The sequence below is a fragment of the Pseudoalteromonas sp. 2CM32C genome, from assembly GCF_023161925.1.
Classification (GTDB): Bacteria; Pseudomonadota; Gammaproteobacteria; order Enterobacterales; family Alteromonadaceae; genus Pseudoalteromonas; species Pseudoalteromonas marina.
The window spans coordinates 173,015-230,167 of record NZ_JALNTI010000007.1; the positions used below are offsets into that span (position 1 = coordinate 173,015).

Consider the following 57,153-nt stretch of genomic DNA (forward strand, 5'->3'; position numbering starts at 1 on the left):
TTCATCGGCTTGGCAATTAAAGACGTACTTAAAAGTGGTAATGTACCTAAGTTTGGTCGCTATATAGTATGGACTGTACTCTTTTTAGGCTGTTCAGGCTTTATTGCTAAAGGACTTATTCAAGTATTTTGGCAAGGCGCAGGTGTAGGTTAGGCATGGCGAAGTCAGAAACAGATAGAACAACACTCGATTTATTTGAATACGAAAAGCGTCCAGGCCGACCTAAGACCAATCCTCTTTCGCGGGATATGCAGTTAAAGGTTAATAAACGTAATCAAATAAAAAGAGACAAAGCACGTGGTTTAAAACGTGTTGAATTTAAAGTTTCATCGCAGTTGTATCAAGCGTTAAGTGATATGGCAGATGCACAAAATATTAGCCGCAGTGCGCTGATTGAAACGATTTTACAAGAAAGATTGGCTATTGATACATAAAAGGTTATAAATCCATGGCAAGTGTAGGCATTTTTTTCGGAAGTGACACAGGTAACACAGAACACGTAGCAAAAATGATCCAAAAAGAATTGGGTAAAAAGCTTGTGGCTGTGCATGATATTGCAAAAAGCTCTAAAGAAGAGATTGCAGATTTTGATTTAATCTTATTTGGTATTCCTACGTGGTACTACGGCGAAGCACAATGTGATTGGGATGATTTTTTCCCTGAGCTTGAAGAAGTAGACTTTGGAGGCAAACTTGTTGCTATTTTCGGTTGTGGTGATCAAGAAGATTATGCTGAATACTTCTTAGACGCTATGGGCATGATCAACGATATTGTTACTGAACGTGGTGCTATTGTTGTAGGTCACTGGCCTACTGAAGGCTACGATTTCGAAGCCTCAAAAGGTATGGCAGACGATAATCACTTTGTCGGTTTAGGTATTGATGAAGATCGTCAACCAGAACTCACAGAGCAACGCGTAAAAGCATGGTCTGCTCAAGTATTTGATGAAATGTGTTTAAGCGAGCTTGCTGACTAATCCATCCGATATACCGCTAACTGTTTAAATAGTTATCAAACAGTTAGCGTTTTCTTTATTTACTGCAATATAAATCATTTCTTCTTTGCACTTGAGGCCTAGGCACGTTATCCTATTTGTTGCTTATGTATCGTGAGCATCTTTGCAAGATGTCTAGTATAACCAAATAAAATTGAGACAGATTTAATGACTGATCATAACTTGGAACTTAAAAAAGCCGGTTTAAAAGTGACTTTACCGCGTATTAAAATTTTAGAGATTTTACAGTCTCCAGATAACCAACACATCAGTGCTGAAGATGTTTACAAAATTCTTTTGGATTTAGGTGAAGAAATTGGCCTTGCAACTGTATATCGCGTACTCAACCAATTTGATGATGCAGGCATTGTAAGCCGTCATCACTTTGAAGGCGGGAAATCAGTATTTGAATTATCGGGCAGTACTCACCACGATCACTTAGTATGTTTAAAGTGTGGAAAAGTTGTTGAGTTTGAAGATGAGATGATTGAACGTCGCCAGCTTGAAATAGCTCAAGAAAACGGTATTACTTTAACAAACCACTCTTTATACCTTTACGGAGAGTGTGATGATAAAGCTGCATGTAAAGCGTTTAGTGATGCAAATAGTTAGTATATCCTAGCTATAAAAAAACCTGCTATTTGCAGGTTTTTTTGTGCCTATTATTTAAAGTATTACTACACCCACAAGTGAGCGGGCGTAGTAAAAATAAGCTTATTGTGTTTTAGACCATGAGTCACGAAGACCTACTGTTTGGTTAAACACAACATTTTCTGACTTAGAATCTCTTGAAAAGTAACCGGTACGTTCAAACTGAAACCCCTGCTCTGCTTGTGAATTAGCAAGCGAAGGCTCAAGTTTAGCATTAGTTAAAACAACTAATGATTCTGGGTTTAATGTCGTTTCAAACTCATCAGCTGCAGCTGGGTTTGGCACATTAAATAAACGATCGTACAAACGAACTTCAGCTGTAATAGCCTCAGAAGCTGATACCCAATGAATAACGCCTTTAACTTTACGACCATCACTTGGGTTTTTGCCTAGTGTTTCATTATCATAAGTACAATAAATAGTGGTTATTTCACCGTTTTCGTCTTTTTCAACACGATTAGCTTTAATAACATAAGCGCCACGTAAACGAACCTCTTTATCGAGCACTAAACGTTTAAACTTATTATTTGCTTGCTCTTTAAAGTCTTCTCGTTCAATGAATATTTCACGCGTAAATGGCACATCGCGGCGACCCATTTCTTCCTTATTAGGATGATTAGCCACCGATAACGTTTCTATGGTATCTGCATCGTAGTTTTCGATGATCACTTTAACCGGATCCAGTACAGCCATCGCGCGAGGAGCATTTTCATTTAAGTCATCACGAATACACGCTTCTAGCATACCCATTTCAACCATATTCTCTTGCTTTGTAACCCCTATTCGTAAACAAAATTCACGAATTGAAGCCGGTGTATAACCACGGCGACGTAAACCTGCAATAGTAGGCATACGTGGATCGTCCCAACCTTCGACGTAGTTATTTACAACAAGGTCATTTAACTTACGTTTAGACATAATTGTGTATTCAAGATTTAAACGAGAAAACTCAATTTGCTGTGGATGACATTCAATGCTGATGTTATCAAGTACCCAGTCGTATAAACGGCGATTATCTTGGAACTCTAATGTACATAGTGAGTGCGTAATACCCTCGATTGCATCAGAAATACAATGCGTGAAATCGTACATTGGGTAAATACACCACTTATCGGCAGTTTGATGATGATGAGCAAAACGAACACGATAAATAATTGGATCGCGAAGCACCATAAACGAGCTTGCCATATCAATTTTTGCACGAAGAACACATTCACCTTCTTTGAAACCACCCGCACGCATTTTTTCAAATAATGCTAAGTTTTCTTCAGGAGATGTATCTCTGTATGGGCTATTTTTACCTGGCTCCGTTAGAGTTCCGCGGTATTCACGTGCTTGTTCTGCTGTTAAAAAACAAACATAAGCTAACCCTTTGTTTATAAGCTCAACAGCATAGCCGTATAAAATATCAAAATAATTAGAAGAATACTTTATATCACCATCCCAGTTAAACCCTAACCATTGAACGTCTTCTTTTATAGAATTAACGTAGTTAATATCTTCTTTTTCTGGGTTTGTATCGTCAAATCGTAAGTTACATAAACCGTTATAATCTTTTGCAATACCGAAATTTAAACAAATTGATTTTGCATGGCCTATGTGTAAAAAACCATTTGGCTCAGGTGGAAAGCGCGTGTGCGTTGCTGCATGCTTTTTACTTGCTAAGTCTTCATCAATTCGGGTTCTAATAAAGTTACTTGGGCGATTCTCAATTTCCGCCATAGGAGTACGATCCTCTAAATATTACTTAATTACAAAACTAATGCATTATTACAAAAACAGTCACTAACATACAGCAATAGATTACGCTTTATCTTACTTATTGATTAACTTTAATTCATCTAATCTGTTTTTAACGAATAAAGTTTGTTTTAGCGCAATATTTAATTCATAGAAGCGCTTTATAGTGCGTCAATACCGTACTTTATAAGGATTAAGAGATGGCTACACTTAACCAGCACCGTGTTTATATACCTAGTAATGCACGTGCTAATCATTACTTACTCGCAGAAATTACCCCTAACGATAGTTTTTACTCAAGCTTCAACTCAATAAACTGTTGTTACGAAAGAATAGCACGCCAATTATTTGCAGCATGCGATGAATATGAGCTCCATAACGTGCATATTTTAGCAAACGACAAACTTCCTGTTGTCAGATTTCATGAAGAGTCATATCAGTTAGAAACTAATAAGCAAATGCTTATATTTTATAACCCACGCTATCACGAGGCACATAAACTCTATTATTCAACGAACACGCAAAGTAAAAAGGTACGCTTACTCTTTTTAGCTACGGGCGAAGATATACGAGCTAACTCCGCTGTATTTCACAAAAAAGTCCAAAAAGTATTAACTGTATTGCAAGAACAATTATTTATTGATCAACCCCAATTTAAAGTGCGTGATCATCAACATTTAACTTACGACTTATTTGCTAAAAATAAAGGAAACAAAGAAACCTACGGCTACAAATTAAGAAGTTTGTACCCAAGGTATCAAAATCGCCAATGTGAAATACCTATAAACCATGCCGAGATGACATACGCCACATTTTCTATCCCTGTATCAAGGGCTATTAAAACTCAATTTCAAACTTTAATTAATAATGGCGATTTTAAACAATTTTATAATTACTTTTTAGATAGCTTCAAACGGTGCTGCGAGCTTAATAAGCTAACACATGGGGCATTAGTAGCTAATGGTGCCAAACCTATTGTTAGAAATAGTAAAGTGGATATTAACGAAGGAAACGAAGAGCTTCAAAAGCTGAGCTTTGACATAGACTCAAATAAAACACAGCTAAAGTGCTTTTACGATGAACAAAGATTAGTTGAAACAATTCATTTTGTTATTGCAGCTGCCAATCATAACAAGCAAGAAATTGGTTATGGCAAATTTATGAATCAGGTTGAAAAAACGATTTTTCAACTTTGTGATGAACTAGATATAAGTAAAGAAAGACAAGATCTAACCGTCAGGTTTTTTCAACATATCAGTTACCCGTTTTAATTAAGTGCTCAAAACGAAAAGGCTCGCAAATGCGAGCCTTTTCAAAGATTAAATAAACTGATTACCAGCCTGTTTTCTCTTTAAGTGCTTTACCGATATCAGCAAGTGAACGTACAGTTTGTACGCCAGCAGCTTCTAATGCAGCAAATTTCTCATCTGCAGTACCTTTACCGCCTGCGATGATTGCGCCAGCATGACCCATGCGCTTACCTTCTGGTGCAGTAACACCAGCAATGTAAGATACAACAGGTTTAGTTACGTTAGCTTTGATGTACTCTGCAGCTTCTTCTTCTGCAGTACCACCAATTTCACCAATCATTACGATTGCTTCAGTTTGTGGATCTTTTTCGAACATTTCTAAAACGTCGATAAAGTTAGTACCTGGGATTGGATCACCACCAATACCAACACACGTAGACTGACCAAAACCAGCATCTGTAGTTTGCTTAACCGCTTCGTACGTTAAAGTACCAGAGCGAGAAACAATACCTACTTTACCAGGCTTGTGGATGTGACCAGGCATGATACCAATCTTAGTCTCACCAGGAGTGATAACACCTGGACAGTTAGGACCGATCATACGAGTACCTGTTTGATCTAGTTTAACTTTAACGTCAACCATATCAAGTGTAGGGATACCTTCAGTGATACAAACAATTAGCTCGATGCCAGCATCGATTGCTTCTAAGATTGCATCTTTACAGAAAGGTGCTGGTACGTAGATAACTGAAGCAGTTGCGCCAGTTTCTTGTACTGCATCACGTACTGTGTTGAATACAGGAAGACCAAGGTGCGTTTGACCGCCTTTACCTGGGCTAACACCACCAACCATTTGTGTACCGTACTCAAGCGCTTGCTCTGAGTGGAAAGTACCTTGGCCACCAGTGAAACCCTGACAGATAACTTTTGTATCTTTATTGATTAATACAGACATTATTTGCCCTCCGCAGCAGCAACAACTTTTTCAGCAGCGTCTGTTAATGATTCAGCAGCGATGATGTCTAAGTCAGAGCTCTTAAGAACTTCACGACCTAATTCAGCATTAGTACCTTCTAAACGTACAACTACAGGTACGTTTACGCCAACTTCTTTAACTGCGCCAATGATACCTTCAGCAATCATGTCACAACGTACGATACCGCCAAAGATGTTAACTAAAACAGCTTTAACATTGTCGTCAGAAAGGATGATTTTGAATGCTTCAGAAACACGTTCTTTAGTCGCGCCGCCACCAACATCTAGGAAGTTAGCTGGCTTGCCACCGTGTAGGTTTACGATGTCCATAGTACCCATTGCTAGGCCTGCACCGTTAACCATACAACCTACGTTGCCATCTAGTGCTACGTAGTTAAGCTCAAAGCTTGCTGCATGTGCTTCACGCGCATCTTCTTGAGATGGATCGTGGAACTCACGGATTTTTGGTTGACGGTAAAGTGCATTACCATCGATACCGATTTTGCCGTCAAGACAGTGAAGGTTACCTTCGTCTGTGATTACTAACGGGTTGATTTCAAGTAATGCGAAATCGAAATCGTTAAACATTTTACCAAGACCCATGAAGATCTTAACGAACTGTTTCATTTGTGTTGGGTTAAGACCCAATTTGAAACCAAGTTCACGTGCTTGGTAAGCTTGAGGACCTACTAGTGGATCGATCTCAGCTTTGTGGATAAGTTCTGGTGTTTCTTCAGCAACAGTTTCAATTTCAACACCGCCTTCAGTAGACGCCATGAAAACAACTTTGCGAGAAGCACGATCAACTACTGCACCTAAGTACAATTCGTTGGCGATATCTGTACAGCTTTCTACTAAAATTTTAGCAACTGGCTGACCATTTTCGTCTGTTTGGTAAGTAACTAGGTTTTTACCTAACCAGTTAGCTGCAAACGCTTTAACTTCATCGATAGTTTTAACTAGCTTTACACCGCCAGCTTTACCACGTCCACCTGCGTGAACCTGAGTTTTAACAACCCACATATCACCGCCGATTTTTTCAGCAGCTGCTGCAGCTTCTTCAGGTGTATCGCAAGCGAAACCTTGAGAAACTGGTAAACCATATTCGGCAAAAAGTTGTTTTGCCTGATACTCATGCAAATTCATGATGCTTTATCCAATTTTTTATACTAAAAGAGCTGAATATTTATTCAATAAACAACTATCCCAAATTGCGCACCTAGTATAGTTGCCAAGGCTTAACATGAAAACCCCAGTACGACCAAAGGCGCAAAAAAAAAGCTGTGAATTGTGGTTCACAGCTTATATTTCATACTACTTGATTAAACATCCAGTAATAAGCGAGTTGGATCTTCAAGTAACTCTTTAATAGTTACTAAGAAACCAACAGATTCTTTACCATCTATTTGGCGGTGATCGTAAGAAAGTGCCAAATACATCATAGGAAGAATTTCAACTTTACCATTTACTGCCATTGGACGGTCTTGAATTTTGTGCATTCCCAAAATTGAAGACTGTGGCAAGTTAATGATAGGTGTAGATAGTAATGAACCGAATACACCACCATTTGTAATAGTGAAGTTACCACCTGTCATGTCGTCAAGCGTTAGCTTTCCGTCACGGCCTTTAAGTGCTAATTCACGAATGCCTTTTTCAATTTCAGCAACTGATAACTTATCACAGTCTTTAAGAACTGGTGTTACTAGACCACGAGGTGTAGAAACAGCAATGCTGATATCAAAGTAATTGTGGTAGACAATGTCGTCCCCATCAATTGACGCATTTACATCAGGGAAACGTTTAAGTGCTTCAGTAACTGCCTTCACGTAGAAAGACATAAAGCCTAAGCGAATACCGTGACGTTTTTCGAATACTTCTTGGTACTGCTTGCGAAGGTCCATGATTGGCTTCATGTTAACTTCGTTAAACGTAGTTAACATTGCAGTAGAGTTTTTAGCTTCTAGAAGACGGTTAGCAATCGTTTTACGTAAACGTGTCATAGGAACACGCTTTTGAGTACGATCACCCATTGGCGCAACTGGAGCAGCAGCTTCTGCTTTCTTCGCTGATGGTGCCGGTGCTTTCAAGAACATATCAACGTCTTCTTTAGTTACACGACCATTTTTGCCAGTTCCTTTGATTTTAGAAGCATCTAGTCCTTTTTCAGCAATTAAACGACGAACAGATGGAGTTAATACATCTGAGCTATCAGTTGAATCTGCAGCAGGAGCCGCCTCTTCTTTAGCAGCAGGAGCTGCAGGTGCACCACCTGCTTTTACTGAACCGATTACTTGCTCACCAAGAACAGTATCGCCTTCAGCGTTAATGATGTCGCCCATGATACCGTCTTCTTGAGCTACTACTTCAAGAACAACTTTATCTGTTTCGATATCTACCAGGTTTTGATCGCGCGTTACTGCGTCTCCTGGTTGAACATGCCATGTAGCAATTGTTGCGTCTGCAACTGATTCTGGGAGTACAGGTACTTTGATGTCCACTTCTTTACCTTCTGATGCTGGTGCTGATGGCGCCGATGGCGCGTCTTCTGATTTTTCTGCTTCACTTGAAGATGTGCTTTCGCTTGAAGGCGCTGCATCAGCATCGCCAAGTAAACCCATAACTTGGTCACCAAGTACGGTAGCACCCTCTTCTTGAGAGATTTCTGTAATTACACCGTCATGTTGTGCAACTACTTCTAACACTACTTTGTCTGTCTCAATATCTACTAAGTTCTGATCACGAGTTACCTTGTCGCCAACACTTACATGCCATGTAGCAACGGTAGCATCTGCGACCGACTCAGGAAGAACAGGAACTTTAATTTCTGTGCTCATCGCTTATCCTTTATTTTCTATAGTAAGCGCGTCAGCAACGAGCGCTTGTTGTTCTTTAGTATGTACTGACATGTAACCACACGCTGGTGATGCAGATGCTTTACGCCCAGCGTATTTCAACTTAGCACCTTGTGGAATTGCGTCAACAAAATGGTGTTGAGAACAGTACCATGCACCTTGGTTTTGTGGCTCTTCTTGACACCATACAAAATCAGTAACGTGTTGGTAACGTTTCATAATAGTTTTCATTTCGTCATGTGGGAACGGGTATAATTGCTCTACACGAACGATGGCAATATTATTTTGTTCCAGCTTACGACGCTCTTGTAGTAACTCGTAATAAACTTTACCACTACAGAAAACAACGCGTTCAACGTTCTCAGGTTTAATATCATCAACTTCGTCGATCATATTATGGAATACACCGTTTGAAAGTTCTTCAAGTGATGAAACTGCAAGAGGATGACGTAGTAACGATTTAGGCGTCATAACAATCAATGGACGACGTAAAGGTCTTACTGACTGACGTCGTAACATTGCATATACTTGCGCAGGTGTAGACGGAACACAAACTTGCATGTTGTGATCAGCACAAAGCTGTAAAAAACGCTCTAAACGTGCAGAGCTATGCTCTGGACCTTGGCCTTCATAACCGTGTGGTAACAAAATAGTAAGACCACATAAGCGACCCCACTTTTGCTCACCTGAACTCAAAAATTGGTCAAATACAACTTGCGCACCATTTGCAAAGTCACCAAACTGAGCTTCCCAAAGTACAAGAGAAGTTGGTTCGGCAGTCGCATAACCATACTCAAATGCAACTACTGCTTCTTCAGAGAGTACAGAGTCGAAAACTTGGAAAGCGCCTTGATCTTCACTTAAGTGTTGTAAAGGAAGATAAGTCGCACCATCTTTTTGACTGTGAACAACGGCATGTCTATGGAAGAAGGTACCGCGACCAGAATCTTGGCCTGTCATTCTAATGTCAGTGCCTTCGGTTGCGATAGTTGCATAAGCAAGTGTTTCTGCCATTCCCCAATCAAGCGGTTTTTCACCAGTAGCCATTAACTTACGATCATCGTAAATCTTTTTAACGCGCGACTGAGCTTTATATTCTTCAGGGTAGCTCGCTACCTTTTCGCCAAGTTCTTTGAGCTTTTCAACCGAAACACTTGCGTCGTAATCAACATCCCAATCGTGGCCCACGTATTTAGCCCAATCTGAAGAATGAGAGGTTTCTGGTTGAATTTCAGATACAACGCAATTACCGTCATCTAACCCATTACGGTATTCATCGGCAAGTGCTTTAATTTCTTGTTCTGAAAAAGAGCCTTCAGCGATTAGTTGATCTGCATAAATAAGTCGCGGAACTGGGTGTTTTTTGATTTTTTGGTACATCAAAGGCTGAGTAGCATTTGGCTCATCAGCTTCATTGTGGCCATGTCGACGATAACAAACTAAGTCAATAACTACGTCACGCTTAAATTTGTTTCTAAAATCAAGTGCTATTTGTGTAACAAATGCAACCGCTTCAGGATCATCAGAGTTAACGTGGAAAATTGGTGACTGAACCATTTTGGCGATATCAGTACAGTAATCTGTAGAACGAACATCGTCTTGTTTAGAAGTAGTAAAACCAACTTGGTTATTAACAACAATTCGAATACTGCCACCACAACTAAACGCATTAGTTTGAGACAAGTTAAACGTTTCTTGTACTACACCTTGACCTGTTACAGCAGAATCACCATGAATTGTGATCGGTAATGCTTTTATTCCCGTAGTGTCACCTAAACGATCTAAACGAGCGCGTACAGAACCCATAACTACAGGGTTAACTATCTCAAGGTGAGAAGGATTAAAAGCAAGTGCCATATGAACGTTGCCACCTTTAGTAGCAAAGTCCGATGAATAACCCATGTGGTACTTAACATCACCAGAGCTTAATGTGTCTTTATGCTTGCCAGCGAATTCATCAAAAAGCTCTGATGGATTTTTACCTAAAACGTTCACTAAAACGTTCAAGCGTCCGCGGTGAGCCATACCAATTACGGCTTCTTGTTGGCCACTTTCACCAGCTCGGTGAATTAGCTCTTTAAGCATAGGTACTAATGCATCCCCACCTTCTAGTGAGAACCGTTTTGCACCAGGGAACTTAGCACCCAAATATTTTTCAAGACCATCAGCTGCAGTTAACCCCTTGAGGATACGTAGCTTTTCTTCTTTTTCGAATTTAGGCCTAGATTGAACAGATTCTAAACGTTGTTGTAACCAACGCTTTTCTTCTGTAGATGTGATGTGCATATACTCTGCACCGATAGAACCACAATATGTAGTTTTAAGTGCTTGGTATAATTCACCTAAAGGCATAGAGTCTGAACCAACTGCAAAAGACCCTACATTAAACTCTCGCTCAAAATCAGCTTCTGACAAGTCGTGGTAATCTAGCTCTAAATCTCGAACACGCTCTCGTTCCCAAATACCTAATGGATCTAGGTTTGCATTTTGGTGTCCACGAAAACGGAAAGCATTAATAAGTTGCAGGACTTTAACCTGTTTAAGGTCACCGCCGCTACCCTCTGCTACCACTACTTCTCTATGCTTGTTTTTTGCAAGCTGTGCAAACTGTGCACGAACTTCTGAATGCTTAACTTCAACATCCACACCATTAACTTTTGGTAATTGTTCGAACACTTCTCGCCATTCATCTGGCACAGAAGTCGCATCATCTAAATACGCTTCATAAAGCTCTTCTACATAAGCAACGTTACCGCCGTTTAAATGTGAAGATTCTAACCATGCCTTCATCACACCTTCGTGCATTTATAAGCCCTTTTCTTTAGCGCAGAAATTAATAGTTATAATAACAAGATGGCTAGTAATGAGAACTAGCCATCTTACGTTTCTATGTAGTTAAACTGAACGGTTTAATAACATAGATTTGATTTGCCCAATCGCTTTGGTCGGATTAAGACCTTTAGGACAAACGCTAACACAGTTCATGATACTGTGACAACGGAACACACTGAACGCATCGTCTAGGTCTGCTAAACGCTCTTCTGTTGCTGTATCTCGGCTATCAGCTAAGAAACGGTAAGCATGAAGAAGGCCTGCTGGACCAATGAACTTGTCTGGATTCCACCAGAACGAAGGACACGATGTTGAACAACATGCACATAAAATACACTCATATAAGCCGTCTAATTTATCACGTTCTTCAATAGACTGAAGACGTTCACCTGCAGCAGGCGTGTCATTAATTAGATAAGGTTTAACTTTTTCGTATTGAGTGTAGAACTGACTCATGTCAATAACAAGGTCACGTACCACAGGTAATCCTGGAAGAGGACGAACTACTATTGTACCTTTACCGTTATTTTGTAACGTAGATAAAGGAGTAATACATGCTAAACCATTCTTACCATTCATGTTAACACCGTCAGAACCACACACGCCTTCACGGCATGAACGACGGAATGAAAGTGAAGGATCTTGCTCTTTTAATAATAAAAGTGCATCCAGAACCATCATGTCGTGACCATCGTCAATTTGCAAGGTGTAATCTTGCATACGTGGTGCGTTGTCAACATCTGGATTGTAACGATAAACTGAAAATTGTACTTGTGCCATCGTCTCGCTCCTAGTATGTACGTGCTTTAGGTGGAAATGCTTCACGCGTCTTAGGCGCGTAGTTTACGTCACGCTTACTCATTTCATCCGTAACAGGATTGTATACTGAGTGACATAACCAATTCGTGTCATCACGATCTGGGAAGTCAAAACGAGAGTGTGCACCACGGCTTTCTGTTCGGAAGTTTGCAGCTACTGCTGTTGAGTAAGCTGTTTCCATTAAGTTATCAAGTTCAAGACATTCGATACGCTGCGTGTTGAAGTCTGACGATTTATCGTCAAGACGAGCATGTTGTAAACGCTCGCGAATTTCTTTAAGTTCTTGAAGACCAGTCGCCATTGAATCACCTTCACGGAATACCGAGAAGTTAAGCTGCATACATTGTTGAAGATCTTTCTTAATTTGAACAGGATCTTCACCTTGACCAGCTGTTGAGTTTTCCCAACGATTATAACGTGCAAGAGACGCTTCTAAATCTGATTCAGAGGCAGCTTTTGATACTTCAACATCTCTTAGGTATGTACCTAAGAAATTACCTGCAGCACGACCAAACACTACTAAATCAAGTAATGAGTTACCACCAAGACGGTTTGCACCGTGCACAGATACACATGCAATTTCGCCTACAGCAAATAAACCTTCAACTACTTTTTCATCGCCTTGAGCGTTGATTTGAAGCACTTGACCATTCACGTTAGTAGGTACACCACCCATCATATAATGACATGTTGGTATAACTGGAATTGGTTCTTTAGCTGGGTCTACGTGAGCAAATGTTTTTGCAAGGTCACAAACACCAGGAAGGCGTAGGTTAAGTGTCTCTTCACCTAAGTGGTCAAGCTTAAGCTTGATATGAGGACCCCAAGGACCATCACAACCACGGCCTTCACGAATTTCTGTCATCATTGAACGTGCAACAACATCTCGAGAAGCTAAGTCTTTTGCGTTAGGTGCATAACGTTCCATGAAACGCTCGCCATCTTTATTTAAAAGATAACCACCTTCACCACGACAACCTTCAGTTACAAGTGTACCTGCTCCTGCAATACCTGTCGGGTGGAACTGCCACATTTCCATGTCTTGCATAGAAATACCAGCACGTGTAGCCATACCAACACCGTCACCAGTGTTAATGTGAGCATTTGTGGTTGAAGCGTATATACGACCAGCACCACCAGTAGCTAGTACAACCGCCTTTGATTTGAAGTAAGTGATTTCACCTGTTTCAATCTCAATTGCAGTACAACCAACAACATCGCCGTTATCATTTTTAACTAAATCAAGTGCATACCACTCAGAGAATACATTTGTTTTATTTTTAACGTTTTGTTGATAAAGAAGATGTAATAAAGCATGGCCAGTACGGTCAGCTGCTGCTGCAGTACGTGCTGCTTGTTCGCCACCAAAGTTCTTTGATTGACCACCAAAAGGACGCTGGTATACACGGCCATTTTCAAAACGTGAAAATGGTAAACCCATGTTTTCTAATTCAGTAATTGCTTCTGGCCCAGTTTGACACATATACTCGATAGCGTCTTGGTCACCGATAAAATCGGAACCTTTAACGGTATCATACATATGCCATTCCCAGTTATCTTCGTGTGAATTACCAAGCGCTACTGTAATACCACCTTGAGCGGATACGGTATGTGAACGCGTTGGGAATACTTTCGATATTAGTGCACACGTTTTGCCAGATTCAGTAATAGCCAAGGCAGCGCGCATACCTGCACCACCTGCACCGATTACTACGGCGTCAAATTCACGAACAGAATATTTCACTTAAACACCCCATAATACAATTAGACCAATAGCTACGTAAGCAACGGCCATTAGGTTTAGAACAAACCCTAAAAATGCGCGTAACTTTGAGTTTTTAACATAGTCTGTTAAAACCTGCCAAAGGCCAATGCGGGTATGAACCATAATGCATACTAGAGTTACTAGCGTAAACCCTTTCATAGCTAGGTTAGAGAAGAGGCCTGTCCAGGCTTCGAAAGTGACTTCCGGCGTCGCTAAAAAATAGCCGATAATAAAAATAGCATATGCGCTAATTATTAATGCCGTGGTACGTAAAGATACGTAATCTTGTACACCATCACGTTTAAGAGTTGCTTGATTTAAGACCATATCCACACTCCCGCTAATACAGCGAATACAACGCCAAGAGCCATTGCAATTTTAGCGCTTAGGTTACCTGATTCAAGTTCTTCCCAGTGTCCCATATCCATTACCATGTGACGGATACCACCAATAAGGTGATAGCCTAGTACTGAAATAGTGCCCCAAGCTATAAATTTGGCAATGAATCCGTTAAACAGACCCTTGACGAATTCAAAACTTTCAGCTGACGAGAGAGACTCAGACCAAGCCCAAATGACAAACGTTAAAGCAAAAAATAATGCAACACCGGTGACGCGGTGAAAAATTGATGCTTTAGCCGTTGCCGGCATAGATATAGTTGTTAGATCTAGATTTACAGGTCTTTGCTTTTTCACAGTTACTTGCCCATCTTGCTCACATTGGAGCTCATCTACTTGCTTTTCTAAAAACCCACCAAATGTTTCTGGTGGAACTATCAAGATAAACGAATTAAAACATTAAAAGTTCACATTAATGTAAATTTTTTGAATGTAAAAATATCTTTACCCAAATACAATACGGTTTTAAAACCTCCGTTAGTATATATACCCATAAGGCTTTTTACAATTCTTGTTTATTTAGAGATGTTTGCGAATTAGCCAATAGTATAATACATATATGATACAGAATATTTATTATACAAATGTGCATAATGTTTATAAAAATTGACTTTAACCCCCTCTTTCACGTTAAAATGCGTAGATGTGCTTAAAACAGATTTCAGAACTTTAAAAATCTAAAAATCAGAATAGATATCTTAATAGGAGATACATAGCGATGGCAGATAAAAAAGCCACAGTTCATATTGATGGACTTGATCCAATCGAACTTCCAATTTATCAAGGCACTGCTGGCCAAGATGTAATCGACGTACGTACGTTAGGTTCACATGGCCACTTTACCTATGACCCAGGTTTCATGTCGACTGGTTCTTGTGAATCTGCAATCACCTACATTGATGGTGGTAAAGGTGTTTTACTTCACCGCGGTTACCCAATTGAGCAACTTGCTGAAGAATCAGACTATATTGAACTTTGCTACTTACTTCTTAACGGTGAGTTACCATCTAAAGAGCAATACGATGCATTTGCAGAGAAAATCACTCGCAGCACAATGCTAGATCAAAAAATTGCTAATTTCTTCCAAGGTTTCCGCTTTGATGCACATCCAATGGCAATGCTTTGTGGTGTTGTGGGTGCTCTTTCTTCTTTTTATCATGAAGATTTAGATATTACTGATGCAGAGCAACGCAAAACAAGTGCTGTTAGGTTAGTTGCTAAATTACCTACAATTGCTGCAATGGCATACAAAACAAACATTGGCCAGCCTTTTGTATACCCACGAAATGACCTTAGCTATGCAGAAAACTTCTTACACATGATGTTTTCTGTTCCAGCTGAAGAGTACAAAGTAAACCCGATTACTGCTAAAGCAATGGATAAAATATTCATGCTTCACGCAGACCACGAACAAAATGCTTCTACATCTACAGTCCGCCTTGCTGGTTCTTCGGGCGCGAACCCATATGCATGTATTTCAGCCGGTATCGCTTCTTTATGGGGCCCTGCTCACGGCGGTGCTAACGAAGCATGTTTAAACATGTTAGAAGAAATTGGCTCAGTTGATCGTATCGATGAATACGTAGCCAAAGCAAAAGACAAGTCAGACCCGTTCCGTCTAATGGGCTTTGGACACCGTGTTTACAAAAACTTCGACCCACGTGCAACAGTAATGCGTCAAACGTGTCACGAAGTATTAGAAGAGCTTAACATTCAAGATCCTCTTCTTGATATTGCAATGAAGCTTGAGCAAATTGCTCTAGAAGACCCATACTTCGTTGAGAAGAAACTTTACCCTAACGTAGATTTCTACTCAGGTATTATCTTAAAAGCGATTGGTATTCCGACAAGCATGTTCACTGTAATTTTTGCAATGGCACGTACTGTTGGTTGGATCACTCACTGGGATGAAATGCTTTCTCAGCCTGGTCATAAGATCAGCCGTCCTCGTCAAATGTATACTGGTTACACTGCCCGTGACTATGTATCTGCCGACAAGCGCTAATATTATTTAGCTATAAAAGGCCGCTTTTGCGGCCTTTTTTGTGTTCAATACTTGAGAATTATTATAAACCCATTACAATTTGCGCCTGAAAATGACCATGTTGAAGAGCTATGCCTGCTTTAGAATTTAATATTAATAAAATTAGAAATGACTTTCCTACTTTAAAGCAGCAGATAAATGCTAACCCACTTGTTTATTTAGACTCTGCAGCAACCACTCAAAAACCCCAATCAGTCATAGACGCTATAAACGAATTTTATACCAGCCAAAATGCAAATGTACATCGCGGCCGTCACACATTGAGCGAGCGTGCAACAAGCTTATACGAGCAAGCTCGTGACAAAACAGCCAAGTATTTTAATGTATCAAGTAAAGAAATTGTTTGGACTAAGGGTGCTACAGAGGCGATAAATTTAGTAAGTAATGGTTTACGAAGCCGATTTAACCAAAACGATACTATTATTATCTCAGTATTAGAACATCATGCTAACATTGTGCCTTGGCAAGTGCTTAGCGAACAAACAGGCGCTAAATTATTAGCACTCCCAGTTAATGATGATGGAACATTAAATATTAAACAATGCTGTGATTTTATTAAGCAGTCTAAACCTAGTTTGTTTGCAATTACACAAGCATCTAACATGCTTGGTAATATCACAAATTTAAAGCCCCTTATTACTGCTGCAAAAGAAGTTAATTCACTCGTTTTGATAGATGGCGCTCAAGGCGCAATGCACTTAAAGCCTGATTTACATAACTTAAACTGTGATTTTTACGTGTGCTCAAGCCACAAGATGCTTGGCCCCACAGGTTTAGGTGTACTTTATGGCAAATATCAAGAACTTAATTCTTTAGATGTGTATCAAACTGGCGGGGAAATGATAGATAAGGTGTACCTTACACATAGTACTTATCGCCCTGCACCTGCAAAATTTGAAACAGGTACTCCTAATATTTCTGGCGTATTAGGTTTTTCTGCGGCTTTGGATTATTTAAACGCCTTACAAAACGAACAATTACAAAAGTATGAGCAAAAACTATTTAATTATGCGGCTGAAAAACTGGTAACCATTAAAGGTATTACAATTTACAGCAACCTATCTGATAATATTGGCACTCTAAGTTTTAATTTTAAAGATGAGCATCCTTACGATTTGGCAACATTACTTGACGGTTATGGCGTTGCAGTCAGAGCAGGCCACCATTGTGCGCAACCGCTTATGACTCATTTAGGAATAAATGGCACCTTAAGAGCCAGCTTTTGTTTTTACAATACCTATGAAGATGTTGACATATTCATCAACTCACTCAAAGAATGTATCACCTTATTAGATTAAACGTCGCTTTTATATATTTTATTAGGATAACTCATGACAAATACGTTTAAAAAAACCACTGAGTCAATTGAAAAAGCGTCTTCTTGGCAGCAAAAGTATCGTGAAATAATGCTTTTAGGCAAAACTTTACCCGATTTACCTGATGCTTTAAAAACAGAAGGTTCACTAGTTCCCGGCTGTGAAAGCAAGGTATGGATGTTCGTTGAATTTGATTTAAAAGAAAATACGTTAGTAGTCATTGGTGATTCAGATACACGTATCGTAAAAGGTTTGCTAGCAATTATTTTATCTTTATATAACGGACTGACACCAGAGCAAGTAGTGAAAATAGATGCGTATGAGGAGTTTGATAAGCTAGGTCTTATTAGCCACTTAAGTACATCACGTGGTAACGGAATTAAAGCCATGGTTGATAGAATCCAAACCATGGCACAGCAAAAAATAAGCTAAGTAGTGCAAACCTGCAAACGCTGCTTTTTATCTAGGTATTTGCGAATAGCTTTGGCTGCTACAAAAAAGCCGAAACTTCCTGTAATCATCGTTACAGAGCCAAAACCATTATTACAATCCATATTCATGCTGCCATCTGCACTTTGCTTTGCATGGCAAACACTACCATCACTCCCTGGATAAACTAATTGCTCTGTTGAGTAAACGCAATCAACATTAAATTTTCGTTTAGGGTTATTACTAAAGTTATACTGTTTACGTAATATGTAGCGCACCTTTGCAAGTAAAGGATCTTGCGTTGTTTTAGCTACATCACCGAATGTAATTTGACTAGGATCGGTTTGACCACCAGCTCCACCAGTGGTAATAATAGGCATTTTATTTCGCTTACAATGGGCAATGAGTGCTGCTTTTTCTTTGACCGCATCAATGCAATCGATTACATAGTCAAAGCCGTGAATGTGCTCTTTAATATTTTCAAGTGTTATAAAGTCATCAATGACATCAATGTTGCATTCTGGATTTATAAGTTCACAACGCGCTTTCATTGCGTCGACTTTAGCATGACCAATCGTCCCAGATAAGGCATGGATTTGACGGTTTACATTGGTCGCACAAATATCATCAAGATCTATGAGCGTTATTCTACCTAAACCGGTGCGCGCAAGCGCCTCAGCTGCCCAGCTCCCCACTCCACCAATGCCAACAACACAAAAGTGAGCCTCTTGAAGCCAATCAAATTGCTGATGACCATATAAACGTTTAATGCCACCAAAGCGGATGTCAGTTATTTTTTCACTCATTTACCAGTCCAGTTCCCATGGCGAACGCCATGCTTGAAAATTATCATGTTGTAACAAGGTTAAAAACGCATCACCGTTACTAGGTAAAAGCGTAAATTGTAAGTTCTCACCCTGCCAAGTAAAGCTCAATGCATAAGCATGCAAATATGTTCTATCTGAAACCGTGCCTGAGTAAGCAATATCACCCAATATTGGGGATCCTATACTTTTTAAGGCAACTCTTAGCTGGTGTGTTTTACCCGAGAAAGGTTTTAAAATAAACGCTCTAAAACCCGCTTTAAAACTAATTGAATAAAAACGGGTAATTGCAGGATTTAAATTAGATGCCAAAAGCTTATAGGTACCACGGCGCGACTTGGCCATATCTCCTTTAACCCAACCTTGCTTTTTTTTAGGTTTAGAGTCTGTAATAGCTAGATAAAATTTATCAATAGAATGTTGTGCAAAAAGCTCCGTAAACGTTGCTGCAGCGCTTTTATTTCTTGCTAAGATAATTAGACCCGAAGTTACTTTATCTAGTCTATGAACTGCGTAAAGTTTCTCATTAAATTGTCGCTCAGCTAGCACAACAAAGCCAGGTCCATCTTCTGAATGAAAGCTGAGTTCTGCTGGTTTTTCGACAACATAAAAATCAGCATGCTCACATACCACGTTTAATATTAAATTCATTCAAAGGTCACGCGTTTTTATTTTGTAAAAACGCAATTACTTTTGCTAAATCTTCAGCAGTATCAACACCTGCATGCGGAGCTACTTTTGCCTGCTCTATTTTAATACTATAACCGTGATATAAAACACGCAGCTGCTCTAATGACTCTAATAACTCTAAAGGAGAAATACTAAGTGCAATATATTGATTAATAAACCCTGCTCTGTAAGCGTAAATACCCACGTGACGTTGAAATGATGAAAGCTCTAAATCTCTTTTTTCGTCTAACATCGCAAGTCGATCAAACGGAATACTTGCACGCGAAAAATACAACGCGTTTTTATTTATATCGCTAACAACCTTGACTGCATTAGGATTAAATATTTCGTCTTTATGTTCAATGGCAACACTTAATGTGGCCATGGGTGCTGATGATTCATTTAGCAACTTAGCTACTTGCAAAACGTTATCGGGAGCTAGTAATGGTTCATCACCTTGAACATTTACAACTATGGTATTGCTATCTAAATTTAATAAAGCAACTACCTCCGCTAAGCGTTCGGTGCCTGACTGGTGATCTTCACGCGTCATCACAACATCATTAGTAAACGTACTAACCTCATCAAATACTTTTTGATGATCGGTTGCAATTATCACTTGGCTTGCACCTGATAAACATGCTTTCTCATAAACATGTTGAATCATAGGTTTACCACAAATGTCTGCTAGCGGTTTTCCTGGTAATCTTGTTGAAGCATAGCGCGCAGGTATAACGACTACGAATTCCACTTTTCAACCTCTTCTAACGATAACTCTCTTGCTTCATTTTCAAGTAATACCGGAATATCATCTTTAACAGGGTATGCGAGTTTTGCAGCAGTACTAATTAGTTCACTGTTGTCTTTATCAAAACGTAATTTTCCTTTACATACAGGGCATGCAATTATGTCGAGTAATTTAGTATCAAAGGCCATTTAGGATCCCTTTTTCTTTTAATATTAAAGTTAATTTATTTATTACAGCCTGTGTTGGCTTTGCATTTACTGGTAAATAATACCAATTATCTTTGGCAAACTCGCTGCATTTTACGGCGTCTTTTTCGGTCATTAGAATATTGTCGTTACCAAATCGGGTAAAATCTTCGGCTGTGTATGAATGATGATCCCTAAAGTGATTTGAAGATAATAAAGTTATCCCCTGTTTTTTTAAGGTATTTTCAAAACGCTTAGGATTACCTATTGCGCTTACTGCATGGCCATTTTTAATCGATTCACTAATAGGAAAAGAACTTTTTACTGACCTGAGCGCTGCGGGCTCTAACGTGTAGTTATTACTATTCTGCCCACCGTTTTCAACAATCAAATCTACCGACTTCAAACGTGCAGGGGTTTCTCTTAATGGTCCCGCAGGCATTAGTAACCCATTTCCAAATTGGCGTTCACTATCGACAATACAGCATTCAATAGTCCGTGCCATTTTGTAATGCTGCATACCATCGTCAGAGATAATGATATCTAAATTATAATCACGCGCTAGTAACTCAATATTGCGTTGTCGATTTGGCCCTATAGCAATTGGGCATTTTAGACGATGAAACAGAAGTTTAGGCTCATCACCCGCCTCAGCAGCTAGCGTATTGTCTTTAACAATTAAAGGATAATTACTCGCCTTACCACCATAACCTCGGCTAATAATTCCAACTGACAACCCTTGTTTTGTTAAAAAGTCATAAAGCCATAATACAAACGGTGTTTTACCATTTCCACCCACACTAATGTTACCAACAACAATAATAGGTATGTCGCTTTTAAATTGCTTAAATATTCCAAAGCGATACATCTGCTTTCTGGTAATCGAAATTAGCCAAAATAAAGCTGACAATGGCAAAAAAAGTAATGTAATAAGTCCAACTGGTTCATACCAGCTTCTTTCGATTTTATTCACGGTTGCTCGCCAAACTGCATTTTACACAACGCTGAATAAGTTCCATCGTTTGAGAGTAAGCTAGTGTGATCGCCACTTTCAATAACACGGCCATTATCGATAACATAAATTTTATCGCTATTTTCAATTGTAGATAATCGATGTGCAATGACAATTGATGTTTTATCTTTCATTAAGTCATCAAGCGCATGTTGAATAAGTTTTTCGGACTCTGTATCTAATGCGGATGTTGCCTCATCTAATATTAAAATAGGGGCATCTTTTAAAATAGCTCTGGCTATAGCAATGCGTTGACGTTGACCACCAGAGAGCATAACGCCGTTTTCACCTACCATCGTATTTAGCTTTTCAGGTAAGTCTTTTACAAACTCCCACACGTGGGCCTGCTTAGCTACCTGTAATAACTCAGCATCTGTAATATCTCGCTGAATTCCATAACATATATTGTTAGCTATAGTGTCGTTAAACAGCACAACCTGTTGCGATACTAGCGCAAATTGGCGTCGCAAATCTGTAAGCTTATAATCATTTAAAGGAATACCATCTAACAGTATTTGACTTGGTAAGTCTAAATCATAGTAACGTGGTAATAAATTAGAAATTGTTGATTTACCTGAACCCGAACGCCCAACTAACGCAATACTTTCGCCGGCTTGAATTGTAAGCGTTAAGTTATTTAATACAGGCTCATCTTTTGTGGGATATTTGAAAGTCACATTTTTGACCTCAATTAAACCTTTAGCTTTTGTTACAGATACTGTGCCTGTATCTTTTTCTATATTTTCGTCAAGTATTAAAAATATACTTTGCGCTGCAGAAATACCGCGCTGCATATCACTATTAACGTTAGCTAACTGTTTTAGCGGGCGTAGTAACATCATCATCGATGAAATAAGCACAACAAAGTCGCCTGAGCTAATGCTGTCTATCATTGAAGGCATTGATACCACCCACAAAATAACGGCCATAGCACTCGCTGCAAGTATTTGAATAACTGAAACACTTAATGCCTTTGTAGCATCCATTTTTATACGTTGTTGTCGGTTATGATTATTAATTTTAGAAAATTGATTAATCTCTCTCTCTTGACCGCCAAAACCATGAATCACTTTATGGCCACTGAGCATTTGCTCTGAGCTTCTTGTTACTTGGCCCATAGCAGATTGTATATTTTTAGAAATATGACGAAAACGCTTAGATACTATTGCAACGATCAGCGCAACTAAAGGAATAATAACTAAAAATATCAGAGATAATTGCCAGCTTGTATAAAACATTACACCAAGCAGAAACACAACAAATGCCCCTTCTCGCACTACAATCAATAATGCTTTGGTTATTGCTTGTTGAACTTGTTCTGTATCAAACGTAATTTTAGAAATTAGGTCACCTGTTGAGTTTTTATCATGAAATGAAACAGGTAGATGTAAAATATGTTCAAATAATTCCTGGCGGAGTGAACGAACAACTTGCGAGCCTACATAGCTTAGGCAATAAGATGACATAAAATTAAAAATACCACGACCAATAACCAAAGCTATTACTACAAAAGGGGCGTATTTTAATACTTCGTTATTTCGTTGATTTAAACCTTCATCAATAAAAGGCTTCATTAATTGAATAAATAAAGCATCCATACCGGAATAGCCAATCATGCCAACAATAGCAACTATTGCCACGCTTTTGTAAGCACCTACGTAAGAAATTAAACGCTTGTAAATTTGTGTAGTACTTTGATCCATAATACTCTCTTTATTCAATTACAGGCCCTATTGTATCCTTGCTAGAACTAAAACAAAACGTCAATCTTTTATAAACCAGTAGCTTTGATAGTCTCGTGCTGTAATAACAGTCACAGTCTCTTCGTAAAACTCCACCGTAATTTGCCCGTGTTGCCCAGTAACATACTGCAAGGCATTAATGTTTCTGTAACGCTCAACAACTTCAGTTTTAGGAAATTGCCACTGCCCTTTGTAAGCACTTGGGTGAATAACAATCTGTGGCATAACTGCAGTAATAAATTTCTTACTTGATGACGTACTACTACCGTGATGAGGACTTAGTAACACTGTACTTTTTAAACTATCGCTAAGGTTTATCAGTTGCGACTCTCTATTTTTTGAAATATCGCCTGTAAATAGAACGCTGTGCTCTTTATCTGAAACCTTTATTACGCACGACTCATCATTTTCATTACCATACAAGGGAGTTGGGAAACTTTTAATTTTTAGCCCAGCCATGTTTACTTCTTTTTGAATACACCCCTTTGAGGGTCCATTAGGGTGAAATTCATTAAATGAAAACTTTAAACCTGCGCCGATAAAATGAGATAAACCACCGGAATGGTCATTATCAAGGTGACTAACTACAGAATGAGTCACTGCAATATTATTTATATCAATAAAAGGTAACAAAATACTTTTAGCACGGCTAAAACGATTAAAGTAACTAGGTCCAAAATCATAAATAAACCCTTTATCATCTTTTTCAATAAGAGCCATAAGACCGTGCCCAACATCGAATACATGTAATTTCCATGTAGGCTTATCAGCAAGTAAATAATCAATATAGAGCATGGCTAAAGGTAAAAAAGCGAGCCGCCTATATGGCGAAAAATAAAAAATTAAAAGAGTAAGATAAGCATAAATAATGACACTTAGACCAATAATTCCTATGTTTAGCCAACCAAAACCTGCTGGTAATTTATTTAAACAGGTAAAAATAAAAGCTAGACCGCTATCGATAAAAATAATAACCATACTAATATCAAATACGGCACTTATAGCCGTTAATAAAATTAAACAAGGCATTAAAATAAATGAAAGAAATGGAATTGCGACTAAGTTTATGACTAAGCCAGCAACACTCACGCCATTAAAAACGTAAAAAGACAGAGGCAGTAAACCAATAAATAGTGCAGCCTGAATAGTAATTAATGCAAAAGGTACCTTTAGAAATGAATTGGTAAAGTGAGGTACATTTTTAATAACTAAAAAAATAACCACGACTGCAAAAAATGAAAAATATAATCCAGGATTAAGGGTATTGAACGGATTAACAACGAGTACAATAACAAGCGCAAACAAAATACTGCGCCATCTCATTAGCTGCCTTTGAAAATAATATAGAAGTAAATAACAGCCAAGCATTATTAGTGCACGAGTCGCTGAAACCAAAAAGTTACTTAAATAGACATAAACAAACGCTGATACAAAACCAATCGCACTGTAAGCAATTGAAAAATTAATCGTTTGATTATTAAACAACTTAACGTGGATAAATACCCACTTTGTAATGAAGAAACCAAAACCGAACACCAACCCAATGTGTAAGCCTGAAATAGCAAGTAAATGGCTTAAACCCAGTGATTGCATCAGCTGCTTATCACTCGGTGTCATTAACGTCTTATCCCCTGTTAATAAAGCATAGTAAAGCCAATTTAGTGTTGTATTTTCGTATGTATTTTTAATGAAGCTTTTATAACTTTGAACACTATTTTGTTCTGAAGTGCTTTTGATTTTTAATTCTTTATTAAGAACTTTGCCTTTAAAGAAAATTCGCTGCTTAAATGCATACAGTTCGTTATCAAATACATTAAAGTTCTTATTACTTCTAAATTTTTTTAAATTAACACTTGCCACAAAACGATCATTAGCACGCAATGGCTGATCTAAATTAACGCTTAACATCGCGCTAGGTGCACTCAAATTAGAATAGTATTTTCCATCAATACGCACTAATTTTGCTTTGACATATTGGGGAGCTTTGTTTGAGATGACTTCTTGTATTACAACTTCGACTGGATATGCGTACTTTTCATCATTAATTATGTGCTCAAAGTTATAAAAAATATGATAATGCGCTATAACGATACAAATTCCACAAATAAAGCCTAACAATAAAGACAAAAACGGCTTAAAATAAGCGCCTATTATTACAATGGACACTGTAATAATAATAAATTCGAGAGTTTCGTAATAAAACACGGTTGAAATACAGCCAATTACAAAACCAAGACTGATCCACACTGATGTAAATGGTTGCTTTAAATGGCTAAGAAAACTATCCAAAGATTTTTACCCGATCCGAATAAAATTAGACATCACAAATCGTTAAAAATTTTTGGTAAGCTTTTGCAAGATGCAAATCTTTGGCACTTAAACAGACGTTCTGCTCGAGGAGCCTTTGCAGTTGGTTTATTTTTTGCTTTCATCCCTGTTCCCTTTCAGATGGTTTTAGCCGCAGCGACTGCTATTTTATTTAGAGTTAACTTACCTATCTCAGCAACACTTGTTTGGCTTACTAATCCTTTAACCATGCCACCTATTTTTTATGGGTCTTACCTCGTTGGCACTCTTGTTTTAAATCAACCAGAACAACACTTTGCTTTTGAGCTTAACTGGGCTTGGTTTGAACAGAGTATCGAAACCATTGGCCCTGCATTCTTAGTTGGCTCGCTTGTATGCGCCTCTATAGCATCAATCATAGGCTATTTTGGCATTGATATTTTATGGCGCCGCTCTGTTGTAAAGGCAAGAGCTGCACGCAAATAATATCGATCCTTTGAATAGTATAGACGAAAAAAAACCCAGCTAGAAAGCTGGGTTTTTTATTCAAAAATATTTAAAAACGAAATATGCGTCGAATACCAATTAATGGTAATAGAAATAACGCTAACCAAGAGGTACTGGCTGAACTTCTTTCAAAAAATTCGGCCTCTGGCGGTGCGCAATCTTCAATTTCACCATTTTCTAATGGTGTTAATTTAACTGCGACAGCGACGGTTTCAAATTCAATATTACCGTTAATATCGGTCACTACACCACCAAGTGTGTCACGCTTTTCTACTGTTTTGGTGGCAACACCAAACACTTCGTTATTCTCATTAATAACATTAGCTTCAACAACTGTGTATTGGTAATCAGTTTCACCATCTGATTCATAACATGGTAAAAAGTCATTAATGTTAGTTATTTTATCTTCACCAATTTTATAAATAAATGCGGCTTTATCTCGTGAACTGTCCGATCCACCTAATTCACTCTCACCAACAATATAACCTTGATTATTGATATCGTTAGCAGTCGAGTTTGCTGCTAAAAAGAAGTTTGTAGGGTAAACAGTGTTACCAGTAGCGATATCATGATAAAAGAATTTTCTTACCCGAGTGTTTTCAACTATTCGAGTTACATAACCAGCAATAATATTTTCATCATTTATTGCTGAAGAAATCCCTGTCTGATTAGAGTCATTTTCTTGGTCAATATAAGTAACAACTTCGCCATCTTTGAAGTACACAGGCATTGTAACAAATGTATTATCATTATTTTTATAACGTGTATGTGAGGAGCCTACTGCAACACCATTTGCATTTACTGCAAAAGCAGTACTGGTAAATGTGTCTTCTTCCACTTCATCTTCATCTGGAGTTAAAGCTAACCCAAGTTCTTCTACAGAAGTAATATTAAGGGAATCATCCAACTGCCACTTGACAGCTCGCTTGTTAAAAATTCCGCCAAGAAAATTGCTATTTAATAGATTAATACAAGAAGAAACAGGTTCATCTTCGCCATCGCAATTTTCATCAATATCTTCTAATCTTTCAAAGTTAATATCCGTTGACACATTGCCTACAACAATATAACCAGTATTAGTTTTAACAATATCATTGGCTCGGCTTGTACCCCCGTATTCATTGAATTCAGGAACAAGAGGAACTTCTGTGCCATCAGCACCTATTACAATTCCTCGTTCGATAAAATCATGAGTAAACCAAGTCTCAGCTTCATCTTCATCCTCTGGTGTGAAAGAAACTTTGTCATAGGGTGCACTACCCCAACCAACTGAAACTCCATCTTCGCTCACAGCGTTGTAAACGTTAAAAGTGGAACGAGTTAAACCATCATAGTCTACTGAAGAAACATCATAAAGAGACTGTTCAACAACTTCATTTTCGTTAAATCTAATACCGGTAAACGAATTTAGTTTTTGATATTCAAAATTAGTCGATAAACCAGATAAAAATCTAACCATAAAGTTATGCGCATCAGGATTAGTCAAAGCTGCATCATTATTCTCTATATCATCAAGTGTAAAAGTAATTACTTTATCACTTAGTTCGAAAATTGAAACTTCGCTGTCATAAGCATTCTCGATTGTATTATCTGTAAAATCAATATAACTGGTATCTATGGGTAAGTTATATAATCCATTTGCTAAACCAATTATGTGCCCGCTTTCACTTGCATCAGTAACGTAAGAAAATTTTGCATTATCGAGTGTGCCTAATTCACTTAATTGATATGTTGCACTAATAGCTGATGTACTCAATGTCGCTAGGATACTGGCAGCGAGTAATTTATATTTCATTTTAGTCCTTACTACTGATTCTGTAATTCTTCAAGTTCTTCCCATCGCTCAAAAGCGGCTTCAAGGTCAGACTCAAGTTGTGCTAAATGGTTCAATGCTTTGGTTGTTATGTCACTGTCTTGTTTAAAAAAGTCAGGATCGCCTACCACATTTTGCTGGGCTTCTACGTCAGCTTCAAGTTGCTCCATTTTATTAGGCAACTGCTCTAATTCAAGTTTTAATTTGTAAGAAAGCTTATTCGTTTTAGCGACTGGCTTTGCAGCAGGGGTCGGTTGCTTCTCTACTTTTTTTGCAGCTGGTTGAACAGCTTGTTTTTCTTGTTCTGCTAAATAACTTACATAAGCTTCATAGTCACTATAACCGCCGACTATATCCGTTACTTTTCCGTTACCTTCAAATGCCCATACACTAGAGCATGTATTATCGATAAATTCACGGTCATGGCTTACAATAATCACTGTACCTTGATACTGATTAATAATGTCTTCTAACAGCTCAAGTGTTTCAATGTCTAAATCATTGGTTGGCTCATCCAATACCAGGATATTCGATGGTTTTAAAAATAGCTTAGCAAGTAATAATCGGTTTTTTTCGCCGCCAGATAAGGCCTTAACGGGTGTTCTAGCGCGCGCAGGTGGAAACAAAAAGTCTTGTAAATAACCTAATACATGACGAGAGCGCCCACCCATCATGACTTCTTGCTTACCTTCTGCAACATTGTCTTGTACTGTTGCTTCTTCGTCTAACTTTTCACGGTATTGATCAAAGTAAGCAAATTCTAGATTAACACCCTGCTTAGTTTCACCGCTGTCAGGTGCTAAGTCACCAAACATTAGTTTTAATAGAGTTGTTTTACCCACACCATTAGGACCGACTAAACCGATACGGTCGCCACGCATAACTAAAGTAGAAAAATCGCTTACAATCGTTTTCTCTTTAAAAGCATGAGATAAATGCTTAGCTTCAAAAACTAATTTACCTGAGCGGTCTGCAGTTTCAATATTGAAATCTGTTTTACCAACTTGATCAACTCGTTGCTTGCGCTCATTACGTAATTGTTTTAATTCACGAACACGGCCTTCATTACGAGTTCTTCGGGCTTTTACGCCCTGACGGATCCACGCTTCTTCTTCAGCTAATCGTTTATCAAAGAGTGCATTTTGACTTTCTTCTACTTTTAAGTCATGCGCTTTTTGTTCTAGATAAGTGGCGTAGTCACCTGGATATGAAATAAGTTTGCCGCGGTCTAAATCCAAAATACGTGTAGCAATTGCACGAATAAACGCACGATCGTGAGATATAAATACAATCCCACCTTTAAAGTCTTTTAAGAACTGCTCTAACCACATCACACTTGTCATATCTAAGTGGTTTGTTGGTTCGTCTAATAGCAACAAGTCTGGCTCACTAACTAATGCACGTGCCAGTGCAACCTTACGTAACCATCCACCTGAAAGCGATTCAAGTTTCGCATCAGGTGACAGCTCAAGCTTAGTTAATACTAATTGAATACGGCTATCGAAGCGCCAGCCATCAGCGGCTTCTAGCTTATTAGATAAGCGCTCAAGTTTATTTAATAATTGATCGGTACATTCAGTTTGCAGTTCATTACTCACATGGTGATAATCGATAAGTAAATTAGCAATTTCTGGCATACCTTGGGCAACATAATCAAATACGGTACCGCTGGCCCCTTTAGGTGGATCTTGTTCAAGACGAGAGATCTTTAAACCACCGAGCTGGTTTATTTCACCATCATCCAATATTACTTGGCCGTCTAATACTTTTAACAGCGTTGATTTACCTGCGCCGTTACGCCCCACAATACAAACTCGCTCACCACTTTCAATAACAGCATCTGCGTTGTTAAGTAACGCATGTGTACCAAAGGCAAGCTGTGCTTTCGAAATTCTTATTAAATCCATAATTCTACAATGCTCTTAATCTGCCAGTGCTAAAAATATTTGCACTTGTTCTGCAGTAAAAGGCCAAAACAATTGTTGGCCATGTTCATTTTTTAAAACAGGAATACTTACCTGATATTGCGCAATAAGCTGTTTGTCAGTCATTATGTCTGTTAACAATAAACTGCCTTCGCTCATTAATAACGGTGTTATTAGTGCGTGGGCTTGTTCACATAAATGACACCCTTCCGTATGGTATAAAGTCCACTTAGCCATGAGTAATTAACCAGCTGTTATGAATTTTTTTATTACGCTTAAAGTCTGGTGAGAGTGTTTTCTCAGAAATATTAACGGCTTTTAAACCTAAACCAATCAATCCAACTTCATCCATAACAAAGCCACGTTTGTTGTTAGAAAAAATCAATGTTCCAGACGGGCTAAGAATTTTTTTAACCCAAGTAAGTAACTTAATGTGATCGCTCTGAACATCAAACGCATCTTTCATTCGCTTTGAATTTGAAAATGTTGGCGGATCAAGAAAGATTAAATCATATTGCGCAGTCGCATGCTCTAGCCATTTAAGGCAATCTGCTTGCTCAAAACGGTAACGCGTATTGCTAATATTATTTAAATCAAAATTATCTTGGCCCCATTTCAAATAGGTCTTGGATAAATCAACTGTGGTTATAGCCTTTGCTCCACCAATAGCTGCATGAACTGATGCACTTCCTGTGTAGGCAAATAAATTTAAAAAACGTTTGTCCTTGGCATTTTCTTGAATGTAGCGACGAACTAAACGATGATCTAAAAATAACCCCGTGTCTAAATAATCAAATAAATTGACTTTAAACTTAGCACCAAATTCTTCAACAACCATCGTTCTATTTTGCTTAGCCATAGGGGTGTATTGCTCTTCACCTTTTTGCTTTTTGCGAACTTTTACAGCTATGTTTTCAGGTGCTATGTTTAGTTGTTGCGCTGTTAAGCTAATGACGTCCTGAAGGCGCTTATCAGATACTTTTTCATCTATTTCTTTTGGTGCAGCGTACTCAAAAATTACAGCGCTATCGTTATATACATCAACCGCTACATTGTATTCTGGAATATCAGCATCATAAACGCGATACGCGTCGACTTTGTTTTGCTTTAACCAATTTTTAAGACCTTGTTTATTTTTTTTAAGACGGTTAGCAAACGACATTGAACCTTCATAATTAAGGGCTTTTTTGTCATCAGTCGTCAAACTAACTTGCTTGTCATCTAGTTGATATAAGTTAAGCTCTACATCTAATGGACCATTTTTCAATTTATAACGTTTTAATTTAACAAGCTTTAAAAGTTTAAATAAACTCTCATCCATGCCCAATAACGCCAGTTTCCAATGGTTAAAATGCTTTTTAAAGCCAACACCTAAATTACGGTGTAAATCAACTAACTCAGCCATAGAGCCAATACGTTCACCATAAGGCAAATTTGAAATAACCACACCTGGTAATTTAGCTACTGCGGTTAACTTGGTTGCGTCGCTTTGCTTAAATTTAATTATGTCATCAAGCTCTGCACGCTTTGCATTATCAATGGCTTTACTTAATACCTGAGCATCGTAGTCGTGGCCTATTAGCCAAAGTTTCGGATCGGTTATATTCGCAAGTAGTTCTTCTTTTAGCGCTTTAAATTTTGCCACTCTAAAACTAGGTAAACGTTCAAAAGCAAAACCTTCACGAAACAAACCTGGCGCTTCATTACGTGCCATACCTGCGGCTTCTATTAAAATAGTACCCGCACCACAACAAGGGTCAAACAGAGGTTGTTTAACGTTATCTAGCCATCCGCTGCGTTTAATAATTGCAGCCGCTAAATGCTCTTTTATTGGCGCTTTACCTTGTCCCTGTCGGTACCCACGTTCAGATAGCCTTGGTCCTGAGTAGTCAATGTATAAAGAAACACCGTGACGATTTAAACGTGCAACAACACGAACATTGGCATCCTGTTTATCAACATTAGGGCGTTGCTCATACAAATCATTAAAGTAGTCAACAATAGCATCTTTAATTACTAAACCTGAAAACTGTGTATTCTTTAACGAATCATTAGTACCGTTAAAATCTACAGCAAATGTTTGTGTTGGGCCAAACCATTCTTGCCAAGGTTGAAAACGAGCAAATTTATACAAGCTATCTTTATCATCAACGCCTTCTTTTTCTTCGATAAGCATAAGCACACGAGTTGCAAAACGGCTTGATAAACAAACCTTTTGCGCTAGTAATGAGTCAGCCTCAAAACGAACAGAACCAACAGTTTGCTTAGACACAGCAGCGCCAAGTTCTGTTAACTCATCAACCAATAAATTTTCGATTCCGATAGAAGTAAGTGCGATAAATTGCAAAGTAGTAACCCTTAATAGCTAATTGCGCAGGATTATACCATAGGTTGAGGGACAAACACGCCATAACACATGCTTAATAGCGTAAATTACTTAGGCAGTTTTAAATTTAATTTGCTGAGTTAAGATAGGATGAACACGATTATTTAAAATTTTGATAACTTCAAATTGAGCAAGAGATAAATTTTCGTCTAATTGAAAATTCTCGCTTAAATTTAAGCAAACAGAGGCATCACTACAGTGATCGACAATCAAAAAGTCGCCCGTTTGCGCCTTAGAGACTAATTTAACGACTGCTTCAACACTTGGTTGGCTGCCGGTATATTCATTAAAAAACCAGCTTTTTGCTAGCACAGGTTTTAAATGAAACTTTACCGCTGTAGCATTTAATGCTATTTGACATATTTTTGCACCAGACCAGATTTCAAACCCGTCCAGATAATTATAAACTTGTTCGTAAAATGCAGCATCTTCTAAACTAAAGTTAGGGTTTTTGATAACTAAATCTGTTAGCTGCCTTATTTTATAAGGTGTGCAAAGCTGCATTTCATCGTTCAAATCAAGTAATAAACGATTTTTATTAGGACAAGCAATCCACTGCCATTGCTTTGATGCTTGTAACATTTGCTCCTCCTTGTGGGCTTTATTAAAAACAGTATCAGTCCAAAGTATAACTGCTTTTGACCATTTTATACATAAATGCTTAGAACATTTATCGAACGATCAAAAGCTTAGATAACTGATCCTTATAAGCCGTTAACGATCGATTTTACCAATTCAGGGCCTTTATAAATAAAACCTGTATAAACTTGGACTAAACTAGCACCCGCATTAAGCTTCTCTTTAGCTGAATTAGCATCATCAATTCCGCCAACACCAATAATAGGTAACTGGCCTTTTGTTAATCGTCTTAATTCACTTACTACTTCTGTAGAGCGTGTTCTTACAGGGTGTCCTGATAAACCACCCGCCTCCTCAGCATACTGCTGACCGATCACATCACTTCGTTCTAGTGTTGTATTAGTTGCAATTACCCCGTCAATTTTATTGTTTAGCAGTGATTCACTGACCTGTTCGATTTGAATAGGATCAAGATCCGGCGCAATTTTAACAAGCATAGGAACTTGCTTATTATGTTTTGAAATTAAATCTAGCTGCTCATTTTTAAGACTTTGCAATAAATCATCAAGTGCAGCACCGTATTGTAAATCTCTCAGGCCGGGTGTGTTTGGTGAAGAAATATTCACGGTAATATAAGAGGCATGCTCAAAAACTTTTCTCATACAATGTATGTAATCGTCTTTACCTTGCTCATTAGGGGTATCTTTATTTTTACCTATATTAATACCTAATATGCCGTTGTAATTTGCTGCTTTTACATTACTAATTAAATTATCAACACCTTTATTATTAAAGCCCATACGATTAATAATAGCGTTTGACTCTGGCAATCTAAATATACGGGGTTTATCGTTACCTGCTTGCGGGCGAGGTGTAACAGTACCCACCTCTATAAAACCAAAACCCATTTGGCTAAATGCATCTATGCACTCTGCATTTTTATCTAAACCTGCAGCTAAGCCAACCGGATTTTTAAATTCAAGACCTAAAAAGTTAACGGGCTTATTTGCTACAGATTGCGACCATGCGGCACTCAAAGGCGTATTAGCAAAGCGGCTTAAATTATTAAGAGCAAATTCATGTGCCCACTCCGCATCACGGGTAAACATAAAACGGCGAGCTAAATCGTAAAACATGAATATATTCCTCTTTAAATTACAGACAAAAAAATACCTCAGTCAAGGCTGAGGTATTATATAACATTTTTAATAATTAGCTTATTACTTAGTTAATAAATAATAATGCGCGTAATTATTTTATTTTGCTGGTGTATCACAATTGTGACTCAATAGCATTAGTTCACGCAATGCCACTGAGAACTTGGCAAAATCATGACTTTGCGACGTTTTAAATTCAGCCAGCATTTGCTTCCAACGAGTAAGTAATAACTCTTGCTTATCCATCCACTCATCAATTTGGTAATCAACGTCTTTTTCATCCGCTTCAAAGCTATTTAAAACAACCTGAGCCAATGTTCGTTGCTGCCAATCTAACTCTTCACGATAAGATGAACGGGCCAACGCTTGCCAATGGTTAGCAACAGGTTGGTTAGTTATTTGATCTAAGAACCAATGTAAGCCCATTCTTGCACCAAGCTTAAAGTAAGTATTAGACACCATAGCAATGCCTCTACGCGAATTATTAGCAATTTCTGCTAAGTCCATCACCGAGAACAAGCTAGATAATGAAACAATGCGCTTAGCTATATCTAATGGTACTCCACTATCTGTTAACTTAGTTGCAGCTTCATCTATGCGAGCACTTTCCTTTTCAACAATATAAGTGTTCAAGTTATCGCTCAAATCACTAAATGTTGGTGAGAAGTACTCAATACCTTGCTCAATCGTTTGTGATTTATTGCGATGACGCAAGAACCATCGAGTTGCTCTGCGAACAGTTCTACGAAGTTGGTAAAGCATTTCTGTCTGTACTGCCGCTGGAATTTTATTATCTAAAGCGCTGATTGATGACCACGTATCACGCATTTCAAAAATTTCACTGGCAATTGAGTAACACATCGCAATTTCTGCTTCGCTTGCACCTGTTTCTTCGTGCATACGAACCATGAAATTTAAGCCCATGTCATTAACAATATTATTAGCAAGTTTAGTCGCTATAATTTCTTTACGAAGTGGGTGATTGTTCATTGCATCATTAAATTTCTCACGTAGTGGACGTGGGAATGATTTAACTAGTAACTGACGATAATATGGATTCTCAGTAATATCATCCGTTACAAGCGAATCTTTTAACACCATTTTAGCGTATGAAACTAACACTGAAAGCTCTGGACGCGTTAGATCTTTGCCTGATGCTGCTCGCTCTGCTAACTCTTCATCACTCGGAATAAACTCTATCGCACGGTCTAATTTGCCATCTTTCTCAAGAGCATGAATAAAGCGAATTTTTTCCTTAAGTGTCGATGTACCACGAGATTGCGTGATTGAAATTGTATGTGTTTGACGATAACAGTCTTTTAATACCAATTCTGATACTTCATCAGTCATAGAATAAAGCAGTTCATCACGCTGCTTAAGTGTTAAATCACCTTCAGCAACTAAACCATTAAGTAAAATTTTAATATTTACTTCATTATCTGAACAAGCAACGCCGCCAACGTTATCAATAAAGTCAGTATTTACGCGTCCGCCTTGTTCAGCAAATTCTATGCGTCCAAGTTGCGTAGCACCTAGGTTACCACCCTCACCTAGTACTTTAGCACCCAATTCTTTACCGTTTATACGTAGCGCGTCGTTTGCACGGTCGCCTACGTCAGCATCGGTCTCTTTTGTATGCTTAATGTATGTACCAATACCACCATTCCAAAGTAAATCAAATTCCATCATTAATGATGCTTTCATCAACTCATTTGGTGTCATGCTTGCTTTTTTAGTACCCAGCATTTTTTTCATTTCTGGGCTAAGGGTAATCGATTTTGCAGCACGAGAGAAAATACCACCGCCGGCTGAAATAAGGTCTTTGTTGTAGTCTTCCCACGAAGAACGAGGCATATTAAATAAACGTTCACGCTCTACATACGATTTTGAGGCATCAGGATTAGGGTCTACAAATATATGCATATGGTTAAATGCAACTTGTAAACGAATGTGCTTAGACAGCAACATGCCATTACCAAATACGTCTCCAGCCATATCGCCAATTGCAACTACTGTAAAATCAGTACTTTGACAGTCAATATCCATCTCACGGAAGTGACGCTTAACAGACTCCCATGCACCTTTAGCGGTTATGCCCATTTTTTTATGGTCGTAACCTACAGAACCACCCGATGCAAAGGCATCACCAAGCCAAAAGTTGTACTCATTTGCAATACCGTTAGCTATATCAGAAAACGTTGCTGTTCCTTTATCAGCAGCCACTACTAAATACGCATCATCTTCATCATGACGAACAACATTACTTGCTGGCACTATTTCACCACGTGCAATATTGTCAGTGATATCTAATAAACCTCTAATAAAGATTTTATAACACTCTTGGCCTTCTTTAATAAAAGCATCGCGCTCTGATGGTAGCTGCTTACATACAAATCCACCTTTAGAGCCAACGGGTACAATTACGGTATTTTTAACTTGTTGCGCTTTAACTAAGCCCAAAACCTCTGTTCGGAAATCTTCACGACGGTCTGACCAACGTAGTCCACCGCGAGCTACCTTACCAAAGCGTAAATGTACGCCTTCAACACGAGGCGAATAAACAAATATTTCAAAAGCAGGTAACGGTAACGGTACGTCAGGGATCAAACTAGGTTGTATTTTAAATGATACGTAAGATTTAAACTGGTTCTGAGCGTCTTTTTGGTAGTAGTTAGTGCGCAGCGTAGCCACAATCATATCTACGTATAAACGTATAATGCGGTCATCATCAAGATTGGCTACGTTTTCAAGCTCAAGGTAAATTTGTGCTATTAACTTGTCCAGTGTTTTAGAACTCGCAGGGCTCTTAACAGAAAAACGTTTAGCGAATAAGTTAACGATTTGAGACGCAATATGTGGGTAGTTAGCAAACGTACTTTCAATATATGTTTGAGAAAAAGTAACACCAATTTGGCGCATGTATTTAGCATAAGCACGCAAAATAGAGGCTTCACGACCCGTTAAGCCGCCCATTAGCACTAAACGGTTAAAACCGTCATTTTCTAAACGGTTATTCCATACATTGGTTAAAGCCGCACGAAAACGAGCAGACACCTTATCAAAATCATCCATCCCTTTACTGTCAATCAGCATAGAGAAATCCATAATCCAGTTAATTCGGCCATCACTAGTTTTAACCGAGTAAGGTGTTTCACCTATTACACGTAAACCAAAGTTTTCTAGCATTGGCATTACATCTGATAAATGAATTGGCTCATCTTTATGAAATAAGCTCAAACGAACAATATTTGTATTCGCCTCTTCTTGAGGGCGATAAAAAAGCATCTCAAGTTTATTTTCTTCACTTAATAGCTCAAGTTTTTCAATATCAACAACTGCGGCACTCGGTAACACTTCATCTTTGTATGAACGGGCGAACGCGTTACAATATTTACGATTTAAATCATTTCCACGCGCTTCACCTGCAGACTCTAAAAGCGCAGATTGTAGTTTGTCTTCCCAAGTACGGGCAGCTTCTATTAAATTATTTTCGATGTCTTTCACATTAAATTCGATATTGTTGTCAGTCACACGAACAGTGTAATGAGTACGTGCTAGTGTTGACTCGGAGAAGTAAGTGGTAAATTCGACTTTTTCGTCAGAATTAAATGCATTGCCTAAAATATCTTGAGTTTCCCTGCGCAGGGCTGTGTTGTAGCGCTCGCGAGGAACATAAACCATACAAGAGAAAAAACGACCATAGGCATCTTTTCGCACAAATAAGCGACACATATCACGCTCTTGCACTTGTAATACACCGGTTGCAACTTCAAGTAACTCATTTTCGCGTGCTTGTACTAACTCATCACGCGGGTAAGTTTCTAAAATATTTAATACCGCTTTGTAAGCGTGTGTGCCTTTTGCAAAATCACACATATCCATTATGCGAGTAATTTTGCTTTTTAAAACAGGAACATCAGCAGCACTATTATTATAAAAATTAGATGAAAATAAACCAATAAAACGGTCTTCACCAATAACATTCCCTTTATCATCAAAACGTTTTACACCAACGTAATCGATATAAGCGGGACGATGCACACGAGACTGTGAATTAGTTTTAGTTAAAATCAGTAAATTACTGCTGCGCGCTTCCTGGCGAGCCACCTCAGGTAACTCAGAAAGCAAGCGAGTATGCTCTTCAGTAGAGTTTTTTAACAACCCTAAACTTGTATCCATTTTACCTTTAAGCTGATAGTCCCCCTGAACAGGACTTAACTCGTATTCACGATAGCCCATAAGGGTGAAATTATCGCTAACTAGCCAATCTAAAAATTCAACGGTTTCTGCCACTTCACTTTTATTTTTGCCGTGGCGGCGCTTGGGTAGCTCTTTACTTACTTCAATTAGTTTTTTTCTTATTGGCTGCCAATCTTCAACAGCTACAGAGACATCAACAAGTACGGATTCTAATTCTTTTTTGAAAGACTCAATGGCAGACGAATCTGTTTGGCGGTCAATTTCTATGAAAAAAACTGTTTTTGTAGATGTAGATTCTTGCTCTGCTTTTAAATTAGATAAACCTGAGATTTTAGCGTTGTCGTCGCGTTGAATTTTAAGTGGGCTATGAAGTAATAAGTGAGAGGCGATATTTTCACGAGTCATGGCCATACGAACAGAATCAACTAAAAACGGCATATCTTTAGCAATAATTTCTACTATGGTATGTGATGACTGCCAGCCATCTTTTGCTACTTCGGGGTTGAAAACGCGAATAACGGCGTCGTCAGTAGTATTTTTTTCTAGCGAATTCCAAAGGCTGAGTGCAGCACCGTATAAGTCACTGTCGTTTCGATTTGCCAAATCCTCTTTAGACATATTGCTGTACAAGGCTTTGGCGAATTTCTCAACGAGTAACACATTATCAGCGTGAACTTTTTTCTGGATAAGCTTACAGACATTATCTAGGATAACCGAGGCTTGGCCTTCATTTCGTGTCATTGTATGTTCCTTAATCTATTACTGCTCAAGAGCAGGAATTTGTACAGCCATTTATTAGTGTGGAGTCAGATAAATTCTAACCCTTTTACAGCTAATAAACAGCTTTTTCGATGAAAACATTTCAAGCTTTTCAGCTATTTGGTCATCTATTCACAAATTATAGATATAAATGGCCAATAGTGGCCATTTAGGAGCAATATTATTCACATTATTTTTTCTGGTCGGTCCACAGAAGACTTCCAATTGCAGGTAATAACAGGACTGCACCTAACATATTTACTAAAAACATGAAGGTAAGAAGTATCCCCATATCAACTTGGAATTTCAAATCTGAAAAAATCCATGTGCTTACACCAATGGCAAGAGTAATACCGGTAAATAGTACCGCACTACCGCGTTCAATGAGTGCATTACGATAAGCAATCGACAATGGTACATTTTGTTTAAGCTGCCCCATCATCGACGAAAGTATATAAATACCGTAATCCACACCAATACCTACCCCTAGGGCAATAACAGGTAAAGTTGATACTGTTAAGCCAATTTCTAGCTGTACCATTAACGCTTGTGCAAGCGTTGATACTATATAAAGCGGTAATACCACAGCAATAGTCGCTTTTACGCTTCTAAAACTCAGTAAGCATAATGCAATAACAGCACCGTATACATATAACATCATTGGTATTTGAGCCTCGGACACCGACTCGTTTGTTGCGGCCATTACACCTACAGGACCAGACGCTAATTTAAAGGCAAGCTTTTCTGTCCCTTCTTCATTTGCAAACTGTTTTACGCTTGCAATAACGCGGTCGATAGTCTGCGCTTTATGATCATCTAAAAAGATAATGACAGGCATCACAGAACAATCACCGTTAAGTAAACCCGTGCTTGTTTCAACACGTGCAGTTGACTGCACTAATGAAGCCGAATTACGCGGCAAGCTCTGCCATTTTAAATTACCTTCGTTGTAACCCGCATTAACAGACTGAGCAACCGAACTTAAACTAACTGCAGATTGAACACCTGCAACATTTTCAACTTTGTATTGAAAACGGCTAATGCGCTCCATTACATCATACTCTGTACATGCTGCTGGGTAAGCTTCAACTATCACTTTTAAAATATCTGACGAAATAGTGTATCTGTCCGATATTAAAAAAGTATCCTGATTATAGCGAGCATCTTGATGAAGTGACGGAGCACCTGCATGCAAATCACCTATCCGCATTTTATCAGCTTGCCAGTAACCCAAAGCAAATAAAACAAGCGTAAAGCCAATAATGATTTTAGCTGCTTTAGGATCGGTTGCTTTTACCAATAAATCCCTAATTTTATCAAGCATATTTGGCTTGTTAGCGTCACCTGATTGAATATGAATGCTATTTTCAAATTGCATGTATGAAGCCCAAACAGGCAATAGAATTAAGTTAGTGAATATAATAACCGCAACACCTAAGCTAGCCGTAATCGCAAGCTCACGGATAATACCTATATCAATCGTCAACAAAGTTAAAAAGCCAACAGTGTCTGATAAAAGAGCAATACCACCTGGAATTAAAAGCGCTCTAAAACTTGATTGACAGCAAACTCGCGTACTTTTCCCTTCGCTTACTTTTTTACCTATCGCGTTTATCATTTGTACGCCATGGCTCACACCAATAGCAAATACTAAAAATGGAACTAATATCGACATTGGATCAAGTCCAAAGCCAAGGCTTGAAAGCAACCCTAACTGCCATGCAACCGCAATGATCGAGCATGCAATGGGTAAGATTGTAAGCTTTAAGCTTCCACAGAACAGCCAAACCATAATAAATGTGAAGGCTATGGCAATTGCAAAAAATAACACAACGCCTTTAGCCCCTTCTGCAATATCACCAGCCATCTTTGCAAAACCGATGATATGAATACTTACTTTATCGGTACTCAGAGGCTCTCTTAACTCTGATTCGAGCTTTTCTGCAAAGGCTAACGTGTCTAACTTTTCTTGCGTTTGTGGGTCAGTTTCTAATAATTGCGCTGTTACCATTGCACACGAATAGTCGCTTGCAATCATACGACCAACAACTTTTGCTTTTTCTATATTTTCTTTAACAACGGCTAAGCCACGTTCGTTTGCCTTAAAGTTTGCAGGAATAATTGGGCCACCGGCAAAACCATCCTCAACCACTTCGACAAATCGGGCGCTAGGAGCAAATATAGAGTTTACGAGCGGTCTGTTTACACCGGGTATAAAATAAAGCTGATCATGAACAGCTTTTAACTGAGTAAAAAATTCTGGATTGAATATGTTACCACTGTCATCACACACTGAAATTAAAATACTATTCGCACCACCAAACTGCTTTTCATGCTTGGTATACACTTTCATGTATTCGTGATTTAAAGGGATATTTTTATTAAATGAAGCATCTAGTTGAATGTGCGTGGCTTTAAAAATAAGCAAACAAGTAATAATTGCAAAACTTATAAGCACAACTAAGCGATGTCTAAAAATCGCTTTTTCTATAAAATCTAAAATAGTATGCATTAAGGGGTCAACTCCTTCACTTTAATGCCATCTTCAGTAGCCATTACCAATTTATTATTTTTAATCACACCGTCAAGTATCGCTTTACCATCGGCAAGTTGCTCATGAGTTAATAAACCATCCTGTAAGTGAAAAATCACCCCGCTATTTGCTAGCATTAACCACTGTTTGTTATTGTAATTAATAATGCTGTTTACAGTAGCAGCTTTAGTACTTTCAAGGTGAAGCCACTCTTCTTCATCACGCTGCTTGCTGAATACATTACCTCTAAGCCCTGCGACTACTTCTTGAGAATTATCTGAATTAAAAGCGAAGAAAGAACCTGGGTATATTTCTTCAAGACGCAGCCAAGTTTTACCGTTATCTGTGCTTCTCGCTAGTAAGCCCATCTCACCAACAAGCATTAAGCCTTCAGAAGTTTGTTCAATTCGATTAAAATGTGGCAGGATTGATGCTGTTTCGGCCTCGTATCCTTCAGGATCATTGTTTTTTAAGTCGTTTAAATAATCTCTGTCTTCACTGAATAATAGAGAATCTAAAAATCGTTTTTCCCACTGTTTACCACCATCGGTGGTATGGTAAAACATGCCATACGCACCTACGGCAAAGCCTTCTAATTTATCTTTAAATAAAATATCTAAACACGGCTTATCTAAAGAAGGCTTAGCCTGTTGTAATTGCCAATTATTACCACCATCAACAGTGTTAATAATTGTGGCATCGTGCCCACATGCCCAACCGTTGTTTTCATCACTAAAATCAACAGCGGTTAATAACACTTGCGTAGGCACTAATTCTGCTTGTTGCCACGTTTCACCATTTGTACTTTTTATAACTGTGCCATGTTTACCTACAGCAACTAATTCATTGCCTGTATTGATAATATCGGTTAATAGTGTTTTTTGTGCATTAGGCGCACTAATTGCGTTTTTTGGTGTATCTTGAGCAAAACTCGCACCGCTTATAATCAGGCTGGCACATACCAAATACTTCATAAATTTTAATCGCCTTGAACTGAAAGGAGTGTTTGTCTTTGTAAACGAGGAAAGTTTTTGCGTTGAAAGACAAACGCGATGAGAAAGGAAAAAGGCACCTTGCTTAAACTTAGGTGCCTAGTTTTAATTTATCTACCTGCGCGACGTAATGCGCTAGATGTAAATTCATTATCATTAAATGATTTTGAAAAATCGTACATTTTTTCTTGGTTATCTAATCCTATAGCTAAATAACGACGTGAATTCAAATCATGATAAACTTCTAATGTACTCCACTGAGTAGGTACTTCGTAGTAGTTAAGACCGTAAGCCATTGCTACACGGTAAAGCTGATCACGGTTATCGTAAATGTCTGTTACCGTTACTTGCCAGCTATCTTCATCTATATAAAACACACGTTTTTTATAAATGTGACGCGTATCATCTTTAAGGTTAGCCTCTACTACCCAAACACGGTGCTTTTCATAACGAGTATGCTCAGGATTGATGTGGCCAGGCTTTAAAATGTCATCATACTCTAGCTTGTCACTGTGGAGCTTGTAGCTATTATATGGAACATAAAGCTCTTGCTTACCTTTAAGCGTCCAGTTGTAACGGTTTGGTGAGCCATTGAACATATCAAAGTCATCAGTAGTACGTAAGCTATCTGCTGCAGTACCCGGTGCGTCATAAGCAACGTTTGGTGCACGGCGAACACGACGCTGACCAGAATTATATGTCCATGCTTGGCGTGGCGTTAATATTTGGTCCATTGTTTCATGTACTAGTAATGCAGTACCCGCAAGACGTGCCGGTTGAGTAACACTCTGTTTAAACTTAAACAATATGTTTGAGTCTTGCAGCTCGGCAGGTGTAGCACTTGGATCAGAATATTTAACAAGTAGCTGTTCATCAAAACCAACATAGTTGTAAGAACCTGATGCTGTAGGTGCAGCTTGTCCACCAAAACGTTCGATTGACTCACCTCTAAAACGTAATAAATGGTTCCAAATTGCTTCTAATCCTGTTTTAGGGATAGGAAATGGAATACCAATAGCCGTATTTTTAATTCCGTTTCCGCCTTCAATCAATTCGGCAGTAGGCGCAAACTCTTTAGTTGCATCATAAACAAACTGAGGATATGAGGCCGAACGGCGTGTCTCATACACTGGCATTTTGAATGTGTCTGGATACGCTTCAAACAAAGCAATTTGGCCTGGGCTCAAGTTAGCTTTATATTTATCGATGTTTGATTTATCAATAGTGAAAAGCACTTTATCACTTGAAAAAGGGTCTAGGTGATGCATGCCAACTTCGTACCCTGCAGGAGCTGCAGTAATACCATTGTTCCATGCTGGAATTGAGCCGTCAGCGTTACCTGCTTTTTCGGCGCCCATTGGCGTTAAATCTTGACCTAAACGCGCTACTTCTTCAGCTGATAGTTTTGCTAAAGTAGCATTACTTGCAAACAAGCTAGCAAAAGCTGCTGCAATGAGGGTAGGTTTTTTAAGCATAATAATGTTACCCCTAAATAGAATATTTTAAATTGAAAGAAACGTAATCGCGGTCTGAGAAGGTGTTTACACCACCACCGCCCCAAAATGAGTTGTAGCTCACGTCAAGTGACCATGCATTTTGGTAGTTAAAGTTCATAGTAGCACCTAATGACTTACGATCTTCAATGAACAAGAACATCGGATCAGGTGTGTTACCATTTACGTCATGTGAAAATACAAAGCGAGGTGAAAAGTTGATACCGTTGTAAAGGTTAAAATAGTCACCCTTAGCAATTAGTCGGTAACCCCATGATGAACCCGTTGCAAACGACTTTTCTTCAGGACCATTTGAAAGACCTAAATGCAACGTTGAGTAATCTGTTGTACCTGGGCCAGTGATAACACCACTTCGACCAGTACCTGACACATTTAAACGCATTTCATCGTAATCTGGCATATCGTGAATTTTAACGGCGCCCACTTCACCTACCACAGCCCAACTGTCAGCTCCTAATGACGGGCCAAATAAATGCGTTGCAGTAAACTGAATTTGTGAGGTATCACGTTCAATATAACCTTTTGCAACTTCACCTGGACCTACAGAACTGATTGCATCACCAATACTCATTTGCGAAATACCGGCAAAATCAGGACGAATACCAGCAACGGCTAGCTGTTCAGGCATTGCTGTGTAAAGTAATTCTACATCATCAATTTGCAGAGGCTCGTCTTGTCTAAAAGCAAATTCACCTGCAAACGCAGTCTCGCCAATAGTCGTATTAAAGCTCACACCATAAAGTTTTATATCTTCAGGGTATTCATTCTCAGCTTTAGAAAATGCAACTAAGTCAGCAACATTATCATCAGTGATTTCTGTTGTAGAAATCATTGCTAAATCTTGTGCAATGGCAGCTTGAGAAAAATTAGATACACGCCCTGAAATAAGAGGACGACGGCTGTGGTAATTTACGTGGTAAAGCGCAATTTCAGTGTCATTCCACTCGGGTAAAAATATGCCTAATCGTAAACCATATTGACCACCATCATCTGGTTCAGTTTTACCGTTACCACCTTTACCTTTAAGTGCAACCTTGGTTGGGTGCGCTAGGTACATATTAGCTAGTAGAGCTTGGCCTTCTGCACTTGTAGGATCAATCCCCTGAGCCGCAGCTACTTGAGCATAGGTTGCAGTTAAGTTATTTAAACTTTCAGTTAAAAATGCAACATCTATATCAGGGTTAGACGTAAAGCCTAGCTGAACGTTTTGTTGGTAACCATTTTCTGCAGCAAAATCATTGGTAGAAAAATAAGTACCAGCAGCTGGCAAGCGAGTCTCATGCCATTGGTACTGATAAAAACCTTCTAGGGTGATGTTATCAGTAATACCCAATGATGCCCAAAGCATACCAACAGGAATAAATGCTTCTTTAAGCTCAGCGCCTGGCGCTTTCAATCTATCGATATCTACAGGGTTAACATTTATACCATGAGATATAAGCGTGCTTTCACCCCAGTTAACAACTTGCTGACCAAGACGAACTGAAAGTGGGTTTTTGCCGTCGTTTAAGTCGAAATCAGCCCAAACAAATGCATCAAGTAGACGAATGTCTGCACAGCTCTGTTCTTTTGTATCTTCATCATCACAAGGATCTACTCTTTGACCTGATGTAGGGTTTGCATAGGCAAAGTCACCATCCATCAAAGCAAAGTCATAAAAGTACATAAAACGAGTAAATAGACCGTAGTTATCTTTGTTTATTGAAAGGTCATGTGTTCCCTTTAACAGTTTGGAGAAAGAATCACCGCTGTCAAAGTTAAGATTACCTGCGTCACCATTATTTGAATACGACCCAGGCTGTGCCCAAATATCTTGTGAAGAATAAACTGTATTTAGGGCTGGGTTGTAACCAGTCCAATCAAAAGCAGGGTTATTACTTTTACCTATTAAGCTAAAGTCTCTATCTTCTACACGAATACTTTGGCCGTAAGAAAAAGTTGAATCGAAGGTTATATCAAACCCTCCGGCGTCAAATGTTACAGCCTGTGAACTTGCTGTAGTTAGGGCTAAACTAGCGGCTGCTAAACCTATAGCGATTTTGTTTTTAACAAAAAGCGATCTTCTTATCATTGTGGTTCCCCCCTGTCGCGGGTCATATTGTGTGATCAAGTTATTGTTTTTAGTGTAATCGTAACGATAGAAGCGAATTGTATAAATTACAAATAGTCGCATTCAATCTGTCATATATATAGTGTGTCAGCTGACGTTTACGTATTGGTAAGACGTCATACCAGATAATTTATACACGTTATTTAACAATAGAACAAATTGAAATTAACAAAAAGACAATATTTTTATGGTTTTATAACATAAAAATAGCGCTCTAAGCCACTCGTTCAATACGAATAAATTTATTTTCAGGGGTGAGTAACATTCTAAAACGCCCTCTGACACCTAAACTTGTAACAAACGGTCTTAAATGATCGGCAGAAAACCGAATTGACTTTCCGCCCTCTTCAACCACTTGCACAGAACTATATCGACCGTGGTAGTAATCCATACAGTCGTTATAGCTCAATCTTAAATTAAAGTAATATTCAAGCATTTAATTAAGCGCTTTTTCAACCTTCTCGAATAAGTCGTCACTTAGTCCATCTATATTAAATAAACGTTCTAATTGCGTCTTCATAAGCGCTGAACGTGTTTTATCATAACGTTTCCAAGACATAAACGGTGTTAGCATTCTTGACGCATTTTGTGGATTTATTGCATTCAGCTTAACAAGTAAATCACCAAGCAATTCATATCCTTGCCCGTCAGCACGGTGAAATTGCTGAGTGTTAAAGTAGCTAAAACTCCCCACTAAAGCACGGACTCTATTGGGGTTAGAAAAATCAAAACTTGGGTGCTCATATAATGACTTAATATTAAAAATAGCATCTTCACCTGTTCGCATTGCTTGAAGCGCAAACCACTTATCCATAACAAGTACATCATGTCGCCATTGACTATCAAAGTGCGACAATAAATCATCACAAAGCGGATGAGAGGCTTTTACCACAGCGCTAAGTGCACCCAATACATTGGTCATATTTGACGAGCTAGCAGCTAACTTAATAAATTTATCTGTTTGTTTGCTCGGCACCTTTGCAAGATAATGCAGGCAAATTTGCTGTAGTGAGCGCACAGCAACCGCTTCGGCGCTTATGCTGCCATCGTCATGTAATGAACCAAAACATGCAATAAGCTCATCATTAAGGCTTGTGGCAATTTGTATTTCGAACTGTGCTACAACACGAATAATTTCATCAACAGGAATAATTTCAAATTCTGCGGCTAAAGTGTCAAAGCTAGGTAATTTTAATAACTCTGCAATTAACGCTAAATCGCCTTGTTTTGAAACAATTAAAACACGCAAGGCTTCAATTATCTCGTCACTTAATTGAAATTGTGTATCTGAGTTAATTGCTGCTTTTACCGCTTTTATAAACAATTGTTGCTGTGCATCCCAACGTGAAAAATCACTTCGTGCAAAACGCATAATATGCAAAAGCTCAAGCTCAGTTGTTTGTTGAGTTAGGATACACGGAGCAGAAAAGTCTTCTAACAACACGGCAACAGGTTTACAAGTCACATTCTCAAAAGTATAACTCTGCTTTTTATCGGTAACATCAAGCACATTACTAACTTTTAAACCTTTGTACTGTAATTCGATACTATTGCCCGATTCGTCCAACAACTCAATAGCAAACGGGATGTGCAACGGTTTGTTATCTGGCTGATTAATCGGTGCTTTTTGCTCTATGGTTAGTGTGTAAGTGTTTGAGGCACTGTCGTAATGCTCTATAGCATTCAAACGAGGTGTGCCCGCCTGACTATACCAACGCTTAAACTGCCCTAGATTAACACCCGATGCGTCACTCATAGCACTGACAAAGTCATCACAGGTAACTGCTTGGCCGTCATGACGTTTAAAGTAAAGCGCCATCCCTTTTTGAAAGTTAACCTCACCAAGCAAGGTGTGCATCATTCTTATTACTTCAGCACCCTTGTCGTATACTGTTACGGTATAAAAGTTATTCATTTCAATAACTTTTTCGGGTCGAATAGGATGCGCCATAGGCCCTGCGTCTTCACTGAACTGATGCGTACGCATCACCTTAACAGCATCAATGCGGTTGAGTGCACGCGATCCAAGATCACTACTAAATTCTTGGTCTCTAAATACAGTGAGTCCCTCTTTAAGTGATAACTGAAACCAATCTCTGCACGTAACACGATTACCAGTCCAATTGTGAAAGTATTCATGACCTACTATAGACTCAATAGTATGGTAATCTTTATCCGTTGCTGTTTCTTGATTGGCCAAAACACATTTACTGTTAAATATATTTAAGCCTTTGTTTTCCATTGCACCCATATTAAAGAAATCTACGGCTACAATCATGTATATATCAAGGTCATATTCTAAATTAAAACGCTCCTCATCCCATTGCATAGATTTTTTAAGTGATTGCATCGCATGCGGTGTTTTAGGCAAATTACCCTTATCTACAAATAATGCTAAATCAATTTTTCGGCCACTTTTAGTTGTATAGGTATCGTTTAATACATCAAAATCACCAGCAACTAATGCAAATAAATAGCTTGGTTTTTTAAATGGGTCTTGCCATTTAGAAAAATGACGGCCGTCAGGTGTCTCACCTTTGTCAATTTGGTTACCATTAGACAATAAATGCGTGTATCTTGAATCAGCAATAATAGTCACATCAAACGTAGACAACACATCAGGACGATCCATGTAATATGTTATCTTTCTGAAGCCCTGTGCCTCACACTGTGTACAATAGGCTCCACCAGATAAGTAAAGACCTTCTAAAGATGTATTTGTCTCAGGAGATATCTCGGTCACAATACGTAATTTACAACGTTCTGGTAAGTTATTAATAATTAGCTGTTCATCAACAACGCTATAATCTGTTATCTCAATCGCATCTATCGATAAGGACGTTAAACGTAAATCTATGCCATCTAGTATTAGAGGTGATTGATTATCACCAACACGCGTTAACGTCAGTACGCTTGTTACCGTTGTATTTGTAGGCTGAAGATCAAACGTTAAGTCTGTGTGGTCTATTAAAAAATTTGGTGCTTTATAGTCTTTGAGATATTGAGCTTGAGGTTTTTTTGAGTCGGTCATAATTACTCCAAAAAAAGCGCCTCTATATGAAGAGGCGCTACTAAATTTAGGCAGATTGTTTCGGCTTAATACGTAAGATTTTAATACCGAGATACGCATATATAACAGCTAAAACGGGATTAATTAAGTTAAAGAAAGCGTAAAGTGCGTAATCGAAAGGGTTTATTAAAAGTACACTTTGCATGTAAGCACCACACGTATTCCAAGGAATAAGTGGACTGGTAATCGTACCGCCATCTTCTAAGGTGCGAGATAAATTAACCGGCTTTAAACCGCGCTTTTCATATTCATCTTTAAACATACGTCCAGGAACCACAATAGCAATATATTGATCGGCTGCAATGAGGTTAGTACCAATACACGTTGCAATAGTTGAGGCAATTAAAGAGCCTGTACTTTTCGCTATTTTTAAAATACTTTTTACGAAAATGTCTAACAAGCCTGTTTTTTCCATAATAGCGCCAAACATAAGCGCAGTCATAATTAACCACGTCGTTGTTAACATTCCCGCCATACCACCACCGCTAAGTAGTGAGTCCATTTTGTCATCACCGGTATCGATGCTAAAACCGTCAAAAAATGTCGTCCATACTAATTTGAAATACCCAACCACTTCGCCTTGAGAAGTATCAATTTGAGAACCAATTAAGTCAGACTGAAATAGCATAGCCCAAACAGCACCAACCACAGCACCAATAGAAATAGCAGGAAAAGCAGGCATTTTTTTAATTGCTAGCACTAAAAGCACAATTAAAGGAATGAGCATCTCAAAACCAATATTGAAGTTTTGCTCCAAAATTAGCGTAATTTCGTCTAAACGCCCAGCCTCATTAGAAGCCGTTGCGTTAAAGCCCATAAATATAAATATAATAAGCGCAATCACAAAGCTTGGAACTGTTGTCCATAGCATATGCTGAATATGTTCAAATAAGTCAGAGCCAACCACTGCGGGCGCTAAGTTAGTTGTTTCAGAGAGTGGGCTTAGTTTGTCACCAAAATACGCACCAGATATAACAGCACCAGCTGTAACTGTCTGATCTAAACCAAGACCCGTAGCAACACCTAATAAAGCAACACCAATTGTAGCTGCAGTGGTCCACGAGCTACCAATGCTCATAGCCACAATGCCACAAATTAAACAACTTGCTGCATAAAACCAACTAGGGTTAATTACTTGCAGGCCATAATATATTAGCGTTGGTACTGTGCCCGATAACAACCAAGTACCTATCAAAGCACCTACCATTAATAAGATGAGTATAGCGCCAAGAGAAAGTGTTATCCCCTCTATCATAGCTTGCTCAAGCTTTTTCCACGTGTAGCCGTTTTTTAGGCCAATTAGAGCAGCTGCGAAGGTTGCAAATAAAAGTGCAATTTGGTTTGGTCCAGATGACGAGTTGTCACCAAATAAGTAAACCGCAGCCCCTAACAAACAAATTAAAACTGAAATAGGAATTAATGCATCAAGAAATGAGGCGGGGTTTACTGGTTTATCATCCAATGGGTTCAAAGTTGAGACTCCTACACACATACAGCGTGTTTAATTATTATTTTTAGCACTTAGTGCGTATTAACTGAGCATTTCTAAGCCGGCTCAATTTTTAATAGTTAGAGATTATAACAATTTAGGCTGTGATAGGTAGCAAAAAAGGCGCACGAGCGCCTTTTTTGTAGTGGTAAAACCAGTTTTTACTTTTTGGCGATGCGACCAAAGTTAATGTAGTCCTGAGTAATTAAGGCTGCTTCTTCAAGGAACGGGTCAAGCTCATCAATTACATCTGGTACATCATCTAGGTTTTCAACCGGATCTTTACCTAATCGTTTCAAGCGCTCATTTGTACGAACTAATGCACGCGCTTCACCTTCTTCTTTTTCTTTAATACGCGTGGCTTCAACTAAAGAAATCGTTTTACGATCTTTTTCTTCGTTGTACAACGCTATATCATCAAACACGTAGCCGAACTCAGGTTCAGATTTAATACGATCTTTATGCTGCTTTTCTAAGTAAGGAATAACTGGAGTTAAATTTCCTAACTTTTTATATTTTGCTTTAACAATGCTATCCCAAGGAAGTGCATTATCTTGTTTACTTTCACCCCACTCGGCAGGATCTATAGCCGATGGAAATGAAATGTCAGGAATAACACCTTTGTGCTGAGTACTGCCGCCATTAATACGGTAAAATTTAGCAATGGTGTATTGCACGCTACCTAATGGGTTGTCGTAAAGATCATACGCTCTTGCAAGACCTTTATGTTGCTGCACGGTGCCTTTACCAAATGTTTGTTCGCCAATAATAACAGCGCGACCATAATCTTGCATTGCAGCGGCAAAAATCTCAGATGCAGACGCACTGTAACGATCAACTAAAACCGTTAATGGCCCGTCGTAATAAGTAACGCCATCACGATCTCTTTGCTCTTCAATTCGGTTATTTAGAGTATGTATTTGTACAACAGGACCTTGATCGAAAAACAAGCCAGAAAGCTGGGTCGCTTCGTATAACGAACCACCACCATTTTGACGTAAGTCGATGATAATACCGTCTACTTTAGCCTCTTTTAATTTAGCTAACTCAACTTTTACGTCTTTAGACAAATTGTTGTAGAAACCTGGGATTTCAATAACCCCAATTTTGCTTGATAAATCAGAATATTTAGCTTCAAACACTTCTGACTTTGCGGCTCTGTCTTCAAGGCGGATTTTGTCACGAGTAATTTCGACCACTTTAGGTGTGCCGTGAGCATCTGCACCTTTCAAATATTGTAAACGTACTTTCGTGCCTTTAGGGCCTTTTATTAAATCTACAACATCGTCTAAACGCCAGCCAATCACATCGGTAAAATCTTCACCGTCTTGTGCTACGCCAATAATACGGTCATCTGCTTTAATTTGTTCGGTTTTGTCTGCAGGACCACCTGGTACAAGACTACGAATTACGGTGTAATCTTCGTCAGGAGTTAGTACAGCACCAATGCCTTCAAGTTCTAGGTCCATATCCATTTTAAATTGTTCAGCACGTCTTGGTGATAAGTAAGACGTATGCGCCTCAATAGTGCGAGCTAAAGAATTTAAAACAATTTGAAATGCATCTTCTGAGTTAGATTGAACTAGACGCTTTTCAGCGTTTTTGTATCGCTTGGTAAGAACCTCTTTGATTCCTTCCCAATCTTTACCAGTCATTTTTAATCGCAGTGCATCGTACTTAACACGCTCTCGCCAGATCTCGTCTAGCTCTGCTTGCGATGTTGGCCACGTTGCATCTTCACGATCAAAAAAGTATTCATCTTGTTTTTCGAACGTCATTTCATTTTCTAATAAAGAAAGTGAATATTCGTAACGTTCAAAACGGCGCTTTAGGCTTAAATTGAAAATATCAAACGTAAAGCCTAGCTTGCCGGTAGTTAAAGCGTTGTCAAAGCTATCGCGATATTGCTCAAAGGATGCAATATCACTGGCTAAAAAAACGCTTTTATTAAAATCAAGGGATTCGATGTAACGATCGTACACTTTACTAGAAAGTTCATCGTTAAATCGAACCGGGATATAGTGTGAACGAGTAAATAAGCTTGCCACGCGCTTACTGGCAGTGCCATGTTGACTTTCTTGCTTGAGTAGAGGTAAATCATCAATGGTGACAGGCTCTACAGCAGCAAATAATGAACCTGAAAACAGGGCTGCAACTACCGGAATGAGCGTAAACTTTTTACTCATACAAACTCCTTAATTTATGTACAACTTAAACAGTGTATAAGCTGTCTGCTTTGGTTTTAACTTGCATACCAGTCACTAATTCAACATGAACGTCGTCTTTATTTACTTCAGTGATTACTGCATTTACAAGTGCTTGGCCTAGTTTAACTTTAACCTTGTTATTAACCTTGACCTCTGTTGCTGGTAAAGGTTCAATTTTACCTGAACGTTTAGCGGGTGCAGATTTAGTTGCTTTGCTAGCTGACGCATTTTTATCAGCGCCCTTGTTTGCATGTGCAGGCTTCTTCTTAAAGTTTTTAGAATCTGAGTCTTGACGTGGACGCTGTTGTTTCTTGCGCTTCGCCATTTTTGCACGGCTTTCTTCTAGTGCTTTTTGAGCATGATCAATGTGCTCTTGCTCAACTTTTTCACCTTCATTGCCATCAAGGTCAATACGAAACTCCGACTTTGTCACAGCTTCTAAATAACGCCAGTTAGACGTGTATTTTCTTAGTGCTTGACGAACTTGAGTCTTGCTTACTTTTTCAGACCCTTCAATACGCTCAGCAATATCTTTAAAAATACCGACTTTAAGCGGTTTGATACCGTCTTTTTGTTTAAAACATTGTGGAAATTCTTGGTACAAGAACTCCAATACTTCATTAATATCTTTTAGCTTGTTTGTGGTTTCCATTTTAGAACCTATTTTTCACATCTTTTCATCAAGGGACGAATCAACATAGTGTATTACCCAGTCGACCAGTTCTTCGAAATCGGCTTCTAGTACAGCCATATCACCTCGAAGGTGTTCCCAAATACCATTTATTATTTCATCGATTGATTCACAATCTAAATCATCTGGGAGTTTGTCCCAAGCAATGTGAATCAAATCATTGAGCGTTTCCGCTACATGTTCTTCTTCGCCTTCCCAGTCGCCTACATCTTGTATAGCAAATAGGTAGTCTTGAACATTTAGCAAATCTTTCATTACAAGCTAGCCTCAAAGCATTTAACCAATGCTTCTAATCCCGCTTTGTCATCAGTGTCAAATCTAGAAATACTAGGACTATCAATATCTAGCACTGCAAATATTTTACCATGTTTCATGATAGGTACAACAATCTCAGAGTTCGATGCTGCATCACAGGCAATATGCCCATCGAAGGCATGAACATCTTCAATTAGTTGTGTTTGCAACGTAGCTGCAGCCGTTCCACATACACCCTTTCCAACTGGAATACGGATACATGCTGGGTTACCCTGAAATGGGCCTAGCACTAATTCTGACGGCGAATCAATAAAGTAAAAGCCCGCCCAATTTACATCATCTAATGAGGTAAATAACAGCGCGCTTATATTTGCCATATTAGCAATTACATTCGACTCGCCGGTAATCAGCGATTCAGTTTGTTTAACTAATGACTGGTAAAAATCGTGCTTTTGCATACCAAACTACTTCTTATTAAACATACAGTAGCTAAAGGTACTCTTTGTGATGAAAAATTGGAACCTTTTGCAGGTAAAAAAAAGGAATTTCCGTAGTTTAAAAGCGTCCTTGGTTAATAAAGACGCGATTATGATTTTGAAGTTTTACGAAGACCAAATAAAAACAGCCCTGCCGCTATTGCTGACATAACACTATTTATTAAAAATATTTCGCCTGTGGAGGCACTTAAAAGAAAGCTAAAAATAGCACCACCAAGTAAACCAAGCGTTAAAACACCGGAATAGTTTACTTTTGAATATTTAAACATTAATAAATAGCCTGGGACAACAAATGCAGCCATTGTTAAGCCAACAATATGCGCATTAGATATGGCTGTCATCAATAATGAAAAAAATATAGAGACAAATTCACCTTGTAGCGTTATTGAATAATAAATACCTAATAGGCTACCCACAATCACAGGAGAAAGTAATGAAAGCGCAACGCTTTTTGCTAATTGGTGTTTCATTTAATAGTCCTTAACAACACACTTAAACTCTATTTATAAGCATGCACCAAGAACCCAAAGTTAGAAACAGAGACTATGGTCGTAAATTACGAACAAAAATAAACCACATTACGCCATCAACTCATCACTTTTTATAAGCGTAAAGTTTTAAGCTCAAAACAGCTCAGTTGTCATAACTGAGCTATTTGGCTTGAGAGTTCAAAACGACGAGAAGTTACAATTTCTTCTAGCACCGCCAACCTTTCGTTTAAGACTTTTGATTGTTTTTCTAATGCTACGATCTTTGAAGCATCAATAGCACTTTGCAATTTTGCTTGTGTCTCAACCTTTGAGGTTTTATAACTGAAGTAGCGCTTAAGGGCTGCCAATAACAGAACGGGTGAGCTAAATACAATAATAACCATAAATAATTCGAACATAATAACTCCTGCATTTAATATTAATTTACTGCACACGCAGCTGAATGAGCTCGGGTTTGAAGCAATTTAGATAAAACTACTTCGCGTGGTTTACCTTTTCGAATTAGCATCTCTACATACACAATACTTAATACAATTGCTGTTGCCTTAAATAGATTACCTTGTAAATCCCCTGCTGCCCCACCTGACATCCCAAAGATCCCGTAAGCCGCATTCATAAAAATATGCATCCACATTGGGAACCAAATACGGTATCCACATTCGCAATACAGCCACGCAAACCAAGTCCCTGCAATCGTTGTTACCGTAACTGCCATCACTGCAGATAAAGGGTCATTGCCTTGATAAATGTGCCCCATACCAAATATCACAGAACTAACTAACGCTGCAGGTATAAAGCCCCAACGGCAGTATTTAAATAGCACACCAAATAATGCAGCTCTAAAGATGACTTCTTCAAAAAAACCGGCATAAACCGAACCCGTAATGATCGCTGATATCGAAAGATGAAGTTCACTACTTAAAAATGCATACCCTAGAGTCATAGGAATACAACAGAGCAACGCTGCAAGTGTATAATTAATGAATCCATCAAAGCTAAGTCCTATTGACTCAAACAACCTCTCTTGTTTAAACAAAACAATGGCAGCAGCAACTAACGGACCATATAAAAAGGTAAATTTAGCGGGAATGAATAAAATATCAGTTTGGTTATCAATATTAGATAACCAGCTAGACCAACCATCTCCCCAAAAATGCCTCATTACGTAGTGACAAAATATAAATATAGTAATTATTAGAAACGCATGCATAGCGTGTTTCATACCTCTTTTCCTCGTTAAGTTGTTAAATTCAACTTAATCCTGGCAATAGCATAAGCACAAAGCGACTCATTAGGGCTTAGCTGCAATTTAAGGTATAAAACTCACTGTTTTGGGGTGGTTAACATGTTTTTGGGGCTAACAACAAAGCGTCTTTTATTGTTTTAACGTAGGTGCGAGACACTGGTATTGTAACATTTGATTCATTAAGTGATAACTGTAACCCACCTGCGTTACCACTATAATGCTTAACGCTTTGTAAGTTGATCGCATAAGAACGGTGGCATTTTATAACAGATGTATTGTGAGGTAGTTGTCTTAACAATCCTGTAAGTGATGTTCGTAATAAACTCTGAACTATTTTATCACCATCAAAAATGGTGATTTCACAGTAATTATCAGCAGATTTAATAAATAAGATGTGATGGTGAGCAACTTTAACCTCATCATTTTTATTTTCGCCTTTAAGTGAGATTGTCTCTAACGCAGTTTCTTCTAACCGCGTTTGATTTTCGTCAGCTGCGCTTGAGGGTATTAAATTTTTTACGTGCCGGTTTACCAGAAGTAAAAATATAAGGGGAAATACACCAATACAAAATATATATCCCACGAAGAGTAATTGATTTTGCCAGTGCCAAGACCCCAGCACTGCAACCACAAAATACCCGTGATTAAATAATGCTGTTATCAGTAAATATGTAAAAGGAATAATAGTTAAATGTTTTAACTTATCATTAAAGTTTATTTTGAGTAATGCGATTTCAATTGCACCCGATAGGAGCAAAGCACAAAAGGTGACTAACCCATATCCAGATAGCCGGAGTAACTTATAGGGTTCGCTATCGTTTGAAGTACCAAACGGTTGAAAAATAAAAAGTACAAAAAGTGTTATAAACGAGAACATAACAGCACGATATATAACTAACTTCCTTGATTCTAAGTCATCTTTTAGCCACAACATCCTATTTTATATACCTTTAGTTTTGAGATATTTAAAAGTAACACACATTAATATGCGCATTCTATTGCATTTAAACTCTTTTTATAGTGATTTTTAATCGGCAAGAAAGTCAAACATGAAGCTAAATAAACATTGTTTCGTGATGTAAAATATACATATTAGCGTTCAATGAACTTTAGATATGACTCGTGGATAAAAAGCGGGTCATAATTAAGTGAAGAATTTTGTTTCCAATACAAAAAGCCCGCTGTTTAGCGGGCTTTAATG

The 57,153-nt window shown here is 38.4% G+C and carries 47 protein-coding genes (1 of these 47 running past the window's edge); 9 read left to right on the forward strand and 38 right to left on the reverse strand.

What is annotated here, in order from left to right; genetic code table 11:
• The 4 genes from MTF67_RS14005 to fur all read left to right on the forward strand — a co-directional run.
• Positions 1-153 carry the 3' portion of a DUF2788 domain-containing protein gene (locus tag MTF67_RS14005; RefSeq protein ID WP_006793041.1) on the forward strand. The gene continues 69 nt to the left of window position 1, outside the view, so the window shows 153 of its 222 coding nt (coding positions 70-222); the start codon falls outside the window, past its left edge; the stop codon is at positions 151-153.
• 2 nt (positions 154-155) lie between these two features.
• Complete coding sequence (gene ybfE / locus MTF67_RS14010) at positions 156-434, forward strand: LexA regulated protein (protein WP_002962928.1); 279 nt, start codon at positions 156-158, stop codon at positions 432-434.
• 14 nt (positions 435-448) lie between these two features.
• Complete coding sequence (gene fldA / locus MTF67_RS14015) at positions 449-976, forward strand: flavodoxin FldA (RefSeq protein ID WP_248519872.1); 528 nt, start codon at positions 449-451, stop codon at positions 974-976.
• Positions 977-1,162: 186 nt separating this feature from the next.
• Entirely contained in the window at positions 1,163-1,606 is a 444-nt protein-coding gene (fur, locus tag MTF67_RS14020) for a ferric iron uptake transcriptional regulator (RefSeq protein ID WP_006794887.1), read from the forward strand.
• 102 nt (positions 1,607-1,708) lie between these two features.
• Here fur and glnS read toward each other — a convergent pair whose 3' ends face one another.
• Positions 1,709-3,367, reverse strand: coding sequence for a glutamine--tRNA ligase (gene glnS, locus MTF67_RS14025; protein ID WP_248519873.1), 1,659 nt, complete (start codon positions 3,365-3,367; stop codon positions 1,709-1,711).
• Between the two features lie 218 nt (positions 3,368-3,585).
• Between glnS and MTF67_RS14030 the strand changes: the two genes are divergently transcribed.
• Complete coding sequence (locus tag MTF67_RS14030; RefSeq protein ID WP_248519874.1) at positions 3,586-4,656, forward strand: DUF3083 family protein; 1,071 nt, start codon at positions 3,586-3,588, stop codon at positions 4,654-4,656.
• A 61-nt stretch (positions 4,657-4,717) separates the two neighbouring features.
• Here the strand turns inward: MTF67_RS14030 and sucD are convergent, their stop codons facing one another.
• The 8 genes from sucD to sdhC form a co-directional block, all read right to left on the reverse strand.
• Complete coding sequence (gene sucD, locus MTF67_RS14035) at positions 4,718-5,590, reverse strand: succinate--CoA ligase subunit alpha (protein ID WP_008127375.1); 873 nt, start codon at positions 5,588-5,590, stop codon at positions 4,718-4,720.
• Entirely contained in the window at positions 5,590-6,756 is a 1,167-nt protein-coding gene (gene sucC, locus MTF67_RS14040) for an ADP-forming succinate--CoA ligase subunit beta (protein ID WP_006794719.1), read from the reverse strand. The genes sucD and sucC overlap by 1 nt, the downstream gene beginning before the upstream one ends.
• Before the next feature lie 176 nt (positions 6,757-6,932).
• The gene (odhB, locus tag MTF67_RS14045; protein WP_248519875.1) at positions 6,933-8,444 is read right to left on the reverse strand and encodes a 2-oxoglutarate dehydrogenase complex dihydrolipoyllysine-residue succinyltransferase; all 1,512 of its coding nucleotides are present in this window, start codon (positions 8,442-8,444) and stop codon (positions 6,933-6,935) included.
• A gap of 3 nt (positions 8,445-8,447) precedes the next feature.
• Positions 8,448-11,267 carry a 2-oxoglutarate dehydrogenase E1 component gene (sucA, locus tag MTF67_RS14050; protein WP_248519876.1) on the reverse strand — a complete coding sequence of 940 codons (2,820 nt, stop codon included), beginning with the start codon at positions 11,265-11,267 and terminating at the stop codon, positions 8,448-8,450.
• Between the two features lie 90 nt (positions 11,268-11,357).
• On the reverse strand, positions 11,358-12,074 hold the full coding sequence (locus MTF67_RS14055) for a succinate dehydrogenase iron-sulfur subunit (protein ID WP_006794722.1): 717 nt from the start codon (positions 12,072-12,074) through the stop codon (positions 11,358-11,360).
• Positions 12,075-12,084: 10 nt separating this feature from the next.
• Entirely contained in the window at positions 12,085-13,857 is a 1,773-nt protein-coding gene (gene sdhA / locus MTF67_RS14060; protein ID WP_006794723.1) for a succinate dehydrogenase flavoprotein subunit, read from the reverse strand.
• Entirely contained in the window at positions 13,858-14,205 is a 348-nt protein-coding gene (gene sdhD / locus MTF67_RS14065; protein ID WP_006794724.1) for a succinate dehydrogenase, hydrophobic membrane anchor protein, read from the reverse strand.
• Entirely contained in the window at positions 14,196-14,573 is a 378-nt protein-coding gene (sdhC, locus tag MTF67_RS14070) for a succinate dehydrogenase, cytochrome b556 subunit (protein ID WP_074210168.1), read from the reverse strand. The genes sdhD and sdhC overlap by 10 nt, the downstream gene beginning before the upstream one ends.
• Before the next feature lie 421 nt (positions 14,574-14,994).
• Here sdhC and MTF67_RS14075 point away from each other — a divergent pair, with 421 nt between their 5' ends.
• The 3 genes from MTF67_RS14075 to MTF67_RS14085 all read left to right on the forward strand — a co-directional run bounded on the left by MTF67_RS14075 (position 14,995) and on the right by MTF67_RS14085 (position 18,068).
• The gene (locus MTF67_RS14075) at positions 14,995-16,281 is read left to right on the forward strand and encodes a citrate synthase (RefSeq protein WP_248519877.1); all 1,287 of its coding nucleotides are present in this window, start codon (positions 14,995-14,997) and stop codon (positions 16,279-16,281) included.
• Between the two features lie 110 nt (positions 16,282-16,391).
• On the forward strand, positions 16,392-17,618 hold the full coding sequence (locus tag MTF67_RS14080) for a SufS family cysteine desulfurase (RefSeq protein ID WP_248519878.1): 1,227 nt from the start codon (positions 16,392-16,394) through the stop codon (positions 17,616-17,618).
• A 33-nt stretch (positions 17,619-17,651) separates the two neighbouring features.
• Entirely contained in the window at positions 17,652-18,068 is a 417-nt protein-coding gene (locus MTF67_RS14085) for a SufE family protein (protein WP_248519879.1), read from the forward strand.
• Here MTF67_RS14085 and tcdA read toward each other — a convergent pair.
• The 7 genes from tcdA to MTF67_RS14120 are packed head-to-tail and all read right to left on the reverse strand — an operon-like array spanning position 18,065 to position 25,534.
• A complete protein-coding gene (gene tcdA, locus MTF67_RS14090; protein ID WP_248519880.1) occupies positions 18,065-18,871 on the reverse strand; it encodes a tRNA cyclic N6-threonylcarbamoyladenosine(37) synthase TcdA in 807 nt (268 codons plus the stop codon). The two genes, MTF67_RS14085 and tcdA, sit on opposite strands and share 4 nt — an antisense overlap.
• Complete coding sequence (locus MTF67_RS14095; protein WP_248519881.1) at positions 18,872-19,540, reverse strand: TIGR01621 family pseudouridine synthase; 669 nt, start codon at positions 19,538-19,540, stop codon at positions 18,872-18,874. It lies immediately after the preceding gene.
• A gap of 7 nt (positions 19,541-19,547) precedes the next feature.
• Positions 19,548-20,309 (reverse strand): 3-deoxy-manno-octulosonate cytidylyltransferase, encoded by a 762-nt coding sequence (gene kdsB / locus MTF67_RS14100; RefSeq protein ID WP_248519882.1) that lies wholly within the window; start codon positions 20,307-20,309, stop codon positions 19,548-19,550.
• Positions 20,297-20,494 (reverse strand): Trm112 family protein, encoded by a 198-nt coding sequence (locus MTF67_RS14105; RefSeq protein ID WP_006794732.1) that lies wholly within the window; start codon positions 20,492-20,494, stop codon positions 20,297-20,299. Before MTF67_RS14105 ends, kdsB begins: the two co-directional genes overlap by 13 nt.
• Positions 20,484-21,464: a tetraacyldisaccharide 4'-kinase gene (gene lpxK / locus MTF67_RS14110; RefSeq protein WP_248519883.1), complete on the reverse strand. Its 981-nt coding sequence runs from the start codon at positions 21,462-21,464 to the stop codon at positions 20,484-20,486. The genes MTF67_RS14105 and lpxK overlap by 11 nt, the downstream gene beginning before the upstream one ends.
• Positions 21,461-23,206 carry a lipid A export permease/ATP-binding protein MsbA gene (gene msbA / locus MTF67_RS14115; protein WP_248519884.1) on the reverse strand — a complete coding sequence of 582 codons (1,746 nt, stop codon included), beginning with the start codon at positions 23,204-23,206 and terminating at the stop codon, positions 21,461-21,463. The genes lpxK and msbA overlap by 4 nt, the downstream gene beginning before the upstream one ends.
• 60 nt (positions 23,207-23,266) lie before the next feature.
• Positions 23,267-25,534, reverse strand: a complete 2,268-nt coding sequence (locus MTF67_RS14120; protein ID WP_248519885.1) for a DNA internalization-related competence protein ComEC/Rec2 — start codon at positions 25,532-25,534, stop codon at positions 23,267-23,269.
• Here MTF67_RS14120 and MTF67_RS14125 point away from each other — a divergent pair.
• On the forward strand, positions 25,514-26,017 hold the full coding sequence (locus tag MTF67_RS14125; RefSeq protein WP_006792805.1) for a DUF2062 domain-containing protein: 504 nt from the start codon (positions 25,514-25,516) through the stop codon (positions 26,015-26,017). The genes MTF67_RS14120 and MTF67_RS14125 overlap by 21 nt on opposite strands.
• Before the next feature lie 70 nt (positions 26,018-26,087).
• On the opposite strand, the gene MTF67_RS14130 is transcribed toward MTF67_RS14125, so the two are convergent.
• The 22 genes from MTF67_RS14130 to MTF67_RS14235 all read right to left on the reverse strand — a co-directional run bounded on the left by MTF67_RS14130 (position 26,088) and on the right by MTF67_RS14235 (position 56,886).
• Positions 26,088-27,833: a DUF3466 family protein gene (locus MTF67_RS14130; protein ID WP_248519886.1), complete on the reverse strand. Its 1,746-nt coding sequence runs from the start codon at positions 27,831-27,833 to the stop codon at positions 26,088-26,090.
• Positions 27,834-27,844: 11 nt separating this feature from the next.
• The gene (locus MTF67_RS14135) at positions 27,845-29,758 is read right to left on the reverse strand and encodes an ABC transporter ATP-binding protein (RefSeq protein ID WP_248519887.1); all 1,914 of its coding nucleotides are present in this window, start codon (positions 29,756-29,758) and stop codon (positions 27,845-27,847) included.
• 15 nt (positions 29,759-29,773) lie between these two features.
• Positions 29,774-30,013 (reverse strand): glutaredoxin family protein, encoded by a 240-nt coding sequence (locus MTF67_RS14140; RefSeq protein ID WP_006792808.1) that lies wholly within the window; start codon positions 30,011-30,013, stop codon positions 29,774-29,776.
• On the reverse strand, positions 30,006-32,123 hold the full coding sequence (gene rlmKL, locus MTF67_RS14145; RefSeq protein ID WP_248519888.1) for a bifunctional 23S rRNA (guanine(2069)-N(7))-methyltransferase RlmK/23S rRNA (guanine(2445)-N(2))-methyltransferase RlmL: 2,118 nt from the start codon (positions 32,121-32,123) through the stop codon (positions 30,006-30,008). The genes MTF67_RS14140 and rlmKL overlap by 8 nt, the downstream gene beginning before the upstream one ends.
• A gap of 90 nt (positions 32,124-32,213) precedes the next feature.
• The gene (locus MTF67_RS14150) at positions 32,214-32,744 is read right to left on the reverse strand and encodes a cell division protein ZapC (RefSeq protein WP_248519889.1); all 531 of its coding nucleotides are present in this window, start codon (positions 32,742-32,744) and stop codon (positions 32,214-32,216) included.
• Between the two features lie 122 nt (positions 32,745-32,866).
• Positions 32,867-33,877, reverse strand: coding sequence for a quinone-dependent dihydroorotate dehydrogenase (gene pyrD, locus MTF67_RS14155; RefSeq protein ID WP_248519890.1), 1,011 nt, complete (start codon positions 33,875-33,877; stop codon positions 32,867-32,869).
• Between the two features lie 120 nt (positions 33,878-33,997).
• Complete coding sequence (locus MTF67_RS14160) at positions 33,998-38,839, reverse strand: NAD-glutamate dehydrogenase (protein ID WP_248519891.1); 4,842 nt, start codon at positions 38,837-38,839, stop codon at positions 33,998-34,000.
• Positions 38,840-39,047: 208 nt separating this feature from the next.
• A complete protein-coding gene (locus MTF67_RS14165; RefSeq protein ID WP_039037092.1) occupies positions 39,048-41,369 on the reverse strand; it encodes an MMPL family transporter in 2,322 nt (773 codons plus the stop codon).
• Positions 41,369-42,364: a YCF48-related protein gene (locus MTF67_RS14170; RefSeq protein WP_248519892.1), complete on the reverse strand. Its 996-nt coding sequence runs from the start codon at positions 42,362-42,364 to the stop codon at positions 41,369-41,371. The genes MTF67_RS14165 and MTF67_RS14170 overlap by 1 nt, the downstream gene beginning before the upstream one ends.
• A gap of 128 nt (positions 42,365-42,492) precedes the next feature.
• The gene (locus tag MTF67_RS14175) at positions 42,493-43,857 is read right to left on the reverse strand and encodes a DUF1329 domain-containing protein (RefSeq protein WP_010556417.1); all 1,365 of its coding nucleotides are present in this window, start codon (positions 43,855-43,857) and stop codon (positions 42,493-42,495) included.
• A 13-nt stretch (positions 43,858-43,870) separates the two neighbouring features.
• Positions 43,871-45,967 carry a DUF1302 domain-containing protein gene (locus MTF67_RS14180; RefSeq protein WP_248519893.1) on the reverse strand — a complete coding sequence of 699 codons (2,097 nt, stop codon included), beginning with the start codon at positions 45,965-45,967 and terminating at the stop codon, positions 43,871-43,873.
• Positions 45,968-46,220: 253 nt separating this feature from the next.
• A complete protein-coding gene (locus MTF67_RS14185; RefSeq protein WP_008127316.1) occupies positions 46,221-46,442 on the reverse strand; it encodes a DUF2835 domain-containing protein in 222 nt (73 codons plus the stop codon).
• Positions 46,443-49,037: an aminopeptidase N gene (pepN, locus tag MTF67_RS14190; protein WP_248519894.1), complete on the reverse strand. Its 2,595-nt coding sequence runs from the start codon at positions 49,035-49,037 to the stop codon at positions 46,443-46,445.
• A gap of 46 nt (positions 49,038-49,083) precedes the next feature.
• A complete protein-coding gene (gene nhaC / locus MTF67_RS14195; protein ID WP_248519895.1) occupies positions 49,084-50,547 on the reverse strand; it encodes a Na+/H+ antiporter NhaC in 1,464 nt (487 codons plus the stop codon).
• A 179-nt stretch (positions 50,548-50,726) separates the two neighbouring features.
• Positions 50,727-52,751 (reverse strand): carboxy terminal-processing peptidase, encoded by a 2,025-nt coding sequence (prc, locus tag MTF67_RS14200; protein WP_006792820.1) that lies wholly within the window; start codon positions 52,749-52,751, stop codon positions 50,727-50,729.
• A gap of 25 nt (positions 52,752-52,776) precedes the next feature.
• Positions 52,777-53,424 carry an RNA chaperone ProQ gene (gene proQ, locus MTF67_RS14205; protein WP_006792821.1) on the reverse strand — a complete coding sequence of 216 codons (648 nt, stop codon included), beginning with the start codon at positions 53,422-53,424 and terminating at the stop codon, positions 52,777-52,779.
• A gap of 15 nt (positions 53,425-53,439) precedes the next feature.
• Positions 53,440-53,718: a hypothetical protein gene (locus MTF67_RS14210; protein WP_006792822.1), complete on the reverse strand. Its 279-nt coding sequence runs from the start codon at positions 53,716-53,718 to the stop codon at positions 53,440-53,442.
• Entirely contained in the window at positions 53,718-54,176 is a 459-nt protein-coding gene (locus MTF67_RS14215) for a GAF domain-containing protein (RefSeq protein ID WP_248519896.1), read from the reverse strand. Before MTF67_RS14215 ends, MTF67_RS14210 begins: the two co-directional genes overlap by 1 nt.
• 128 nt (positions 54,177-54,304) lie before the next feature.
• Complete coding sequence (locus MTF67_RS14220; RefSeq protein WP_008127308.1) at positions 54,305-54,685, reverse strand: hypothetical protein; 381 nt, start codon at positions 54,683-54,685, stop codon at positions 54,305-54,307.
• A 170-nt stretch (positions 54,686-54,855) separates the two neighbouring features.
• Complete coding sequence (locus tag MTF67_RS14225; RefSeq protein ID WP_006792825.1) at positions 54,856-55,104, reverse strand: hypothetical protein; 249 nt, start codon at positions 55,102-55,104, stop codon at positions 54,856-54,858.
• 20 nt (positions 55,105-55,124) lie between these two features.
• Positions 55,125-55,928: a CPBP family intramembrane glutamic endopeptidase gene (locus MTF67_RS14230; protein WP_008127304.1), complete on the reverse strand. Its 804-nt coding sequence runs from the start codon at positions 55,926-55,928 to the stop codon at positions 55,125-55,127.
• 118 nt (positions 55,929-56,046) lie between these two features.
• Positions 56,047-56,886 carry a LytTR family transcriptional regulator DNA-binding domain-containing protein gene (locus MTF67_RS14235; RefSeq protein WP_006792827.1) on the reverse strand — a complete coding sequence of 280 codons (840 nt, stop codon included), beginning with the start codon at positions 56,884-56,886 and terminating at the stop codon, positions 56,047-56,049.
• Between the last annotated feature and the right edge of the window lie 267 nt (positions 56,887-57,153).

Bases quoted from the DNA above. Each gene is read 5' to 3' on its own strand.
- tcdA (WP_248519880.1), bottom strand. From the start codon at position 18,871: ATGAGTGAAAAAATAACTGACATCCGCTTTGGTGGCATTAAACGTTTA.
- MTF67_RS14135 (WP_248519887.1), bottom strand. From the start codon at position 29,758: ATGGATTTAATAAGAATTTCGAAAGCACAGCTTGCCTTTGGTACACAT.
- MTF67_RS14030 (WP_248519874.1), top strand. From the start codon at position 3,586: ATGGCTACACTTAACCAGCACCGTGTTTATATACCTAGTAATGCACGT.
- fldA (WP_248519872.1), top strand. From the start codon at position 449: ATGGCAAGTGTAGGCATTTTTTTCGGAAGTGACACAGGTAACACAGAA.
- MTF67_RS14130 (WP_248519886.1), bottom strand. From the start codon at position 27,833: ATGAAATATAAATTACTCGCTGCCAGTATCCTAGCGACATTGAGTACA.
- prc (WP_006792820.1), bottom strand. From the start codon at position 52,751: ATGAGTAAAAAGTTTACGCTCATTCCGGTAGTTGCAGCCCTGTTTTCA.
- sucC (WP_006794719.1), bottom strand. From the start codon at position 6,756: ATGAATTTGCATGAGTATCAGGCAAAACAACTTTTTGCCGAATATGGT.
- MTF67_RS14095 (WP_248519881.1), bottom strand. From the start codon at position 19,540: ATGAATTTAATATTAAACGTGGTATGTGAGCATGCTGATTTTTATGTT.
- MTF67_RS14165 (WP_039037092.1), bottom strand. From the start codon at position 41,369: ATGCATACTATTTTAGATTTTATAGAAAAAGCGATTTTTAGACATCGC.
- MTF67_RS14210 (WP_006792822.1), bottom strand. From the start codon at position 53,718: ATGAAAGATTTGCTAAATGTTCAAGACTACCTATTTGCTATACAAGAT.
- MTF67_RS14180 (WP_248519893.1), bottom strand. From the start codon at position 45,967: ATGATAAGAAGATCGCTTTTTGTTAAAAACAAAATCGCTATAGGTTTA.
- MTF67_RS14055 (WP_006794722.1), bottom strand. From the start codon at position 12,074: ATGGCACAAGTACAATTTTCAGTTTATCGTTACAATCCAGATGTTGAC.
- ybfE (WP_002962928.1), top strand. From the start codon at position 156: ATGGCGAAGTCAGAAACAGATAGAACAACACTCGATTTATTTGAATAC.
- MTF67_RS14075 (WP_248519877.1), top strand. From the start codon at position 14,995: ATGGCAGATAAAAAAGCCACAGTTCATATTGATGGACTTGATCCAATC.
- MTF67_RS14185 (WP_008127316.1), bottom strand. From the start codon at position 46,442: ATGCTTGAATATTACTTTAATTTAAGATTGAGCTATAACGACTGTATG.
- MTF67_RS14160 (WP_248519891.1), bottom strand. From the start codon at position 38,839: ATGACACGAAATGAAGGCCAAGCCTCGGTTATCCTAGATAATGTCTGT.
- sucD (WP_008127375.1), bottom strand. From the start codon at position 5,590: ATGTCTGTATTAATCAATAAAGATACAAAAGTTATCTGTCAGGGTTTC.
- pepN (WP_248519894.1), bottom strand. From the start codon at position 49,037: ATGACCGACTCAAAAAAACCTCAAGCTCAATATCTCAAAGACTATAAA.
- MTF67_RS14080 (WP_248519878.1), top strand. From the start codon at position 16,392: ATGCCTGCTTTAGAATTTAATATTAATAAAATTAGAAATGACTTTCCT.
- MTF67_RS14125 (WP_006792805.1), top strand. From the start codon at position 25,514: ATGGCTAAGAAAACTATCCAAAGATTTTTACCCGATCCGAATAAAATT.
- sdhD (WP_006794724.1), bottom strand. From the start codon at position 14,205: ATGGTCTTAAATCAAGCAACTCTTAAACGTGATGGTGTACAAGATTAC.
- glnS (WP_248519873.1), bottom strand. From the start codon at position 3,367: ATGGCGGAAATTGAGAATCGCCCAAGTAACTTTATTAGAACCCGAATT.
- MTF67_RS14225 (WP_006792825.1), bottom strand. From the start codon at position 55,104: ATGTTCGAATTATTTATGGTTATTATTGTATTTAGCTCACCCGTTCTG.
- MTF67_RS14175 (WP_010556417.1), bottom strand. From the start codon at position 43,857: ATGCTTAAAAAACCTACCCTCATTGCAGCAGCTTTTGCTAGCTTGTTT.
- MTF67_RS14220 (WP_008127308.1), bottom strand. From the start codon at position 54,685: ATGAAACACCAATTAGCAAAAAGCGTTGCGCTTTCATTACTTTCTCCT.
- odhB (WP_248519875.1), bottom strand. From the start codon at position 8,444: ATGAGCACAGAAATTAAAGTTCCTGTTCTTCCTGAGTCGGTCGCAGAT.
- MTF67_RS14150 (WP_248519889.1), bottom strand. From the start codon at position 32,744: ATGTTACAAGCATCAAAGCAATGGCAGTGGATTGCTTGTCCTAATAAA.
- MTF67_RS14215 (WP_248519896.1), bottom strand. From the start codon at position 54,176: ATGCAAAAGCACGATTTTTACCAGTCATTAGTTAAACAAACTGAATCG.
- MTF67_RS14085 (WP_248519879.1), top strand. From the start codon at position 17,652: ATGACAAATACGTTTAAAAAAACCACTGAGTCAATTGAAAAAGCGTCT.
- msbA (WP_248519884.1), bottom strand. From the start codon at position 23,206: ATGGATCAAAGTACTACACAAATTTACAAGCGTTTAATTTCTTACGTA.
- MTF67_RS14235 (WP_006792827.1), bottom strand. From the start codon at position 56,886: ATGTTGTGGCTAAAAGATGACTTAGAATCAAGGAAGTTAGTTATATAT.
- proQ (WP_006792821.1), bottom strand. From the start codon at position 53,424: ATGGAAACCACAAACAAGCTAAAAGATATTAATGAAGTATTGGAGTTC.
- MTF67_RS14105 (WP_006794732.1), bottom strand. From the start codon at position 20,494: ATGGCCTTTGATACTAAATTACTCGACATAATTGCATGCCCTGTATGT.
- MTF67_RS14230 (WP_008127304.1), bottom strand. From the start codon at position 55,928: ATGAAACACGCTATGCATGCGTTTCTAATAATTACTATATTTATATTT.
- MTF67_RS14140 (WP_006792808.1), bottom strand. From the start codon at position 30,013: ATGGCTAAGTGGACTTTATACCATACGGAAGGGTGTCATTTATGTGAA.
- sucA (WP_248519876.1), bottom strand. From the start codon at position 11,267: ATGCACGAAGGTGTGATGAAGGCATGGTTAGAATCTTCACATTTAAAC.
- pyrD (WP_248519890.1), bottom strand. From the start codon at position 33,877: ATGTTTTACGATTTAGCTCGCCGTTTTATGTTTACCCGTGATGCGGAG.
- fur (WP_006794887.1), top strand. From the start codon at position 1,163: ATGACTGATCATAACTTGGAACTTAAAAAAGCCGGTTTAAAAGTGACT.
- MTF67_RS14170 (WP_248519892.1), bottom strand. From the start codon at position 42,364: ATGAAGTATTTGGTATGTGCCAGCCTGATTATAAGCGGTGCGAGTTTT.